Origin of the sequence: Chryseobacterium phocaeense, from assembly GCF_900169075.1 — a bacterium.
Classification (GTDB): Bacteria; Bacteroidota; Bacteroidia; order Flavobacteriales; family Weeksellaceae; genus Chryseobacterium; species Chryseobacterium phocaeense.
This window is the reverse complement of the sequence record NZ_LT827015.1, coordinates 2,709,455-2,767,125: the sequence shown is the minus strand read 5'-3', so window position 1 is coordinate 2,767,125 and position 57,671 is coordinate 2,709,455. Positions and strand designations below refer to the sequence as shown.

59 protein-coding genes and 1 riboswitch (2 of these 60 running past the window's edge) are annotated in these 57,671 nt (G+C 38.8%); of the genes, 42 read left to right on the top strand and 17 right to left on the bottom strand.

The annotated features are described in order from the left end of the window. The 9 genes from B7E04_RS19315 to B7E04_RS19275 all read right to left on the bottom strand — a co-directional run. Positions 1-255 carry the start of a hypothetical protein gene (locus B7E04_RS19315; protein ID WP_139785450.1) on the bottom strand. 993 nt of this gene lie to the left of the window's left edge, so the window shows 255 of its 1,248 coding nt (coding positions 1-255); its start codon is at positions 253-255; its stop codon lies beyond the left edge, outside the window. Positions 256-307: 52 nt separating this feature from the next. Beyond that, a complete protein-coding gene (locus B7E04_RS19310) occupies positions 308-1,564 on the bottom strand; it encodes a fimbrial biogenesis chaperone (RefSeq protein WP_080780173.1) in 1,257 nt (418 codons plus the stop codon). A 91-nt stretch (positions 1,565-1,655) separates the two neighbouring features. Further along, a complete protein-coding gene (locus B7E04_RS19305) occupies positions 1,656-1,949 on the bottom strand; it encodes a barstar family protein (protein WP_080780172.1) in 294 nt (97 codons plus the stop codon). Continuing rightward, complete coding sequence (locus B7E04_RS19300; RefSeq protein WP_080780171.1) at positions 1,946-2,563, bottom strand: matrixin family metalloprotease; 618 nt, start codon at positions 2,561-2,563, stop codon at positions 1,946-1,948. Before B7E04_RS19300 ends, B7E04_RS19305 begins: the two co-directional genes overlap by 4 nt. Beyond that, positions 2,550-3,059 carry a ribonuclease domain-containing protein gene (locus B7E04_RS19295; protein WP_080780170.1) on the bottom strand — a complete coding sequence of 170 codons (510 nt, stop codon included), beginning with the start codon at positions 3,057-3,059 and terminating at the stop codon, positions 2,550-2,552. Before B7E04_RS19295 ends, B7E04_RS19300 begins: the two co-directional genes overlap by 14 nt. 451 nt (positions 3,060-3,510) lie before the next feature. Next, positions 3,511-4,308: an NAD(+) synthase gene (gene nadE, locus B7E04_RS19290; RefSeq protein ID WP_080780169.1), complete on the bottom strand. Its 798-nt coding sequence runs from the start codon at positions 4,306-4,308 to the stop codon at positions 3,511-3,513. Between the two features lie 12 nt (positions 4,309-4,320). Further along, positions 4,321-4,854 (bottom strand): GNAT family N-acetyltransferase, encoded by a 534-nt coding sequence (locus B7E04_RS19285; RefSeq protein WP_139785449.1) that lies wholly within the window; start codon positions 4,852-4,854, stop codon positions 4,321-4,323. A 1-nt stretch (position 4,855) separates the two neighbouring features. After that, positions 4,856-5,383, bottom strand: coding sequence for a GNAT family N-acetyltransferase (locus tag B7E04_RS19280; RefSeq protein ID WP_185117084.1), 528 nt, complete (start codon positions 5,381-5,383; stop codon positions 4,856-4,858). Positions 5,384-5,392: 9 nt separating this feature from the next. Then, complete coding sequence (locus B7E04_RS19275; RefSeq protein WP_080780167.1) at positions 5,393-6,034, bottom strand: leucine-rich repeat domain-containing protein; 642 nt, start codon at positions 6,032-6,034, stop codon at positions 5,393-5,395. A gap of 52 nt (positions 6,035-6,086) precedes the next feature. Between B7E04_RS19275 and gldB the strand changes: the two genes are divergently transcribed. From gldB to B7E04_RS19205, 14 genes are all read left to right on the top strand, one after another. Then, positions 6,087-7,070 (top strand): gliding motility lipoprotein GldB, encoded by a 984-nt coding sequence (gene gldB / locus B7E04_RS22750; RefSeq protein WP_080780166.1) that lies wholly within the window; start codon positions 6,087-6,089, stop codon positions 7,068-7,070. 321 nt (positions 7,071-7,391) lie between these two features. Beyond that, positions 7,392-8,294, top strand: coding sequence for an ABC transporter ATP-binding protein (locus B7E04_RS19265; RefSeq protein ID WP_080780165.1), 903 nt, complete (start codon positions 7,392-7,394; stop codon positions 8,292-8,294). 6 nt (positions 8,295-8,300) lie between these two features. After that, positions 8,301-10,502: a thioredoxin-like domain-containing protein gene (locus B7E04_RS19260; RefSeq protein WP_080780164.1), complete on the top strand. Its 2,202-nt coding sequence runs from the start codon at positions 8,301-8,303 to the stop codon at positions 10,500-10,502. A gap of 24 nt (positions 10,503-10,526) precedes the next feature. Beyond that, positions 10,527-10,853 carry a gliding motility protein GldC gene (gene gldC / locus B7E04_RS19255; protein ID WP_080780163.1) on the top strand — a complete coding sequence of 109 codons (327 nt, stop codon included), beginning with the start codon at positions 10,527-10,529 and terminating at the stop codon, positions 10,851-10,853. A gap of 28 nt (positions 10,854-10,881) precedes the next feature. Continuing rightward, on the top strand, positions 10,882-11,442 hold the full coding sequence (locus B7E04_RS19250) for a membrane lipoprotein lipid attachment site-containing protein (RefSeq protein WP_080780162.1): 561 nt from the start codon (positions 10,882-10,884) through the stop codon (positions 11,440-11,442). A 14-nt stretch (positions 11,443-11,456) separates the two neighbouring features. Further along, positions 11,457-12,596, top strand: a complete 1,140-nt coding sequence (locus B7E04_RS19245; protein WP_062649092.1) for a cystathionine gamma-synthase — start codon at positions 11,457-11,459, stop codon at positions 12,594-12,596. Between the two features lie 18 nt (positions 12,597-12,614). Beyond that, the gene (locus tag B7E04_RS19240) at positions 12,615-13,097 is read left to right on the top strand and encodes a nuclear transport factor 2 family protein (protein WP_080780161.1); all 483 of its coding nucleotides are present in this window, start codon (positions 12,615-12,617) and stop codon (positions 13,095-13,097) included. A gap of 5 nt (positions 13,098-13,102) precedes the next feature. After that, positions 13,103-13,555, top strand: a complete 453-nt coding sequence (locus tag B7E04_RS19235; RefSeq protein WP_080780160.1) for a GNAT family N-acetyltransferase — start codon at positions 13,103-13,105, stop codon at positions 13,553-13,555. Positions 13,556-13,658: 103 nt separating this feature from the next. Beyond that, positions 13,659-14,165, top strand: a complete 507-nt coding sequence (locus tag B7E04_RS19230) for a DinB family protein (protein WP_080780159.1) — start codon at positions 13,659-13,661, stop codon at positions 14,163-14,165. Positions 14,166-14,297: 132 nt separating this feature from the next. Further along, on the top strand, positions 14,298-14,900 hold the full coding sequence (locus B7E04_RS19225; protein WP_139785448.1) for a hypothetical protein: 603 nt from the start codon (positions 14,298-14,300) through the stop codon (positions 14,898-14,900). 115 nt (positions 14,901-15,015) lie between these two features. Further along, positions 15,016-15,441: an IS200/IS605 family transposase gene (gene tnpA / locus B7E04_RS19220; protein WP_080780157.1), complete on the top strand. Its 426-nt coding sequence runs from the start codon at positions 15,016-15,018 to the stop codon at positions 15,439-15,441. Between the two features lie 371 nt (positions 15,442-15,812). Beyond that, positions 15,813-16,361, top strand: a complete 549-nt coding sequence (locus B7E04_RS19215; RefSeq protein ID WP_080780156.1) for an L-threonylcarbamoyladenylate synthase — start codon at positions 15,813-15,815, stop codon at positions 16,359-16,361. A 106-nt stretch (positions 16,362-16,467) separates the two neighbouring features. Further along, on the top strand, positions 16,468-16,812 hold the full coding sequence (locus tag B7E04_RS19210) for a nuclear transport factor 2 family protein (RefSeq protein ID WP_062649082.1): 345 nt from the start codon (positions 16,468-16,470) through the stop codon (positions 16,810-16,812). Between the two features lie 41 nt (positions 16,813-16,853). After that, entirely contained in the window at positions 16,854-18,275 is a 1,422-nt protein-coding gene (locus B7E04_RS19205; protein ID WP_080780752.1) for a CCA tRNA nucleotidyltransferase, read from the top strand. Positions 18,276-18,424: 149 nt separating this feature from the next. Here the strand turns inward: B7E04_RS19205 and B7E04_RS19200 are convergent, their stop codons facing one another. The 3 genes from B7E04_RS19200 to cdd all read right to left on the bottom strand — a co-directional run bounded on the left by B7E04_RS19200 (position 18,425) and on the right by cdd (position 22,280). After that, positions 18,425-19,471 carry a YncE family protein gene (locus B7E04_RS19200; protein WP_080780155.1) on the bottom strand — a complete coding sequence of 349 codons (1,047 nt, stop codon included), beginning with the start codon at positions 19,469-19,471 and terminating at the stop codon, positions 18,425-18,427. Between the two features lie 12 nt (positions 19,472-19,483). Continuing rightward, entirely contained in the window at positions 19,484-21,325 is a 1,842-nt protein-coding gene (locus tag B7E04_RS19195; protein WP_080780154.1) for a TonB-dependent receptor plug domain-containing protein, read from the bottom strand. Between the two features lie 31 nt (positions 21,326-21,356). Further along, a riboswitch (cobalamin riboswitch) is annotated at positions 21,357-21,532 on the bottom strand. Positions 21,533-21,797: 265 nt separating this feature from the next. Further along, positions 21,798-22,280: a cytidine deaminase gene (gene cdd, locus B7E04_RS19190; RefSeq protein WP_080780153.1), complete on the bottom strand. Its 483-nt coding sequence runs from the start codon at positions 22,278-22,280 to the stop codon at positions 21,798-21,800. A gap of 101 nt (positions 22,281-22,381) precedes the next feature. On the opposite strand from cdd, the gene namA reads away from it, so the two are divergent. From namA to B7E04_RS19105, 18 genes are all read left to right on the top strand, one after another. After that, a complete protein-coding gene (namA, locus tag B7E04_RS19185; protein ID WP_080780152.1) occupies positions 22,382-23,434 on the top strand; it encodes an NADPH dehydrogenase NamA in 1,053 nt (350 codons plus the stop codon). Between the two features lie 7 nt (positions 23,435-23,441). Beyond that, positions 23,442-23,735, top strand: coding sequence for a DUF2752 domain-containing protein (locus B7E04_RS19180; RefSeq protein WP_080780151.1), 294 nt, complete (start codon positions 23,442-23,444; stop codon positions 23,733-23,735). Positions 23,736-23,919: 184 nt separating this feature from the next. Further along, a complete protein-coding gene (gene tssD, locus B7E04_RS19175) occupies positions 23,920-24,324 on the top strand; it encodes a type VI secretion system tube protein TssD (RefSeq protein ID WP_080780150.1) in 405 nt (134 codons plus the stop codon). Between the two features lie 165 nt (positions 24,325-24,489). Next, positions 24,490-26,421, top strand: coding sequence for a type VI secretion system Vgr family protein (locus B7E04_RS19170; RefSeq protein WP_080780149.1), 1,932 nt, complete (start codon positions 24,490-24,492; stop codon positions 26,419-26,421). Position 26,422: 1 nt separating this feature from the next. Then, positions 26,423-26,593, top strand: coding sequence for a hypothetical protein (locus tag B7E04_RS22255; protein ID WP_157884394.1), 171 nt, complete (start codon positions 26,423-26,425; stop codon positions 26,591-26,593). 64 nt (positions 26,594-26,657) lie between these two features. Further along, complete coding sequence (locus B7E04_RS19165; RefSeq protein WP_262484664.1) at positions 26,658-27,632, top strand: DUF2931 family protein; 975 nt, start codon at positions 26,658-26,660, stop codon at positions 27,630-27,632. Between the two features lie 62 nt (positions 27,633-27,694). After that, positions 27,695-29,110 (top strand): T6SS phospholipase effector Tle1-like catalytic domain-containing protein, encoded by a 1,416-nt coding sequence (locus B7E04_RS19160; RefSeq protein ID WP_080780147.1) that lies wholly within the window; start codon positions 27,695-27,697, stop codon positions 29,108-29,110. 9 nt (positions 29,111-29,119) lie between these two features. Further along, the gene (locus B7E04_RS19155; protein ID WP_080780146.1) at positions 29,120-29,419 is read left to right on the top strand and encodes a hypothetical protein; all 300 of its coding nucleotides are present in this window, start codon (positions 29,120-29,122) and stop codon (positions 29,417-29,419) included. 35 nt (positions 29,420-29,454) lie between these two features. Continuing rightward, complete coding sequence (locus B7E04_RS19150; RefSeq protein WP_080780145.1) at positions 29,455-30,495, top strand: hypothetical protein; 1,041 nt, start codon at positions 29,455-29,457, stop codon at positions 30,493-30,495. Between the two features lie 19 nt (positions 30,496-30,514). Beyond that, complete coding sequence (locus B7E04_RS19145; protein WP_080780144.1) at positions 30,515-31,552, top strand: hypothetical protein; 1,038 nt, start codon at positions 30,515-30,517, stop codon at positions 31,550-31,552. Between the two features lie 2 nt (positions 31,553-31,554). Then, the gene (locus B7E04_RS19140) at positions 31,555-32,043 is read left to right on the top strand and encodes a DUF4280 domain-containing protein (RefSeq protein ID WP_080780143.1); all 489 of its coding nucleotides are present in this window, start codon (positions 31,555-31,557) and stop codon (positions 32,041-32,043) included. 11 nt (positions 32,044-32,054) lie between these two features. Further along, entirely contained in the window at positions 32,055-34,844 is a 2,790-nt protein-coding gene (locus B7E04_RS19135; protein WP_080780142.1) for an OmpA family protein, read from the top strand. Between the two features lie 10 nt (positions 34,845-34,854). Then, a complete protein-coding gene (locus B7E04_RS19130) occupies positions 34,855-35,442 on the top strand; it encodes a hypothetical protein (RefSeq protein ID WP_139785447.1) in 588 nt (195 codons plus the stop codon). Between the two features lie 2 nt (positions 35,443-35,444). Beyond that, positions 35,445-36,215: a hypothetical protein gene (locus B7E04_RS19125; protein ID WP_080780140.1), complete on the top strand. Its 771-nt coding sequence runs from the start codon at positions 35,445-35,447 to the stop codon at positions 36,213-36,215. 23 nt (positions 36,216-36,238) lie between these two features. Then, positions 36,239-36,895 (top strand): hypothetical protein, encoded by a 657-nt coding sequence (locus B7E04_RS19120; protein ID WP_080780139.1) that lies wholly within the window; start codon positions 36,239-36,241, stop codon positions 36,893-36,895. A gap of 69 nt (positions 36,896-36,964) precedes the next feature. Beyond that, positions 36,965-37,747, top strand: a complete 783-nt coding sequence (locus B7E04_RS19115; protein WP_080780138.1) for a hypothetical protein — start codon at positions 36,965-36,967, stop codon at positions 37,745-37,747. A gap of 86 nt (positions 37,748-37,833) precedes the next feature. Further along, on the top strand, positions 37,834-38,307 hold the full coding sequence (locus B7E04_RS19110; protein ID WP_228439992.1) for a LemA family protein: 474 nt from the start codon (positions 37,834-37,836) through the stop codon (positions 38,305-38,307). Beyond that, positions 38,291-38,674 carry a hypothetical protein gene (locus B7E04_RS19105; protein ID WP_080780136.1) on the top strand — a complete coding sequence of 128 codons (384 nt, stop codon included), beginning with the start codon at positions 38,291-38,293 and terminating at the stop codon, positions 38,672-38,674. Before B7E04_RS19110 ends, B7E04_RS19105 begins: the two co-directional genes overlap by 17 nt. Positions 38,675-39,087: 413 nt before the next feature. Here the strand turns inward: B7E04_RS19105 and B7E04_RS19100 are convergent, their stop codons facing one another. The 3 genes from B7E04_RS19100 to B7E04_RS19090 form a co-directional block, all read right to left on the bottom strand. Beyond that, positions 39,088-40,629 carry an endonuclease gene (locus B7E04_RS19100; protein WP_139785446.1) on the bottom strand — a complete coding sequence of 514 codons (1,542 nt, stop codon included), beginning with the start codon at positions 40,627-40,629 and terminating at the stop codon, positions 39,088-39,090. Positions 40,630-40,940: 311 nt separating this feature from the next. Continuing rightward, entirely contained in the window at positions 40,941-41,468 is a 528-nt protein-coding gene (locus tag B7E04_RS19095; RefSeq protein ID WP_080780134.1) for a DUF4136 domain-containing protein, read from the bottom strand. Position 41,469: 1 nt separating this feature from the next. Further along, positions 41,470-41,652: a DUF5522 domain-containing protein gene (locus tag B7E04_RS19090; protein WP_007842321.1), complete on the bottom strand. Its 183-nt coding sequence runs from the start codon at positions 41,650-41,652 to the stop codon at positions 41,470-41,472. A 40-nt stretch (positions 41,653-41,692) separates the two neighbouring features. Here B7E04_RS19090 and B7E04_RS22505 point away from each other — a divergent pair, with 40 nt between their 5' ends. From B7E04_RS22505 to B7E04_RS19045, 9 genes are all read left to right on the top strand, one after another. Continuing rightward, positions 41,693-42,019 (top strand): hypothetical protein, encoded by a 327-nt coding sequence (locus tag B7E04_RS22505; protein ID WP_080780133.1) that lies wholly within the window; start codon positions 41,693-41,695, stop codon positions 42,017-42,019. 171 nt (positions 42,020-42,190) lie between these two features. After that, positions 42,191-43,099 carry a 1-aminocyclopropane-1-carboxylate deaminase/D-cysteine desulfhydrase gene (locus tag B7E04_RS19080; protein ID WP_080780132.1) on the top strand — a complete coding sequence of 303 codons (909 nt, stop codon included), beginning with the start codon at positions 42,191-42,193 and terminating at the stop codon, positions 43,097-43,099. 16 nt (positions 43,100-43,115) lie between these two features. Then, entirely contained in the window at positions 43,116-44,177 is a 1,062-nt protein-coding gene (locus B7E04_RS19075) for a glucosaminidase domain-containing protein (RefSeq protein ID WP_080780131.1), read from the top strand. An 89-nt stretch (positions 44,178-44,266) separates the two neighbouring features. Continuing rightward, positions 44,267-45,553 (top strand): glutamate-1-semialdehyde 2,1-aminomutase, encoded by a 1,287-nt coding sequence (gene hemL / locus B7E04_RS19070; protein WP_080780751.1) that lies wholly within the window; start codon positions 44,267-44,269, stop codon positions 45,551-45,553. Between the two features lie 797 nt (positions 45,554-46,350). Continuing rightward, on the top strand, positions 46,351-47,685 hold the full coding sequence (locus B7E04_RS19065; RefSeq protein ID WP_080780130.1) for an amidohydrolase: 1,335 nt from the start codon (positions 46,351-46,353) through the stop codon (positions 47,683-47,685). A gap of 192 nt (positions 47,686-47,877) precedes the next feature. After that, entirely contained in the window at positions 47,878-48,723 is an 846-nt protein-coding gene (locus B7E04_RS19060; RefSeq protein ID WP_080780129.1) for an AraC family transcriptional regulator, read from the top strand. 80 nt (positions 48,724-48,803) lie between these two features. Continuing rightward, positions 48,804-50,042 (top strand): amidohydrolase, encoded by a 1,239-nt coding sequence (locus B7E04_RS19055; protein ID WP_080780750.1) that lies wholly within the window; start codon positions 48,804-48,806, stop codon positions 50,040-50,042. Positions 50,043-50,273: 231 nt separating this feature from the next. Further along, the gene (locus tag B7E04_RS19050) at positions 50,274-52,664 is read left to right on the top strand and encodes a hypothetical protein (RefSeq protein ID WP_165439475.1); all 2,391 of its coding nucleotides are present in this window, start codon (positions 50,274-50,276) and stop codon (positions 52,662-52,664) included. Positions 52,665-52,748: 84 nt separating this feature from the next. Next, on the top strand, positions 52,749-53,228 hold the full coding sequence (locus tag B7E04_RS19045; protein WP_080780127.1) for a hypothetical protein: 480 nt from the start codon (positions 52,749-52,751) through the stop codon (positions 53,226-53,228). 133 nt (positions 53,229-53,361) lie between these two features. Here B7E04_RS19045 and B7E04_RS19040 read toward each other — a convergent pair whose 3' ends face one another. Both B7E04_RS19040 and B7E04_RS19035 read right to left on the bottom strand, forming a co-directional pair. Further along, on the bottom strand, positions 53,362-54,564 hold the full coding sequence (locus B7E04_RS19040; RefSeq protein WP_080780126.1) for a hypothetical protein: 1,203 nt from the start codon (positions 54,562-54,564) through the stop codon (positions 53,362-53,364). Positions 54,565-54,598: 34 nt separating this feature from the next. Next, positions 54,599-57,247, bottom strand: a complete 2,649-nt coding sequence (locus B7E04_RS19035; protein ID WP_080780125.1) for a TonB-dependent receptor plug domain-containing protein — start codon at positions 57,245-57,247, stop codon at positions 54,599-54,601. A 197-nt stretch (positions 57,248-57,444) separates the two neighbouring features. On the opposite strand from B7E04_RS19035, the gene B7E04_RS19030 reads away from it, so the two are divergent. After that, on the top strand, positions 57,445-57,671 hold the beginning of the coding sequence (locus tag B7E04_RS19030; protein WP_080780124.1) for a response regulator transcription factor. It continues 451 nt past the right edge of the window; 227 of the gene's 678 nt are visible here — the first part of the coding sequence; its start codon is at positions 57,445-57,447; the stop codon falls past the right edge of the window.

The following is a 57,671-nucleotide window of genomic DNA, read 5'->3' as shown; positions in this document are numbered from 1 at the left end:
GGTTCCTGTCTGGGTACCTGTACTGATATTGTTAATATAGATTAATGTGGAAACCGGAGTACCGGTCATACTCTGGGCTCTCTGCCTGTCCACTCTCGGGACTAATATTCCGTCTACATTGGTAGTGGTACCAGTAGTATTTTTTGCAGTTATATCCAGAGTGGCAAGCGGAACGCTGTTGTTGATGCCACTTTGTGCCATCAGTGATGAACATGCGGCAATGATCAATATAATAGAGAATTGTATTCTTTTCATGAGAATGTTTTTTAATGAAATAATGATGTGAAGGAAGGATATTATTTAAAAATTAATTTAAATAAGTCGCATTAAATGACATGGAAATAGGAGTACAACCCATATTCGTACCTGAAGCCACTCCGTTATTAAAGGTTCTTGTCATTCTTACATCTATCGTATGGTTTCCTGCCGCAAGAAATTTCACGGTATTGAAACTGAACTGGGCACTGAATCCACCAGGCCCATATTCCTGGGTACGCATGTAGCAATCTGTGGCAGCACCGTCTATATACAGTCTTGCCTCGTAGTATGAAGCCCCGCTTCCGGCAGGATTGCTTCCGTAATCTATTCCCAGCATAAAATTAATGAAGAGGGCCTTTCCTCCGGCAGGAATCGTCACGTTCTGCGAAGTTCCCGGGACCATGGTTACACTAAGATCGTTAACATTGAAGCTGGCTCCGGTAGTACTGTTGACTGAAGCAGTGGTTACACTGGCAGGGGTTGGGTTGGCCACCGTAATCACATTTCCCGAAGCATCTACTCCTAAGGTCTGCCCTGTACTGATGGGAGACGCAGAAGTAAGGTTGGTAAGTCTTGTTCCTGAAACATTTGCCGTTCCGGAGCTGACTTCAAGTTTTGTATTGGGAGCTGCAGTTCCTATTCCTACATTTCCTCCGCTTAATATGGTGAGCCCTTCTGCTCCGTTTGCTTTAAGAGCAACAGGTGTAGCGGTAGTGGAACCAATCGAAAATTTAGTAGCATTTCCCAGGGCATTAAGCTGTGCGGCACCGGCATTATCTACGAAATAATTAATGTTCCCGGAGCCTCCGGTTAAGGATAAGCCTCCTCTTGAAGATCCTGATGCTGAAACAGACCCTTCAGTGGCGGTGGTTGTTACCTTTATACTGTTGGCTCCGTTTACAAAGTTCAGAAGATTTCCACCGGTAGTTACTATCCTTGTAGACGGTAAAGCTCCATCGGAATTATAAATATTAGTGGAAGGGACCAGCTTAACCCAGGATGTTCCGTTAAAAAAATAATAACCTACTGCATCAATATTGACAGCGGTACCTGATAACGTACCGGTTGCAATACTGTTTACATACACCAGAGTGGATACTGGAACAGCTGTCATGCTTTGTGCTCTCTGTCTGTCTATTCTGGGAACCAGTAATCCATCAACATTCGTGCTGGTTCCGGTGGCATTTTTTGCACTGATGTCCATGGTGGAACCAGGTGAGGGATTGTTGGTACCTATACCAATCTGAGCGTTTGCGAGTCCAAAATTCGCAATTAATGGGATAAGAGAAAATAAGATTCTTTTCATTGCTGTTGGTTTACAAATAATTGCTAACTAGACTACAAATATTAGCTTTTTTTTTCCAAAATAAGCAATGAAAAGAATAATAATTTTTTAATTATTCATCATCTTCGTCTTCATACTGCTCCAGATAATAGGTGAAGCTAAAATCTTCTGTTTCATCTTCTGCATCTTCCAGAGTGGTAAGGAGATCCTCAAAAATCTCAAGCTGGTCTACCGTCATATTCACAAACTCAATGTGGAGCGGAAGTTCCAGCTCTCCGGTAATAATATCAGACAGGGCATCAAGGTTATCTCCAAAATGTTCAGGAAGTGCGAGTTTTTCCTTTAATTGTGCATAGAAATCTTCATAATCACCTATGTCTGTAAAATCGATATATATTGTCTTCATATAGAATTAAATTTCCAGTTTTTATTAATCAGAAAAGTTTTGCATTTTTTGCAAAAATCTTTTTCCTCGTCGGTAGGATTTCCGCCTTCTGCATCTCTCATAAAACATGTTTTTTCAGGGCAGTGTTTCAAACCCTGTGTGTGACCCAGCTCATGGATAGCTATTTTAAAGAACTGCTCACCGGAATTCTTTTTATCCAGCCGGTATTCGGAAGCTACGCAGGCTTTTCCAGGTCTGTATCCTAGTCCCATGACTCCGTAGTCCTTTATTTTGCCTTTAGTTACACTAATGTCTTTTGAAGTAAGGTCTATAGTTACAAAGCCTTCTTGGGTTCTGCTACTTAAAAACTTAATGATAGAATCTGCCCTGTAGCGGTTTCTATCCTTATAATAAGCATTATTAGGAAGATCAATAGCCTCAAGAATTTTCACGTTCGGATAAATATTCCTGATCCCTTCCACTGTTTTAGCAGTATTTTCAGGATTGAAATCCTTGAACGGCTGGATCAGTATGGTTATGGGCTTATCAATTTTTACAGGCTGCGGTTGTTTTTCCGAGCATGACAGAACCAAAACCAATACGGCTGCAAAATTATAAAAACTACTGCTTTTCAAAACTCTTATAATGGTTTTTAGTCAGGTACACATCACCGTTTTTCGTAAATATAATGCGGTCTGCATTCCGGTTTCCACAGTTGTAATTCACATCAGCTTCAAAGTAATTTTCTCCCTGAGGAAGTTTCTTTTCCCGGTTTCCGAACCGGTCCCCGCCTATTGCTTTTCCGGGAAGCACTTCACAAAGGTTTCCTCTGGAAGCGTTCCAGCCCAGTTTTCTTGCTTCGTTTTTTGTGATATAATAATCAGGAAGCCTGTGGTTTTGCTTCACATAATCAATGACTGTTTTTTCTTCCGTCAGCCGGTCTATAGGTTGGGAGGAAGAGTTTGACAGACTATTTTGAGAATCTGCTGAATGATTTCCGGACTGGACCTTTTCAGCAGTTTCCGCATTTCCTTTTTTATCAGCAATAAAATTATTGAAGATATACATCACGGACATTCCAAACAGAAGGCCCAGACAAATAAAAAAAACCGATCTTATTTTACCGTTCATATAAAAAAATTAAAAAACCGATCCACCATCATCTGTAAAAATCTTCTTCATAAGTGGGAAATAAAAAACAACCACAAAAGTCACAAAAGTTTTGAACACTTTATTTTTTTAAGATGAATAAAATAATAATTTAAAGTACGTTTAAGTTTAAAAAAAAATTATCAACCATCTTAAATCTGCTCCATCTGTTTCATCTGCGTGAGATAAAAATTGAACCATTAAGTTTGATTTAAGTTGTTAAGAATATTAAGTTTAGCTTCGCCTTAAAGTGCATGGCTTAAAAAATCTTTAGATTTTCCCTTAATTATTCTTGTCCCCTTCACTCTTCTTAATTGTTTCAAAATATCCTCAATCATCTGTGAAAATCAGTGTCATCTGTGGGAAATAAAAAAATCAAAAAAATCACAAAACTCCTAAGACCTGTAACTCAAAACACATCATTTATAACTCATCACTCATCAAGTCTCCATTCCTCAGGAATATCACAAACCGGGATAGGATCCATTTTATGTTTTGCCGCCTTATGCATTCTGTCAAAAATCAAAAAGACTTCTTTGTCCCGTCCTTCATAATCATCAGCGGTTTTCGTTCCGTATTCTTTCTGGATTTTCTCCAGTTCAGGGTAGGTAGCCCCAATCTGCTGTTCATCTGTTCTGTCTACGTCCCAAAGCCCGTCCGTAGGTATCGCTTCCTGAATATTTTTAACCAGATTCAAGGCTCTTGCAAGAGCATACACCTCGGTTTTATAAAGGTCTGCAATAGGAGAGACATCTACACCGCCGTCTCCATATTTGGTATAAAAGCCTATTCCGAAATCCTCCACTTTATTCCCCGTTCCGCATACCAAAAGACCGTTAAGCTGTCCGTAATAATACAGCGTAAGCATTCTTAGTCTGGATCTGGTATTGGCGAAGGCCAGTTTTTCATTGGGATACAGATCATCCTTTACGTCAAATGTTTTGTACAATTCCTCGAAGGCAGGTGTAAGATTTACAGACATGGCTTCTACGTTTGGAAATTTTGATTTCAGATCATTCATATGTTCCCACGCACGGTCTATCTGATCCGGTTTCTGGCGGATGGGCATTTCAATCAGAAGGGTTTTCAGTCCGGTCATGGCTGCAAGGGTAGAAATCACCCCGGAATCCACACCTCCCGAAACTCCTATGACATAACCTTTTACATTCGCTTTTACAGCATAATCTTTTAACCAGCTTACAATATGATCTATAACTTTCTGAGTCTGCATTATTTATTATTTTTAGTCTATTCCAAATTCTTTAGGATATTTTACGATCCCTTTTACATTTTTTAACCCGTCTTTTACCAGCTCAACAGCCATTCCGTTGATTTCAGGAATTTCAAACGGGAAATAAATCCCAAAATTACTGGTTTTTTCGTAACCAAACTTAGGATAATAATTTTCATGGCCAATTAATATCACCGAGGTGTATCCTGATTCTTTAGCGATTGAATGCCCGTGCAGAATCAGCTGGCTTCCGATTCCCCGGTTCTGAAAGTCAGGATGTACGGAAACAGGCGCCAGTGCCAGAGATTCAAAAACCTCTGTTTCATTTACGATTTGAAGTTTGGTGAATAAAATATGACCGGCAATTTCTCCGTCTCCGGTTTCAGCTACCAGGGAAAGCTCGGGAATAAAAGCTTCCGAATTTCTCAGCTTCTCCAAAAGAAAATGTTCCTGATGGTCGCTGTGTTTCATACTTCTGAAAGCTTCCTCTGTGAGATGAAATACCTTCAGATGGTCTTTTTCCTCCTCCTGTCTTATCTTTAGCATATTATGGTGCATAGTTTTCACGTTTCAGCTCATACCAATAACAGATTCCGTCAGGTTCCGTGAATTCTCCGGTTTTTTCAAAGCCCAGTTTTCTTAAAATATGATTGGAGCCCTCATTCCCGGAATGGGCATGTGCATAGATTGCATCCGCTTTCATCTCATGAAAACCAAGTTCCAGAGAGGCTTTTGCCGCTTCCAGGGCATACCCTTTTCCCCATGATTCAGGAAGGTAGCGGTAGCCAAGGTCCAGAACGTTTTTATAGCCATTGATCTCTTCTGTGAGTAGCTTGAGACCGCTCCAGCCGATAAGAAGTCCTGTTTCCTTTTCAATCACAGCAAGTCTTCCCGTGCCGTTTTCCTCATATTGCTTTTGAATCATCCTGATCACGTCCAATGATTCTTCCGGTTTTGTCAATACAGGAACTCCGATGTACTTCATCACTTCCGTGTTGGAATCCAGCAGGAACATACGTTCAACATCGGTTTCTTCAAGCTTGCGCAGGAGCAGTCGTTGGGTTTCAAGTGTCATAGTTGTGGTTTAGGGTTGCGTTCCGAAAATTGTTACATCAGTTTTTGTTCCTTTATCGATATCAGATTCTTTCATCGTGTTACCAACCACATTCAGGGTCTGAAGGGATGTATTTCCTGAAATATCAAGCTTCCGGAGTTTGTTGTGCTCAAGATTTAATTTTCTTAAATGTTTAAGCCTGGTAATATCAATTGTTTTTAATTGATTTAAAGATAATGTTAATTGTTCAATCCTCGGCGTTTCCTTCAATGAAATATTTTCAAGAAAATTATTGTCAAGATACAGGGAGCCTAAGGTTTTTAACCCTTCCGCTTTAAAAGAGATGATCTTGCATCCGGTACAGGAAAATAATTCCAGATTAGGCAGTCCCTTCAGAGAAACATCCGGAATAGTATTATCATCAAGCAGGATCATTTTAGCATTGGTAAAAAGCATCAGATCTTCTGCTGATGTGATACCTTTCTGAACCAGGAACAAATTGGTCACCATATCTGCTTCCGGTTTTTCCAGAATCCCGTTTTTATTGAGATCAAAGTTTTCAATTACTGCCTTTTCGAAGTTTTGATCTTTAAAATTGAGTTTTTGAGCTGTAAAATGAGAAAATCCTGAAATAATAAGGCCCAGACTTGCAAATATTTTAATTTTCATCATCGTTTGTGTTTTTAATCCTTATTTTTGTGTACTTAAATTTCATGTAAAAATAATGAAGATTTTCAGAATTGTTGTGCTTTCTTCCATTTTGGTGCTCGCTGCGGATTCCTGTAAAAAAGAACCGGAGAACCAATGGAAAGTAGAGGTGAAAAATAAAGCCGAAAAGGTTGAACTGACGGATATTTCCAAAGAATTTTATAATGCAGACATTCCTCTGGACCAGTTTAAAGCTAAATTTCCATGGTTTCAGGGAACGGTTTCGGATGCCGATTTTGGAAAAAGAAGAGCCGATGCCGAAGAGATTAAAATCTATAAAGAAGCAGCTTCCAAAATAGACCAGGCGAAGCTTCAGAAAGAGCTTCAGGATCTGTTCTCACATATCCGGTTTTATTTTCCGAAATTTAAGAATCCGAAGGTATATCTTTTTTCATCAGCCCTGCAGATGGTTCAGGACCCTATTTTTTATGATGCAAAAGGAAATCTTCTGTTTATAGATATTACGGGATTTATGGGGGATGGTAATGCCAATTATAAAGGGCTTGAACTGTATTTCCAGAAATCGATGAATCCGCAGAATATAGTCCCTAAAGTGTCACAGATCTTTGCAGAAAATATCGTAACGGAATCTCCGGATCATCAGAAATTTATTGATAAAGTAATTCTGAACGGTAAAATCATGATCATGCAGGATGCTTTTCTTCCCGATACACCGGATTATCTGAAAATGAACTATACCAAAAAGCAATACGACTGGGCGGTAGCCAATGAAGCCAATATCTGGAACTATTTTGTAGAGAGCAACCTGATCTTCGGGGACGATCCACGACTTGTGGAACGTTTTATATCACCCGGCCCGTTCTCAAAATTCTATACGGAGATTGACAATGAGTCTTCACCGCAGATCGGGATCTTCACCGGATGGCAGATCTGTAAGGCGTATTTCAAACAGAAACCGGAAACCAAGCTTGCGGATTTCTTAAAGCTTGATGCTACTAAAATATTTAACGAAGCAGTATACAAGCCTAAAATGCCTTAGTATTAAAAAATAATAACCTTCAGATTCGTCCGGAGGTTTTTTTTTATAGGAATGGATTGAAGGATGGAAGCTGGAAGAGGGAAGAAGGAGGTTACTTTTGGTTGATAATATTAAATACTTACCTTAAAATCTGATTAAACAGTTTTAAAAAAATTGCTAAATCATCCTTTAGATTGTGTTTTTACTCTTCAATAACTTCCTGAATCTGCTGCAAAGCTAAGCCCTAATCCCTAAAACCTAATCCCTTTAAATAAAAAACATACTACTTTGTATTGCATATTACTATTTTAATTGTATTTTTGTTTAGTAAAAATTGATAACATGGAAAATATCATCCGGATACACAACTTAAACTTTGAATTTACCAGGGATAAGCCTATCCTGAAAAATATTAATCTTTCAGTTCCGAAAGGAAGCATTTTCGGGTTTCTCGGCGCAAACGGAGCAGGGAAGTCCACTACCATGAAAATGCTGATCGGCAGTATTCCCGATGAATCCGGTGCTATCCGGATTTTTGATAAAGATTTATCCGGACTGTATCCCGAAGGTTTCCATAAAGTCGGAAGTCTGATTGATACGGCGGCTTTTTATGATCACCTTTCAGGCTGGGAAAACCTTCTTATTATTTCCAGGCTCAGGAATCTTCCGGAGTCCGAGTGTGAACGGGTCCTTCATCTTGTAAATCTTTGGGAAAGCAAAAATATGAAGATGAAAAGATATTCCCTGGGGATGAAACAGCGCCTATCTATTGCCATGACGTTGTTGGGAAAACCAGAACTCCTGATCCTCGATGAACCGGTAAACGGACTTGACCCGAACGGGATGCTGGAAATGCGTGAGCTTTTAATTAAGCTTAACCGGGAAGAAGGCGTAACGATTTTTATTTCAAGTCACCTGCTTCAGGAAATTGAAAAAATGATTACCCATCTGGCGATTATTTCCCACGGCGAAATCCGTTTTACGGGAAGCATAAAAGATCTGAATGAGCTGTACAGATATGATCATATCAGGATCGGGCTTAATAATGCTTCACAATTCATCAGCCAGATCCCGGAAAGCTATTCACCTAAAGTGATTGATTCTGCTACCATTGAGATCACCGCCGAATCTAAAGAGAACATCGCCAGCCTAATTAAAAAGCTGGTTCTGAATGATGCCGAAATTTTCGAAATTAAAAACAGCGCAGGCCTTGAGGACTGGTTCATGGAAATTACTAAAAACTAAACAGAGATGAAAAAATTAATGACTGCCATTAATATAGAATGGCTTAAAACAAAAGGGCTGGGACTTTCTTATATTGCTGTTATCCTTGGGGCATTGATTCCCTTGCTGGGTTTTGTGCCCGGTTTCTTCATGTCAGAAATGGTCATGGAAGGAAAACTTCCGCATTCTGTTTTTGAAGATGCAATAGGAGGAGATGCTATAAAATCTTTTACTTTTTTTATCCTGCTTCTGTTTATCATTATTGCTGCCAACAGGATTGCACAGACGGATCATAAGAATAATGGCTGGCAACTGATGGAGACACAGCCGCTAAGCCGTTTTAATCTGTATTTTTCAAAATATATCGTTTTATTATTACTGAGTTTTATCTGTGTGGCTTCTTATTTTGGGTTCAATATAGTTCTGGCCCTTGCAGATTATTATATTCACCCTGATCCGGCTAAACAGCTGCATTTTGATACCCTTTGGATGATTCAGACTTTTGTAAGGATCTGTATGACCATCCTGGGAATTGCAGCTTTGCAGCTTTGTATTTCTGTAATATTTCCCGGATTTATCTGGTCGTTTCTTATCGGGGTGCTGGGATTGGCTTCCAATATTACTTCTTTGGTCCAGAAGAAATCTTTTTTCTTTAATCCTTACAGCTCGCTATACGAATTCTGGAAAGCTCCGGAAGTGAGAAACCTGAACAATTTTATTTCGCACTCTGAATATATGAGTCTTTTCTGGAGTGTAGTGTTTCTTACATTAGGTTACTTCTGGTACAGCAGGAAAGGATTTAAAAACGCCTTCCTTAAAAATAAAAAAAGAGTTATCATTTCTGCTGCTTCGCTGATCATTGGTGCAGGATTTCTTTATCTGTTCCAGAAGCCAAAGGCCTATCAGAGTGACGGAACGGGCATTACAATCAAAGGAAAGCTGGAAACAGATCTTAAAATAGATTCCGTACATGTGTATTCCAAAGAATTTCACAAAAAAATAGGGTCTGCAGCCGTAAAAAACAATATGTTCAGCTGGGTAACTACACAAACCCTTCCGCTGGATGAATATATACTGCAGATAGGTAATAAAAAACTGGATATTGTGATGGGAAGCGGGGATTGGTTTGATTATGAGATAAAGCTGAATGGTACAGAAATGATATCTTATGTGAAATCCAACCGGAAGGCAGATCAGGTATATAAAAATACCGAAAGTTCCTTTGGAAACGAGTTTGCTTATGCTCTTGAAAGACAGAATTATAATAATGATCCGAAAACGTTTTATGAAACAGCTGAATCTGACTGGAAAGACAATAAAAGAATCCTTGACCATTTTGCTGATCCTGAAAACAACGCACTTTCAGAAGATTATAAAGCCTACAGAAAGCAATTAATGGCTATTGAATATCTGAACGAGATCAACAATTACCGGAAAATGACCTCGTGGAATGATCCTAAATTTGCCGCTCCGGCATCTTTCGTGAAAGAACTTAATGAAAACATCCAAAAACCAGGTCCGCTTTTAAGCAAGAACGATAATTATCTTCAGTATAAATTAGACCAGCTGCTTTCTGATAAAGACCAGGCTTCCAATCCCGACAGTATTCTTTTCATAAAAATCGGTAAGATGGCCAGGGGAATTTCCAGAGACCAGCTGCTGACGAAGCATCTTTCTAAAACAATGGAACTGCAAACTGACAGTTTAACCCGTAACCAGCTTTTTGCCACCGAGATCAGCAACATTGGCAATGATGATTATAAAACAATGCTGTACGCTAAGATTGATCAGATCAACAGGTCCCAGAAAGGATCGGTATTTCCTGATCTGGTCCTTCTTAATAATCAGGATAAAAAGAGCCCGCTTTCCAAATATAAAGGAAAATATGTGGTGATTGATTTCTGGGCTACATGGTGCGGTCCGTGCAAGCAGATCCGTCCGGTATTTGAAACCAGGAGCCATCAGTACAGATATGCAGACAATATCCAGTTCATCTCTATCAGTCTGGATCAGGATAAATCCAAATGGCAGAATTATCTGAAAACAAAAACTTCCAATGTTCCTCAATACTGGCTGACCGATGCACAGCAGTTTATGAACAGATATAAGATTCAGTCTATTCCAAGATTTATCATTGTAGATCCGGAAGGCAAAATTTTTAATTTTAATACCCCATTTCCTGATGAAGATAACTTCATAGAAATTTTGGATAAGCTGAAGAAGTATTAACTTTGCGGAAAATTTTAGATTGATATGAGAAAAACTCAGATTACGATAGATGTAGAGTTGGATGAGAACCACATTCCTGAAAATATTACATGGAATGCCCAGGATGGCGGTGTGGAAAAGGAAGAAACAAAAGCGACCATGATCTCTGTATGGGATGACAAAACGATGGAAGCTTTAAGGATTGATCTCTGGACCAAAGAAATGCCGGTAGACCAGATGAAAATGTTTATCCACCAGATTCTGGTATCTTTAGGAAATACTTACCAGAGAGCAACAGGCGAAGAAGATGTTGCCCAGTGGATAGAGCAGATTGCAGAAGAATTTGCTGTAAAATCTGCTATAAAAATGTAAACTCAATCTCACACTATCACAAAATATTATGAAGAAAACACTTTTTGTCATCGGGGCAGCAGTATTGCTGGCCGCCTGCGATAAAAAAACGGAAGTAAAGGAAACTAAAACAACAGATTCCACAGTACAGGCAGAAAAACTTCCTGCTGCCGAAACTCCTGATACATCCGTTACGGAAAAACCTTCTGAAAATGCAGCTCTGGACATCGCTTTATTTAAAGAGAAAGAAATTCCTGCTGCCATGTTAAAAGGGAGTCTTCATCCTCACGACATGGAAGGCGAGTCTATCATGGAGCTGGTTCCTTCGATGGATGATTTCATTAAAGGAAACGGTTCGGACATTGCATACATAGATGATTCCCTGAAAAAGATCATTATCAAGATCAACGGAAAGTTTGAAGAGCTTAAGGAAACCGGGAAAGACAAATATGAGAACAGTGAATATCAGGCTTCTTTCACCACTACTATTCCGGAAAAAGTTCCTGAAGATATAGAAGTTCTGGCCTATGCTTTTAATGGAAAGCTGGAAGTGAAGAGAAAATCTGACCATGTTTCAAAGAGCCTCGATTTCTTTATGGGAGGCTTATAAAAAAATAAAATAGTATGAATTTTAATACAAAAGTAATTCACGGAGGGCAGCACCACGAGTCTGCGACAGGTTCTGTAAATGTTCCTGTATTTTTAACATCTACATTTGCACAGAAAAGCCCGGGAGTCCATTCCGGATATGAATATTCAAGAGCAGCCAACCCTACAAGACAGGCTTTGGAAGATTCTTTGGCGAGCATTGAAAACGGAGCGAGAGGCCTTGCTTTCGGTTCCGGACTTGCAGCCATCGATTGTGTATTGAAATTACTGAATCCCGGTGATGAGGTAGTGGCTGTAGATGACCTTTACGGAGGAACTTACAGAATGTTTACAAGGCTTTTCGAAAAGTATCAGCTGAAATTTACGTTTGTGAATTTTGATGATGTTTCCAAAATTGCAGACGTAATCACAGACAAAACAAAGCTGATCTGGGTAGAAACGCCTACCAACCCTCTGATGAAGCTGGTAGATATTAAAGCGGTAGTGGAAATTGCCAAAGGAAAAGATATCCTGGTGGCGGTAGACAATACATTCGCGACTCCATATATTCAGAGACCGATTGATCTTGGAGCCGATATTGTGATGCACTCAGCAACCAAATATTTAGGAGGACATTCTGACGTGATTGCAGGAGCACTGATTGCAAAAGATGCTGAACTGGGAGAAAAGCTTCACTTCATTCAATTTGCAAGCGGTGGGATCTTAGGTCCGCACGATTCTTACCTTGTTTTAAGAGGAATTAAAACGTTAGCGTTAAGAATGCAGCGTCATTCCGATAACGGGCTTGCTGTGGCTCAATATCTTGAAAAGCATCCTGCTGTAGATAAAGTAATTTATCCGGGACTTGAATCTCATCCTCAGTATGACCTGGCCAAATCCCAGATGAAGGAATCAGGTGGTATGGTTTCTTTCACCTTTAAATCAGGTAAAAAAGAAGATGCCGTTAAGTTTCTGGAGAGAGTAAAAGTGTTCACTTTAGCAGAATCTTTAGGCGGTGTAGAATCTTTAGCCAACCATCCGGCACTGATGACGCATGCGTCTATCCCTGCTGATAAACGTGAAGAATTGGGAATTACGGATGACCTGGTACGTTTAAGCGTTGGAATTGAAGATGCTGAAGATCTTATTGCAGATCTTGAGCGTGCTTTTTCTTAATCCTTTAAAATACATATAATGAGAAAGATTCATCTCTTATTGATCCTAGTTTTTTTCAGTCAGACCATGTATTCTCAGGTAAAAACTACCGATGAATTATACAAAACGGCCAAAAAGCTGGACAGTCTGATCTTTGATGTAGGATTTAATCAATGTGATCTTTCTCATTATAAATCTATCGTCAGTGACGATCTGGAGTTTTATCATGACAAAGGAGGAATCACTTCCGGAGAGAAAGCGTTCACTGCTTCCATTAAAAATAACATCTGCGGAAACTCCAATAAAGTAAGGCGTGATCTGGTTCCCAACAGCATGAAGGTATATCCTCTTTACAACAATAATGTTTTATATGCATTTGTTCAGGAGGGCGAGCATGAGTTTTACGAATTTTCCAACGGGAAATGGGTAAAAGGAAGCCGTGCCAGGTTTACCATTTTATGGATTCTGGAGGATAAGCAGTGGAAAATGAAGCGGGTTTTAAGTTTTGACCATCATTTATAATAAGTATGAAAAACACCAGAAAAGCTACAGCCCAGGACTTAAATCAATTAGCGGAATTATTTGACCAGTACAGGGTCTTTTATCATAAAGAATCAGATGTGCCGGCTGCTGAAAATTTCCTGAAAGAAAGGATAGAACATAAAGATTCCGAAATATTTGTCGCGGAACACGATGGAAAACTGACAGGATTTGTTCAGCTGTACCCCATATTTTCATCCACCAGAATGCAGCGTTACTGGCTGCTGAACGACCTTTATGTCAATGGTGACCATAGAGGGAAAGGTTATTCCAAAGAATTGATTGAAGAAGCAAAAGAACTGTGCAGATCAACCAATGCCTGCGGAGTCCTACTGGAAACCGGAAAAAGCAATGATGTCGGCAACCGGCTGTACCCGGCCTGCGGCTTCGAATTGTATGATTCCGTGAATTTCTATGAATGGACTAACAGAGACAATTAAAAGGGGAATGATTAAATGTGAATTGTCAATGGGTCAATTATGAATTCGTAGTACAGATCATTTATCAATCATCAATCATCAATTATCAATTATAACTAAACGCATGTCTGATTTTCAAAAATACGTACAAAGATACCTCGATCAGATTCCTTCCGAAAACTGGATCGTAGAATTAAAAATATCAGGAGATAAAACCATAGACCTGTACTCAAACCTTACGGAAGAACAGTCTTTTTTTGCTTATGCCGAAGGAAAATGGAGTCTTAAAGAACTTCTGCTTCATTTGTCAGATACCGAAAGAGTGTTCCAATACAGAATCCTCTCTTTTGCAAGAGGTGATAAGGCGGAACTTCCCGGTTTTGATGAAGAAATTTTTGCGGTGAATTCTTTTGCAAATCAAAGATCTCTGGAATCTTTGCTTGATGAATATAAACTGGTTAGAAAATCTTCCCGGATCCTGATTGAAACCCTTGATTCCTCAGTTTTAAAAAATACAGGAATAGCCCATGGAAATCCGCTGACTGTAGAAACCATCGGAAAACTGATTGTAGGACATAATTATCATCATCTGAGGATTATTGAAGAGCGGTATCTGCCGGGGATGAAATAGAAATCGATTAAAAGATTTAAAAATTGAATGATTTAAAAATTAAAAGATTTAGAGATTTATAGATCGACCGATCAATATATAATTCAATAGGGACGGGCTTTGGCCCGTTCTTTCTGAGATAAATCTTTGGCTTTGGCAGTATTCGTAATGAGGACATTAAAGAATTTAGATATTAACAGCAGTATTGAATCAAATAGATTGGTTTTTAAAGAAAGCTGGTCTGATCGGTTAGATACATTTTTTGTCTATTTTGTATTCTTTGCGATAGTTTTTCCAACGGCACTTTGTTTTTCAGAATTAGATTCATTTTCAAAAAATGGATTGGAATATATTATTTTGATTAGTATAATTATATTTTGCCTATATGCTTTATACTGTAAATTATCAGAGAAAAAACTGAAAAAAATTAAATTCAATATTCATAGAGAAGAAGCTAAAAAGAGAATTATTGAATATGGAAAAAAATATAAATTCAGGATTTCCAAGCCGTCCGATAAACTCATATTTCTAAATGAGCCTACTGATAATTTTAGTATACAAGAATATGAGCGGACTATAATTATATTCTTTAAAGAAAACGAAATTTTATATACTTTAATAAAGGAAGGTGTAAAAGCCAATTTCCCGGTTTTGTTTTCTCAGCATTTTACTAAAACAGCATTCAAAAAGGTTTTAACTCAACCAAAAGTCGAGAATAGAAAAAACTATTTCAATGGGTTCTTTAATGAACTGTAATGAAAAAAAATATTCAATAGGAATGGGCTTTAGCACATTTTTTATGAAAAAAAACCAAATATGGCTTTATCCAAAACATAAATAAAAAATACTATTTTTGGTTAAAACAACACAAATGCCTTTTATAAAAATTTATATCCACCTTGTTTTCTCAACAAAAAACCGGGTGCCTCATTTAAATACATTTGATTTAAGAATAAAAGTATGGAAACATATTAAGGAAAATGCTTCGGAGAAGAAGATTTTTCTGGATATGGTCAATGGTTATTCTGATCATTGCCATTGTCTGATTTCATTAGGCTCACACCAGACTGTAGAGAAGGTTGTGCAACTATTAAAGGGAGAATCTTCTTATTGGATTAATAAAAACCAGCTAACACCGGAGAAGTTCTCATGGCAGGACGAATATTTCGCTGTTTCAGTTTCTGAATCAAAGGTTGATGCTGTAAGAAATTATATTAAAAATCAGGAGAAGCATCATCAGAAGAAGGGCTTTGCAGAGGAATACCAGGAATTTCTTGAAAAAAATAATTTTGTATAGGTTTTGGCTAAAGCCGTTGATTCTTTTTGCTTTTATTGTTGAATGGGCTAAAGCCCATTCCTATTGAATATACCAGCGATTGTATAGAATAACAGGTCTAACATCACTATTTTTTTTGATAATTTTAATAGTTATGAATTCTATATTTTAATAGTACGGTTTGTTGAACAACGGTTTGGTGTTTCTCAACAATAACATTATAGTTGTAAATTCAATAGGAACGGGCTTTAGCCCGTTTTTTTATTGAAATAATTCAAATATGGCTTTAGCCAAAACCTGATAAATCATCAAAACAAAACATTTGTACCCATATTTTTGGCGGAACCTTACCGTTTTTTTACCTTTATACACAGGTTTCAAACCTGTACATTATGGAAAACATTATCGAAATATTAAAATCCGGCGGAACCATTCTTTATCCTACAGACACCATTTGGGGAATAGGATGTGATGCCACCAACATAGATGCGGTCAATAAAATCTTTGACATCAAAAAACGCGAAAAAAACAAATCCATGATTATCCTTGTAGAGTCTGAAAAAAGACTTCAGGATCTGGTGGATGTTCCCGAAATGGCCTGGGAAATTATTGACCTAAGTGAAAAACCGGTTACCATTGTGTATGAAAATCCCCGCGGACTTCCAAAAGAGATGCTTGCCGAGGACGGAAGTATCGGCATCAGGCTGATAAAAACGGATTTCTGCAAAAAACTGATTACGAAACTGAACAGACCGCTTGTTTCTACCTCTGCTAATTTCAGTGGTGACAAAAGCCCTCTGAAGTTTTCGGATATTTCTCCGGAGATCATTAAACTGGTAGATTATGCGGTGGAAGAAGACCGTGAAAAGGTTTCAAAATATTCAGGTTCTTCAGTGATAAAAGTGTGGAGCGACAACAGGATTAAGGTTCTTCGTGAATAAAATTCTGCTATAATCCGTTTAATTTAAAATCTTGTCTGTATCTGCCGGCAGGATTTCTTTTTTTTAATTTCTATCTTTGCAGTCTTCAACTGATAAAAGACATGCCATGAACCACCGGAATTTTGCTGAAGAATGGATCCGTGCCTGGAATTCTCATGACCTTGAAGATATATTGTCTCATTACACAGATGATATTGAAATCACAACACCCATGATTGTAATGGCTACAGGAGGGAAAGAAAGCACATTAAAAGGAAAAGAAGCAGTACGCCAATATTGGAGAAAAGCACTGGACAAATTTCCTGATCTGCATTTTGAGCTCATTCAATCAACTGCAGGCGTGAATTCAGTGGCTTTGTTTTACCGGTCTATAATGGATAAACACGCGGTAGAAGTGATGTTTTTTGATGACGAAGGAAAAATTAAAACAATGTATGCCCATTATGACTAATGGAAAACAGCTTAGCTAAAAAGGACGACTATTTATTAACGATGAAAATTAATCTTACCCAAAATAAAAATTTAAAACTATTCAAAATCATTGCGGATGCGGCTGAAAAAAATAATCAGACCGTATACATTGTCGGTGGTTATGTACGTGACCTTCTGATGAAAAGAACGGCGTCCACGGATATTGATTTTGTGACCGAACAAAGCGGTATAGAGCTGGCTCAGACCGTAGCTCAGGATATTGATCCGAAATTAAAAGTTTCTGTATTTAAAACGTACGGAACTGCGATGATCAAATATAAAGACCTCGATCTGGAGTTTGTAGGAGCAAGAAAAGAAAGCTATACGGAAAACAGCCGTAAACCGGAAGTAGAAGGCGGAACACTGGAAGATGACCAGAAAAGAAGGGATTTCACCATCAATGCCATGGCGATTTCTCTGAACAAAAGTAATTTCGGAGAACTGATAGACCCTTTCAACGGAGTTGATGACCTGGAAAAAGGAATTTTAAGAACACCCCTGGAACCTGCTCAAACGTATTCAGATGATCCCTTGAGGATGATGAGGGCCGTTCGCTTTGCTTCAACATTAAATTTTACAATTGAAGAGAATTCCCTGAACGCCATTAAACAGGAAGCAGAAAGAATAAAAATTGTTTCAATGGAAAGGATAATGGTGGAATTCAATAAGATTATGATGTCCAAAAAACCTTCCGTAGGACTGGGATTAATGGAGACAACAGGCCTTTTAAAACTGGTTATTCCCGAACTGATAGACCTGAAAGGTGTGGAAGAAGTAGAAGGGCAGACCCATAAAGATAATTTCTACCATACGCTGGAAGTTGTGGACAATATTTCAGAAAATACAGATAATCTGTGGCTCCGCTGGTCTGCGTTGCTGCATGATATAGGGAAAGCACCGACAAAAAAATTCGTAGAAGGAACGGGATGGACGTTCCATGGGCACGAATTTTTAGGCTCAAAAATGGTGAAAACACTTTTTAACAGATTAAAATTACCATTGGGAAGCGACATGAAATATGTGCAGAAAATGGTAAAGCTTTCCTCACGCCCGATTGCTCTGATTACGGATGATGCTTCAGATTCTGCACTGAGAAGACTTTTATTCGATGCCGGCGAAGATCTGGAAGATCTGTTCACTTTATGTAAAGCGGATATCACAACAAAAAATTCCAGGAAACAGGACCGTTTCAAAAAGAATTTTGAATATGTAGCCGTGAAGATCAAAGAAGTAGAGGAGAAAGACCAGGTGCGTAATTTCCAGCCGCCCATTACCGGAGAGGAAATTATGCAGATGTTCAACCTTAAACCCGGAAAAGAGATCGGAATTCTGAAGGAAAAGGTGAAAGAAGCCATCCTGGAAGGGGAAATCCTTAATGATAAGGCAGAAGCGGAAAAATTTGTGATTGCTGAAGCGGAGAAACTGGGATTGAAGTGTAATTAAATAAGCGAGATTATAAACAGTTTCGGCGGGACTTCGTCCCGCCGAAATCTTTTTTTCAACAAAATAAAATCAGGCCGCTTCGGAGAAACGGCCTGAAAAAAAACACAAATGTTGAAAAAAAATATAATAATACCGAAGTATTAATTTTCTTAATTAGGATAAACTCCATTTGAACCGATCCCCGCAGTAAATGCTCTGATGATCGCTCCTGTAGTAGAGTAAACCACAATTTTACTGTCCTGGGTAAATCCGTTGGAATCAGAAGTGAAAATTTTATCATTGATCACGCTGAAGCCGTATAGCGCAGAATACTGATCCACACTGTTCGCTACCGTAAACAATGGAGTGGAAGGAGCTGTTGTAGCAGTCATATCCATGGCGTATACACTCTTTCCGGAAGAGAAATAAAACTTACCGTTTGAAATTTCAAGGTTTTTGGCATCAACAATACCCGTTAAAGTGGTTGTTTTTGTAATGCCTCCCGCACTTGAGATCTGATAGATATAAGAATTGGCAGCGTCTGCGGCAATTGCGTAAACATTCTGGTTGTTTGAGATAATCTTGTTGATATTTATTCCATCAGGTAACGTGATGGTAGACTGCACTTCGTTGGTAGAAGTATTGATGTAACTAATCTTATTTCCAAAACCGAATGAGGCATTCTGCACAAAAATGTTATTTCCGGCTTCCACAATTCTTTCAGCAGCATCAGTGAAAGAGATTTTTTTGATGAAAGAACCGTCTGAAGCTTTATAAATGCTCACATACTTGGCGCCGCCGTATTTATCATTCGTTACATACATATTGTTGTTCGCAAAAGCCATATAACGTGGTGAATTAAGTTCAGCGGTAACCTGGCCTACAGCTTTAAAGTTATAACGGTTAACCACCTGGATTTTATTGGAATTGTTCAGCAGCAGATAAGCATTTTCGCCTCTGTAAGCAATCATCTGTAAAACATCACCTAATTTGGCACCTCCGTTATTAAGGGAGAAAACATTATCCTGTTTTAGGTTTAAATCTGCACTTACAAACGTTACATCTCCTTCAGGCTTTCCGAAAGTACCTTCATTTGAGATTAAAAAACCGTTGCCGTAGAATATTTCCTGCTCATCATCATTATCACTGCTACAGGACACAATGCCCAAAAGAAGCGTAAAAGCAAGGAAAAAATGTAGAAATCTGTTCAGTCTCATAATATATTAAGTTTAAAAATTAATTGTTGCATAAATACTGTAGTTTCTCTTAGGCATCGGATAAAGAGAAACCGTCTGGTAAATGGTATCCGTAAGATTATTCACTTTAAATCCTAACGTATATTTCTTCAGAATACTTGCAGAAACCCCTGCATTTAAAATAAAATAGGGATCAATGGCAGTAGACCTTTTTTCATCCGTGCTGGTGTACGTAAGGCCGTTAAAAAGTCCCTGTGCATACACCTTCAGGAAAGAATAACCATACTCTATATTCCCGACAGCTTTATGAAGGGGAACATACATCATCTGCATTCCGGTACTTTTATTGACGGATTTTGAATACGTATACCCGGCATCCACCCTGAAAGCATGTTTCCCGAATGTTTTATTCCACATCACCTGCGACTCCAGACCATAGGATTCAACTTTATAGGTATTCACCGGAGCCCAGTAGCCGTAAGGGGTCGGAAGCCAGTTGATCATATTTTTAATGTCCATATAATAAGGACTCAATGTAATTTTAAAATCTCCGAAACTGAACTCATGGTTCATATCAACATTGGTAGATGTTTCCGGAAGCAGATCAAGGTTTCCTCCCGGATTCCAGTACAGATCATTAAAAGATGGGAATCTGAAATTTCTGGAAAAATTAATTCCTGTACGATACCATCTTAAAGCATTCCACTTCCCGGAAAAAGAATACAGGAGCGGAGAAGAAATATCCTCTACAAAATCCTTCTTGATTCCCGCTTCAAAACGAAGATCCTTCGTCGCAAAATACCTGATCAGACCCGCCAGGGAACCTACATTTCTGCTGATACTCCCAAGCCCGGACTCATAGCCCTCACCTTTATTCACCTGAAATTCCCCGATGGCATTGATGTTGATTTTCGGCGTAATGAAATAATTGAAATCATTTTTGAAGATATAATTCTTTCCGTCCGCACCGCTCGTTTTTGGCTGATTAAGATCCGAGAAATACTGGAAATTATCCTCCGTATAAGCCGCTTTTAAGCTGTTGGAAAGATTGCTTTTTTGAATATCCCATGCAATCAGGCTCCTTAAAGTCTGTGCATTGTATTTTGTTTTATTACCGTTCGTCTCGAAGACAGGATAATGCTGCGAAGCATCAAACATCTGGTTCTGCCATGAAATGGTCTGATGATCGGCAATTTTATAAGAAGCTCCGATATTCATCGAAGTATTATAATATTTCCCGTTGATATTGTCGAAACCCGTACTTCCTACCACAAATTCCGGAACCTTATAATCATTCTGACTCGTTAAATAACTCCCCGAAACTTTGATGCTGAACCGGTCACTGCTGAATGAAGCCTGTGCAAAATTCGTATACGTATCAAAAGAACCTGCTTCCGAATATAGGGATGCATTAAAGCCCCTGTTGAAATCTAAAATATTGTTTAAATGAATGCTTCCCCCGATCGCTCCGCTTCCGTATACCACACTTCCTCCGCCTGCTTTGATGTCGATCTGGTCATATCCGAAAAGCGGAATATTATTCACATCTCCCTGCCCCAGAAAACTGGAGTTAATATTAATCCCGTTCCATACAAAGGCGGTCTGCTGGGCAGTTGAGCCCCGGAATGACGGAGAAGAAACCGCTCCACGGCCATTTTCCTTAATGTAAATTGAAGACTGAAAACGCAGAAGATCGGAAAGGTTTGTTGAGTTTTTCTCAATATCTTTTGGAGTAATGGTACGTACCGGATGAAAAAGCTTCACCTTGCTCATCTGGTTGTCGAAAATATAAATGGTATCAACTGCCTTCTCCTGTCCCAAAAGAAAGCTGCCGTAAGACGTGCAAAGCAGTAATAAAGATCTTTTTATATCCATACTATTTTACTTTTCCTCCGAAAGTAATGCGTTTTTAGTTAGTATTCTGGCAGGTCTCCTGGCTTTCGCTTTCTGTGCCTTCCCGGATGAACAGTGGCTTTGTACAGAAATTTTTATTGCGATTTACAGTTGCGGGGACAGCTTGGGAGTTTCACCCAATTCCCTATTATTTCCAATACACTGGAAACCAAAATTTTTGCAAAGATAACTTTTTAAATGTATTGCACAAAAAGGCTAAAAAGCAAAAGGGCTAAAAGGCAAATTTGCAAATAGGTGAATATGTTAAACTTTGAAGATATAAAACAGACGTAATTTATCAATAAATGATCCCAAGCACGGAAAAAAATATAATTATAAGGAATAAATGTATTTCCTCATACTAACTTTTTAATTTTGCCTTACCAGCCTTACCAGCCTTACCAGCCTTATCAGCCTATTTGCAAATTCGCCCTTTTGCCTTTTCGCCTCTTCTCTACAAAAACGAAGAATCAAAATAAAACGGCAGCAGGTCCTTAATGGAATGCACCTTCACCACTTCATCATTCATACTTGAAAAATAAAGGTCAATATTGTCATTCTGCTTCGTTTCATATTCTATTAAGCTCTGTCTGCAGGCTCCGCAAGGGGGAATCGGAGGGTTTTTCTCATGGAATTCCTTAGGACCGCCCACTACAAAGATTTTTTTCACTTTTACATCAGGGAAATTCGCTGCCACCCAGAAAAGAGTGGTTCTCTCTGCGCACAGTCCCGATGGATAGGCCGCATTCTCCTGGTTGTTCCCGGAATAAATTTCACCGTTTTCCAGCAGAACCGCACATCCCACAAGAAAATTCGAATAAGGAGCGTACGCATTTTCACGGGCCTGCTTTGCACTCTCGAATAATTTTTTCTCTGTATCGTCCAGTTCACTGCTGTTTTTAAAATGCTCGTAACTGATCTGTATGTCTTTTTTCATATATTAGTCAGACTAAAAAAGGGGGGCTAAAATTACTCCTTTTTCTTCAGTTGGACAATGTTTTTTATTTACCCTTTTAAATTGAAATTCAAAAAAATAAAATGCTGTATATCCCAATAAAATTTAGAAATATAGAACTGAAAAACAGATGGGTGATGTCGCCCATGTGTATGTATTCATGCGAAAACGGGTTAGCCAATGATTTTCATTTTGTTCATTATGGAAGCCGGGCTCAGGGGGGAACAGGTCTGATCATGGTGGAAGCTACCGGAGTGGAACCGCGCGGAAGAATTACCAATCACTGCATGGGAATATGGAATGATGAGCAGACTGCAGAACTTCAGAAAATCGTTGATTTTGTCCATTCCCGTTCAGAAAGTAAAATCGGAATTCAGCTGGCTCATGCCGGAAGAAAAGGTTCCACCTGGAACAATCTCCAGATCCCGCTTGAAGAAGGCTGGGAAACCATTGCACCAAGTGCCATTCCGTATCATCCTTCAGAAAGGATTCCCCATGTTCTGACTGCCGATGAAATTAAAGAACAGGTTCAGAATTTTAAAGAAGCAGCCAGAAGAGCAGTAAAAGCAGGCTTTGATCTCATAGAAATTCACGGGGCGCACGGATATCTGATTCACCAGTTTTTATCACCGCTTTCCAATATCAGAACTGATGAGTATGGGGGAAGCTTTGAAAACAGGATCCGGTTCCTGGTCGAAATTGTAGATGCGGTTAATGAAGAATTAAATGGAGATACACCTCTGTTTGTAAGGATCTCCGGAACGGAATACGCTGAAAACGGATGGAATATCAAAGACAGTATAGAATTGGCAAAAGTTCTGAAAGATCATGCCGTGGACCTGGTTGATGTGTCCAGTGGTGGAAATATCCACGGGGCAAAAATACCCGTTTTTGATGGCTACCAGGTTTCTTTTTCCTCAGAGGTCAGGAATGGTGCCGGAGTCAAAACCGGAGCGGTGGGACTCATCACAAAAGTGGAACAGGCAGAAGAAATTCTTCAGAAAGGAGACGCGGACCTCATATTTGTAGCAAGGGAAATCTTAAGAAACCCGTACATAGCTGTTCAGGGGTCATTTGAAATGAAAGAAGATTGTTTCTTTCCCAATCAGTATACAAGAGCAAAAATTTCAACATAAAACCGGGATGAATATTGAAGATTTTATGCTGACCTGTCCCAGCAAGAAATTTCTGGGCATAGAATGTCTGGGATGCGGTGCTCAGCGGGCCGTTGTGCTCGTATTTGAAGGCCGGTTTGTGGAAGCTTATCATCTTTATCCTGCTGTTTATACACTTTTGTTGTTTTTCTTCACCTTAGGTCTGAGTTTTGTTGATAAGAAAAGAAAGTATGGTAACCTTCTGATGATCATGATTCTTGTGAATCTGATGATCATGATAGGCTCTTATTATTACAGGTATTTTTATCTGCATGATCATTAATAAATGCTCAAAGTGAGATAATAAATGTTTTCGGGCTGGTCAGGAGGTTTTTGCAAAAAGTCGTAGAATTACTACAAAATGTGAATCTCTTCGCCAAAAGCTTTTAAAATTAGCGTGTGAAGTTTATCTTTGTTAGACAAACTTTATGAAATCGTATAATCTTTAATGATTAAAATGTAAGAATATGGCAGGAAATTCAAGAGGAATTTTAAAATTCAATGGAGGTGAAGGGCAGAAACTATTAAAACTGAACTACAGCGTATCAAGATCTACGGACGTTTCAGGACGTGTAGCTTCTGATCCGTCAAATGCTTTGATCAAAGTAACAGTTGAAGCAACGGAAAAATCTGATATCCTGGAAAGTTTATTGAATGGTAAATACAAGCCTACAAGCGGTGAAATTACATTCAATAAATCACATGAAGAAGGAACACTGATTGCCCTGAAATGGGAAAACGGATATGTAATCCAGCATGAAGTGGAATTCGATGCAGTAGACACGAACAGTATGCTGATCAGCTTTGTAGTAAGTGCTGAAAGTATTTCTTACGGAAACTCACTTTATGAAGGATTCTGGCCGTTGAGCTAGACCGTAAAAAGTGCTTAATATAAAGAGACTGTCCCTCAAGACGGTCTTTTTTTACCTGTTGTGCATGCTTACTTTGAGTTTTGAATAAAGAATTTTTGTTTTTTTGAAAAAACTCCCGTTTGCATGAATAATATAAAAATCATAACACAAATCACTTTATAAAATATGTCAACTATACCTGAAAAATCAAATGGAGCGGCTTTTCGCCCGGCGCAGAATGCAGACGGGGTGTCCGAGAATCATCATATCGGGATCAACCGTCTGGTAAAGCTTTCCTTAGTTATCGAGGGAAAAATTATCAAATTTTATAAGCATTTTAAACTTAAACAAAGTACCCGGAGGCATCATGAGTTTACCCTTACTCTGGCGCATGATACCCTGGGAGACCGGCAGACCCATACCCTGGAAGATGCCAATAAATTTCTTGGAAAACGCCTTACAGCGGTTATTTCATATAAAGATATAGACAACAGCCCCGAGAGAACTTTTGTAGGAATCATTACAGGAGTAGGATTCAGCCAGGAAAAGATGAGCCTTGGAAACATTGTCCTTACAGGTTCCAGCCCTACTGTTCTGCTGGACGGAGCGCCTCATATTCAGAGTTTTGGCGGAGGCCAGCCTGTGAATGTAGGGATCATTGCGGAAGAAGTCATTAAACAGGGGATTGATAAAAGCCGTTTTGACATCAGGGTAGATGCCAATAATTTTTCCCAGATCATCTACAGCAGCCAGTATGACGAAACGCATTACAACTATCTGGCAAGAATGGCTGAAGCATATGGTGAGCAGTTTTTTTATGACGGAGAAGTCCTGCATTTCGGGAAACTGCCACCCCAGAACAAACCGATTATCCTTACCTACGGAAGCAGCGCGAATGATATCAAAGTGGAAATGAAAGCGGTACACACCAAACCGCAATTCTACGGGTACAACAGTAATAAACACGAAAAGCTGACTTCAGGCTCTACACCTATTCAGCATGTGAGCGATATTGCAAAAACCGCTTACGATCACAATAACAGCATTTATAAAACCCCTGCACTGCAGGTAGCTCCTATCAAAGCATCAACGCATCTGGACGTGGAATATTCTCAGAAAAGCGCTTCCGGAAGTGAGGCGGTGAATGTTTTTTCCATTTCAGGAAATACAACGGTGCCGTTTCTTCATCCGGGATGTATCGCCGATGTGCAGATGCGGAAACCGGATTCCAATGAAACCTCCTATTTCACAAGAATAATGATCACGGAAGCCGAGCACGAGATCGATACCATCGGACATTACAATGGAAGTTTTGAGGGAATTGCAGCAGATACCGGATTCCTTCCGAGACCGGAATTTAAGATCCCTAAAGCTGAACCTCAGACCGCAACCGTAATATCCAATACAGATCCCGAAGGGCAGGGCAGAATACAGGTGCAGTTTGACTGGCAGACCAGCGATACCACACATTTCATCCGAATGATGAGCCCTGATGCCGGCGGAACGGACCAGATTACCCAAAACAGGGGCTACGTAGCCATTCCGGAAGTAGGAGACCAGGTGATGGTGAATTTTGTCCACAGCCATCCGGACAGACCTTTCGTAATGGGAGGAATGTTCCATGGAGGAGTAGCGCTGGGGGGCGGAGTCAATAATCATCTGAAATCCATCCAGACCAGAAGCGGAATCAGAATCCTGATGAATGATGAACAGGGAAGTGTGAAAATCATGGATCCGAGCGGAAACATTTATTTCATGGATGGAGCAGGAAATATAAGCATGAAAGCTCCGAAAAATTTCACGCTGCATGCCGGAGATAATATCAATATCACGGCAGGAAAAGAAATTTCAATCAGCGCGGGAGAAGGCATCAACAGTTCTGCCAATAACAGTATTATCTCTACTGCCGGAAAAGATATTATCCAGACGGCTACCGGCGATATCCGGGAGTCTTCGGATACCAGAACCGAAATGGTGGAAAAGGAATTCAAAAGACAGTCTGAGACGTCCAATGAAATAGCCGGAGAAATATCCATGTTCAGCGAGCTGGAAAATATGACCATGCAAAGCGGTAAGATTGTAGAATTCAACAGTGCTGAAAAATCAAAACTTTTCTGATATGGCCATCATCAAAACAGCTAAGAATATACACATAAAAGTGACAGATTCTTATCATCTGAATGTGAGCAAAAAGGTTGAAAAAATTGCGCAGAAGATTAATGTTGAAGCACAGAAAAACAACCTTGTTTTGGCAAGCAATAAGAAAATAATGTCCCATGGAAACAAATAAATTAAGAATTCTGATTCTTTTTATTGCAGGGAGCTTTTCATTAATCAATTGTCAAAATAAAAAAATGGAACAAAAATACAGCTGGCTGGGAACCGTATCAGCACCACAGGAATATCCTATGGAAGTCTACAGGGGAGCCATTACAGCAAATGATTTTACGTACGGCTTTGATGCCATCTGGGGAACACAGAATACCGGCTGGGGAAATGAAGGCGGAACCATGAGCGTAGAAACAAGGCAGATGGAGCTTCCCAATAAACTGGAATTTACATGGTACTCACTGGTGGAAAATAAATTTTATACCGGAAAGTGGGACTTAGATAAAGAACATATAAAAAATCTCTTCGAAAAAGGATTTACCGATCAGGATAATGGTAAAAAAACAACCTATACCAATTTTATTGTTGGGTTGGCTCCAAAAGGACGTGTTGTTTTATGGATCAATGGTCCGGGAAACCAGAAAGAAGTGGGTGTTTTTCAGGCGCATGATACCATCATTACTCAGGAAAAGGCTTACGAGAATGCTAAATATATGCTGAAAGAAGGATTTGCAGACAGAATGCTGAAAGATCCTTCCTATGAAACATTCAAACCGGAAATCAGGGCCAAAATAGAAAAAGAAGGGTATCCTGATGCTGGCATTTATGATGTATACAGGGAGAAATATACCTGGAAACCTTCTGTAATCTTACCCCAGGGAAGTGAATGGATTGATTTCGGACTGACGAATTATAACGGAGAGCAGGAAAATCTTTTCGGAGAAAGTCTTACAGCAGATACCTATAAAAAAAGAGCTGTTCCCAAATTCTGCGGTTTTTACTGGAGAGATCAGAATAAAAACAGGTATGCCGTTTGGGTAGATTCCTTTGATGAAAAAGAAATTTTTGAATTGTTCAGGAAACTTGGGCAGGAAAAGAATATAGATTTCGTCATCAAAGTCAATGCTGATAATACAGGAGCTGCTCTATCATTAAAAAGTGAAAAGGAGGAACTGCCGGTTACAAAAGCAAAGATCAGGCTTTCCCGTAAAATAGAATAAAAAGTGGCCGCCATAAGGATTTTTCCATGCGCGCTCTGTCATAAAAAAATAAAATAACAACCATGCACAATAATAAATTTGGAGATTATACACCGGAAATATCCAAAGAGGAAGTGTTAGATATTACTCTTGGGGTGTTTTTTGACGGAACTTTGAACAACAAGAACAATACCACCGAAAGAAGGGAAAAAACTGCTGATTATAAGAAAAACGGCGGAAAGCCCGGCGACAATAACAGTTATAATAATGACTGGAGCAATGTAGCACGCTTGTGGGATAATTACGATAAAAATTTTGCTATTTATATAGAGGGGATCGGGACGGAAGACAAAGAAGAAGATTCTATGCTGGGGTATGCCTTTGGAACCGGAGATACCGGAATCCGCGGGAAAGTGAGAAAAGGCTGTGAAGAAATCGTGAAAAAGGTAAAAAATATCAAAAGCTCAAAAAAAGCCGATAAAATAGCAGTCCTCACTTTTGATGTTTTCGGTTTCAGCCGTGGTGCTGCAGCCGCCCGTAATTTTGCCCACGAAATAGGAAAATCAAAATATAAAGCCAGAGCCACCACGGTTTCTTACCAGGGTATGAGCGCTACTACCTATTCGGACAGTGACGGAAGCAATGTGCAGGGAGAAGAACTTCCAAAATGGGGACATCTGGGCTTAAAACTGGAGGAAGCAGGAATTAAAGTAGATGTACTGAAGATAAGATTCCTGGGCATTTATGATACCGTTTCATCTTATTCCAAAAACTTTTCGGCAAAACCTAACTTCCACAATGACGTGGCAGAACTTGGGCTGGACGATATCGGAAGGGCAAAGACCGTTATTCATTTTGTAGCGGAAAATGAGCATAGGGAAAATTTTGACCTTACCAACGTGCCTGTAGGCATAGAAAAAATATTTCCGGGCGTACACTGCGATATCGGTGGAGCTTATGAAGACGGACCCGAAGTCTGGGAAGAGGTGGAAACCTCATGGACCACCAGTGCAAAATTAAAAACACTGAGACAGCAGCTGATCAATGATGCCTGGTACACAGAAGAAGAGCTTACCATTACACCGGGATTTTATCTGGCATTAAGGGGCGAGCGTAAATTTTTAAAAAAGACATTCAGCTATATTCCTTTGCATTTTATGGCTGAATATGGAGTGAAAGATTCCGTTCCCCTGAAAATCAAAAAGCTTTCGGACGAAACCTATTCCATTGCGTCAGATCCTTTACTCGTAAGGGTCAAGGACCGCCTGAGACCGTATGCTATGGCGGATGGAAAGCAATATGTCTTTAAAAGATACAAGGATTTACAAACCACGTATGGCGGGGCAGCTATACCCGAACAGAGATATGCGGATTACCAGAAAGAAATGAAAGAGCAGGATGACCTCAGGATACTCCGAAATAAATACCTGCACTGGTCGGCCAGAAGAGAAGGTATCGGGATGGATCCTACCTCAGACAGGGTAAGGGTGATCCATTAATCTGAATGTATGAAAAAGCATCTGGCCATAAGAATAGCCGTTTTATTGGCAGGTTTCTTATTGATATACGTCTATGCCCATTGGGATTCATGGTTTAGTGAGGTCCAGTCAATAGGAGGAAACAGCGGAATGTCGATTCCTATGGATTTGGTTTTAAATGTGTGCTGGACTGCTTTATGGTGCTTGTTCCTGCTGATAGAAATTATCGTTTCTTTTTTTAAAGGAAACATGGAAAACAGAGGAGTGAATTTCATATTGATCCTGTCAGCGATTGTATTGCTGGTTATTTATATACAGAACATCAAATAGAATAAAGAAAAGAAGAAGGAAGACGGATTATTTTTATGCAGAAATTTAATATACATAACGTTCAGGCAGGGGAGAGCTTAAGGAGTATAGGAACACTGTACAACCTGGATACAGCAGCTTTGAAACTGTTTCATAACAGCCACTGCGGCGTAAAAGATATGATCCTGATTGAGCTTACGGGTCAGAAGGAAATATTTCTTCCCAGAACTGCGGTGACCGATAAAAGCAGGCTGGTGAAATTCGACAGAGCAAATGCTGTGGGTTTCCATCCGGAGTATTGGTTCAAAAGATTTGGAGTAACCATTAGTATTGAACATAATGAGGTGAAAAATGAACTGAAATATGAAACATCGGTACGCTGGCTGAAAACAGAGAAAAGGCTTCATTTTTTTGAAATAGACAGAACTTCAAATCTTTATCTGAATGAGGAAGAAGTGAATGAAATAGCAGATCTCCTGGCTTATAAAACCTCTAAAGTTTTATATCCTCTGCAGATCAGTGTAGATGAGCAGGGAAAATTCAATGCGGTAGAAAATATTTCGGTTTTTAAAGAAAGATGGGCGGCCGTAAAAGAAGAGGTGTATAAAGAATTTGAAGGGGAAACAGTGGATGAATACTGTTCAAAAATAGAAAAAGTAATCTTTGAACCCGACGCGATCAACCTTTATCTGAAAAATGATTATTTCATCAGGACCCTGTTTTTTGGGATGTATCAGAGTTTTGGAAAGGAATATCAAACGGAGATGTCAACGGGCTTTCCTATCCTTAATAATCCTGTGGAACCGAGATATGAATTAAACCTGGAGATTGATCCGCTCAAAGATGAGTATGATCTGGTTGCTATTGAAGCAGAAGGCAGGCTGAACGATGAAAGAACGGTGTATGATTTTTTGAATAAAGCTCCTTTTTCCATGATCATCGAAGACAACCCGGTGATGAATCAGGAAGGAAAGTTCAGAATAGCCTGCTATCTGAACGGGGAAACCCAGCTCCCGGAATCCATGTATCTGGAATGTGATATCCAGCTTGAGAAGAAAAAGAAAATAGCTGTAGTGGTAGCTGCATTGGCAGACTGAATAAAAAAAACGTAATAACATGAAAATTAAATTACATCAACTCTTTATATGGATCTTTATACTGAATTTTAGCCTGTTCTTCGGGCAGAAAGCAGAGTTCAATGTTCCGAAAGATATTGAGACCCTGCAAAACTCCATTTTCTATTTTCAGAACGATTTTACAAAAGATGATCCTAAAGCTGCGGCTGCATCGGATAAAGATTTTTCAACCACCATTGATCTGTACAATCTGAAATTTAATGGAACTTCTAAAAATCCTTACCTGAATCTCGCATTGAAAAACGGTGCCAGATCTGAACAGTTTATTCAGCAGGCGATCTGGATGGTCAATATGAAAAAAGTGTCCTCAAAAAGCACTAAAGTTACCATATACCTTGAAAAAGTTATTCCGGACAGCTGGTCAAAAAAAGAGGTGGATGCAAAACTTACCAAATCGACAGGAAAAGTAGAGCAGGAGATCAAAGAATTTCTTTTAAACTATAAACCTTCGGAACCCGCAGCAGGTGCGGAAGTCGCGGATGCAGCATCATTTGAAGCAGAGACTACTTATTCCGATGCGCCTACAGTGGCCACAGCAGACGGAACTCCAAAGCAGAAAAAAACATCAAAAACCCTTCAGAATTTATTCGGCAAAAAACAGTTTATTGCCCTGCCGGCCTCATCGGATACCTTTACAAAACTTTTAAAGACAGATCCTTCCCAGCCGGAATGTAAAGACTGTAAAAACGGGAAATATTCCAACTGGGATTTTGACGATTTTAATATGATCTATGCCCACATGAATGACGGGCAGGAATATTATGCCATTCAGTACTACGGAAGCGATATGGTTTCAGGATTACCGTATGACCTCGTATTCAATGATACTCCACCATCCGAAGCGAAACAGAAGTTTGCACGGTACAATGCACAGCTTTATCAGACCACGGTGGATACCGATGAAAATACTTCCCGCGCATTGACTGTGGTGACTTTTAAAATGAATTCATCCTTTGTCCGCCTGGAATTCGGGAATGAATATTTAACCAGATTAGTAATTTCAAATAAAGAATTTTAGCCATGGCAGAAAAACATATTGTAGTACAGGGTGCTACGTGCAAATGCCAGTTCGGGCAGGCTCCGGACAAGCTTAAAGTACTCTCACATGAGAAAGAATACGCCAATGATAAACAGGCCTCCAAAAAACTGATCGTTACCACGAAGGAAATAGGAGCCGCCACATTTGAAAAAAATACATTCGGAAACTGCACCAAAATGGGAAGCCCGCCGCCGCCCTGCAAGATCATGGTAACGGAATGGAAGGATTTCTATGAAAAAGTGCAGCTCAACAACGGCGGATACATCATCGTGGAAACCAGCAAGGCAGTCTGTGCCATCGCCGGAACACCGTGTATTGAAATCATAGACCACGGGCAGAGAACGGAAGGCAGTGCGCAGAACTTTAAAAATGCCGATCAGGACGTGCAGCAGCAGATCAATCCGCTGGTGGATTCCGAGGAAATGTATAATGAGCAACCCAGGTATGGCGGGGAAGACAGTGTAAACTAAACGATAAAGAAATGGCAAAAGGTGTAAAAAAAATAAGGGTTACAAAAGGTAATTATTATCCGAAAATGTCTGTTGCAGGTCAGAGAGTGACTATTGTGCCAAATCAGGATGTGACTTTCCAGGTGAGTGAATGGCTGCCGGATACCACAGCCGAGGACAAAAAGAAGCCGGTGATCTGGATGAGGCAAACCAATGACCGTAAAATCATTATTTATCAGGTTCCGTCTACTACAGGCTATAAATTCAGGATTGATAAGCAGTACTGCGGCAGCTACCAGTTCTATATCGAGGCCAGTTTTTCCGGTAAAAGGGATACCAAAAACAACGTAGGTTTATACGTAAAAGGCTGGTGCGAACCCAAAATTGTGACCAGTAAATGGACCACGCAGAGAGGAAGCAAAACCAGCATTAAAAACCAGAATCAAACCAACTATATTTCCTACGGCCATATTGTCTATCTGAATCTTACAACGGAAGGCCTCAACGGAAATACGGTAAGTGTTGAGATCTGGAACCAGCAGACCGCAAAAGGAGATAAGCTGATCCATACCTACAACAATGTACAGGTAATAGACGGGGAAGTCAATTTAAAAATAGAAAACACCTACTCATGGATGGCTCACGTAGAGAACATCCAGAAGGTGGAGGAATTTTATATTAAGGTAAAAGATTCCACTTCCAAAAAGTACATTAAGGATAATCTGGGTGATGATCTTCACGCCATCTATCTGAACGTAAAAAACAAAGTGGTCACTACCAATGCCAATGTCAGCAAAAATCAGACACCTACCAAGGTTTATAAACCGGATGTGAGCGCTGTCAGGTATGAGCCATGTAAGTTTGAAGTCATCAAAATTACTGAAACCGAAATGAAGGATGGCAAAGCGGACAATACAACAGTCGTGGCTTTTAATAATGGGAAAGGAGCAAAACAGCTTAAAACAGGGCAGGAGCACATACAAAGAACGATTTTCTATAAATTCGATTCCACGGTCATTGATAAAGACGGAGAAGCTATATTGAACAATGTTCTTAAATTCCTTCTTGAGCATAAGGACTCTACTATCAATTTAAGTGGTTATGCCTGTGTTATAGGAAAGCAAAACTATAATAAAGGGTTGTCCCAGAAAAGATCTGACATTGTAAAAAAATTCTTTGCAGACGGTGGGCTGGATCCCCGCAGGATAATTTCTACCGGAAAAGGAGAGGTAGATCCTACGGATGATAAGATGGGACGGGATAACATCAAGTATAAAGATGAAAAAGACTATGAAAATAACAGAAGAGTAGATATATCTTTTGTGTTTAATGCCCACGATGCCCAAACCATCATATATGAGGTAGTGGCACCAAGTGTTTCCACCAAAAAAAATCTTACCATAGATATTGCAGGCTTTGATACTAAAATTTGTTTCAGGGACAGCAAGCATAAACATAAAAAAGAAATTTATGTGGTAGATGTGGGGCAGGAGATAGATGCGGGTGATTCTAAAAAGACGTTCACCACACCATCTTTCAATTATGAGGTGTATTCTGATCTCTCTCAGTTTAATGCTCTGCCCATAAGATATATCTTTCCGGGAAATACAACGCCCAACCAATTCCACCTTCACGTACATAGCTGCAGGTATTACAGCAATGAAAAACGGACAACCGTACTGATCAAAGCATACCCTGACATCAAGTGGACGTTGAGCTTTTTTCTGAACTTAACGAATGACCTCAGTGTGACATGGATGAACATGGATCCGCATGAGCATAAAGAACTGCAGAAAAGAGCCGGTAAAATGGGCGCAGAGAAAAGATGGAAGCAGAAAGATGCATCACTGGGTTTCAGCTTAAAAGCAAAATGGAATAACGACAAACAGGAAAAAGAATTTAAATACGAATACGAAACAAAATTCAAAAAAATATATGACACCTTCGCTTCCATAGGAGCCATGTCGGATGGAATTACAAAACAGGCCAAAGGGAAAGTACGTTCCATTTCACCCAAAGGAATTCCGGTAAGTTTCGCTGTAAAGCCACCCAACCTTGAACTTTCAGGAAACTGGCTTTTGAAGCATCCCAAAGACAATAATATGATTGTCGGCACAGATGGTACTATAGAATTAAAAGCCAGCCCGCTGATTGGTCTTGAAATGACAGTGGATTTGCTTGGGGCATTGGTATTCGGTATTGCCGGTGCAGTAAGCGGAGGTACGGCGGCACCGGGAGTTACAAGACTCTATCAGGAAATTCAGGGGAAACTGAAATCCGGAATTGATGTAGGAAATGACAATGCAGGTTTTAAAGCTTCTGTGGATATCTTTATGGACCTTATTATTTCAAGTACAATTGATGTAGAGTCAAGTTTTAATTTTAATACAGTCGGAAAACTGAAAGATTCCGAATTTAAAATAAATACGAAAACCAAACTTAAAATAGAATTAAAAGTAGGGGTGAAAATTATGGGAGAGGTTTCATTGGCCGTTATCAAAGCAGAGGCCTACTTTGAGGCTTCGGCGTCAGGAAGCGCTTCCATTACATTCGGACATGGCATCAATTATGATGATAAAGGTCTGTATTACCGTCCTGCTCTTGGATTTGACGGACTTGATGCCCAGTATGTAGTGACCATCAGCGTAGGTCTTGCGATTAAAATTGCAAAAAACAAGCATAAAGTACAGGAAAGCAGAAACGGAAAATATGAAATTGCAAAAGGAGATTTCAAAAATGTGATCCCTCCGTTTGATGTTATAAAAGAATTAGAATCTTACTTTGGAATAAGTGCAAATATTCCGCTCATTAAAAATGATTAATATGCTTACAATGAAAAATCTTATCTTATTATTTAGTTTTTTAGCTATTGTATCCTGTAATGGACAAACTGATCTTGAAACTCTTAAATTTGACGAAAAAGTACCTGGAAATATATCAAAAGGAGAGAAGGAAACAGAAGCCAATTATGCATTATTATCATATAAGCAGGCGGAAATCCAGAATTATAAACTGGGAACGGCTTCTTTTTCTGCCTACTCGGTTCCCAAAGGATATGAGTACTCAAACAATAATCTTTCGATATTCGTAAACTCTTACCAGGATAATAAGTATCTGGGATTTATCCTTAATCTTACCAAAGAAGACGAAGGAAAAAAAGTAATTGATTATCTGACTAAAACCTACGGTAATCCGGAAAAACGATCAACTGACAAAACCGGATTGGCTTATTTCTGGGACGCAGCTGCAAAAAATAAATGGATTTTTTTAACCCAAACCCAGGAACTAACAGAGGATAATGCAAAATATACCAACACCAAGCTGGTGGTTGTAAAGAAAGGAACCCGCGTAGAGAATGCTTCAGATGCAAGCGTGTTCTCTATTCTTGACAGTTTTACCCTTGCCTATCCAAAAAAATAACAATGAAACCTTATTACGAAATAGATTTTAGCGCCGTCATGTGCTCTTTCCAGATCAAAATAAATGATGTGGAATTAATTTCATTGAGTATTGACGGACAAACCAGATCAGACTTTCCAGTGAATCACCTCATTCTAGAAAGTGGCAAGCAAACCATAGAAGTGAAGGGACTGCCGATGGAAGGGCAAACAGAGATGCATGACGATTCCTATATGAGATATAGAGTAAATGTGTACGATGTGTCCTCCGGAGATTATGTTTTTTTGAAGCAGTTCGATGAATATTTTACCCAAAAACCGGACAAAACCATTCCTTTTATCGGTCATACCAGTACTTTCAACGCAGATGTTCCCTATAAGCTTGATGCTTGGCAGAATGGAATCAATCTGAAAGATGCAAAATTCGATGTTAAAGAAAGGCTGATCAGGAAATATAATGAAATCATCAGACAGATCAATAGTGGAAATTATGATTCATTTATCTCACAGTATCAGAAAAGAGAAGGGAATAATGCTTTAGCCATGTATTTGAGTAAAAACCAGGCAGAAAGCAGAATGGGCGGAGTTATTTCCGATATGAAGAGCGGATACAGACCGCAGCCCCTTCTTGACGATATTTACATCGAATATTCAGCGTACGGAAAATTGGCTGCCTTAAAATCTACGGATATGATGTCTGCATTACGGTTGGAAAATCCTGAAACAGATGAAGAGCTGGTCTTACCCCTCACATTTTATATTCCTGAAGGAAAGGATGAGTTTGAAATCATCTAGCTGATATGCAGTAGGATATAATTATGAAAAATAAGAAATTTTTAATTTTAATATTCATTGTACTCATCAATATCTGCTGTGGAAATAAATCATTTGATCTTTCTTCAGTTTTAGTAGGAGAAGATGCAAAAAAGTATGATTTTGAAAACAAAGATTTATTTCTGAAAGATCATAATGAATCAAAGCCGGATGTAATGCAGTATTATGCAGATGAAAATAAGGGTTTGACATATGGAAATATTCCTTTGGATAATACGATGGGGACAAGAATCACAGTCTATAATGGGAAAGTAGGAGCCATAGACACCAATGCCTCTGAAAAATATTCTTTAGAATTTGTTGAGAAGATAGTCGGAAAACATGGAAAACCCACCGCTACGGTAACGGATAAAGCTATTGTAGATGCCAGGCTGATAAAACCAATCTTTGAAAAACTTAAAAAAGTGGCACCGGATAAGGTTTCATGGAATCAGGGTGAAAAAAACTCATTTACATATCCTACCTCCTTTTTCTGGGATAATGGAAAAAGCTATTCCATTCTGAGTATTGCCATTGAAGATGATGGCAGAATCAGAAACAAATATGTAACCGTTACCAAAGAAGCGTATAAAGATAATGCCGTTTTTGGATTGAAATATCCAGCCCCGCAGGGGTCTCCGTGGTATAATTATATGAAATAACATAAAAATAGCCTCTCCCAATAAAATAAAAACTATTTTTGAATCAAAATACACCTCATTCAAAAATTAATGGAGAATAAAAGAAAACTGACGAAAACAGAATATGCAATCATAGGAATTGTTGTGTTCTGTTTTCTTTATTTTATTCTCTGGCGGATTTTAAAAGAAAAAATGCCTCTCCATGCCTATCTGGATCACATCTATAAAAATTATGATGATTACGCGGGCCGCGCATTGATGCTTGTACCGGTACTGATTATTATTTTTATCTTTTTCAGCATAGTGCGGCCTACTGCTTCCAGACGTTTTCTAAGGCTGCAGGCCTCGCTTCCCACCTCAAAAATTCATTCATTAGCCAAAGGCTTGGTGGAAGTGGAAGGAACCCTTGTCATGAAAAACCCGATGCTTTCTCCCGTGAATCATGAAACATGCATAGGATATTATTATACCATAGAAGATATCACTGAAGATTCTGATGGCAGGCCGTCTTATACCACCGTTCACCGGGAAACCCAATGCAATGTTTTCCAGATGAAGGACGAGACGGGAACCATAGAAGTACAGCCGGATAAAATTGAATTTATTCTGCTGGGAGAAACCAATGTGAGCAGTAACAACCGTAAAAGATATACGGAAACTCTATTGAAAGATGGCCAGAAAATGCTTTTGGTGGGTTATGCAGACGTTAATGACGGCGTTCCGTTTATTCGGAGAGATGAACATTATAAAATCCTGGGAATCACTTCCGCATCTGGAATCACCGTTTGGAACAAGTATCAGCCGCTGCTGAGGTCATTCCTATTCATCTGTTCCATTATTCTTTTAATAATTATTTATATACTTGTACAATAATGAACCGGACGGTCGCCATCATATTACTCGGATTACTGGGAGTTGCCATAATCAGCTTTCTGATCAATTTATATAACAAATTGGTCATGCTTAAATTTAATGTTGAAAAAGCGTACGGAAATATTGATGTGGTTCTGAAGCAGAGAGCGGATGAAATTCCCAATCTCGTCAGTGTTGCCAAACATTTCATGAACTATGAAAAAGAAATTCTTACCCGTCTTACTGAGCTGAGGGCTTCCTACACTAACGCTTCAGATTCTGAAAAAAAGACCGCACTGGCTAATGAAACCTCTAAAGCTTTGTCCTCATTTTTTGCGGTTTCTGAAAACTATCCCGAGCTTAAATCCAACACTAATTTCCTTGAATTACAGAGCCGGATTTCCGGACTTGAAAATAAAATAGCAGACCGCAGAGAATTTTTTAACGACAGCGTAAACCTTTACAATATCGGGATCCACGAATTTCCCAATGTAATTTTTGCAAAAATGTTCGGTTACAGAGAAAAATCCTTACTCGAAGTTCCTGATCCTGAAAAGCAATACCATGGCGTTCAGTTTTAATACATTTTTTGGATTTGAGCAGGATCTCATTACCCATCCGGAGGCTGCTATATTTGGAGCGCTGTTGGTTCCATTACTGCTGCTGATTCCAATAACAGTGATCGGTTGGATATTCAGAAAACTTAAACTTAGTATGTATGTGATCCATGTTTTGCTGTATACCCTGATGTTTACATTGTTATTAGGGTCTGTTACCATACTTATTCTTTTCTTTATAACCGACCGGAACGGAATTAAATTAGCCTACTGCTGGTTGGCCATCCTGGCAGGCATGTTCTTCTTCAGCCTCATCAATGCGAACACCATCACCAAAATGTTCTCCGACTGGTCAAAAATCATTCAGGAAAAAGATAATTCCCGGAGATAAAATTGCTGTTTAAAAGATATGGCTGATTATGCGGATTTTTAATTCGAAATATTAAGAATATTGAAGGGATTAAGATTAATTAAGAAAATGAAACAGATTATCACCTCACCTCTTAAAGCGAAGCTCACCTTAATATTCTTAAAACCTTAACTCCCCTTAATGGTTCAAACTTCATCTCACGCAGATCAAACAGATAGAGCAGATTTAGAATTATGGATAAAAATCTTTGATTTTTTAAAAACTTATGTGAACTTCTGATGCACTTCATTATTCAACTTCAAATACTAAAGTGTTAAAAAACTTTTGCCCCTTTTGTGGTTAATGATTTTTAAACCGCAAATAGTTTAATCAACTTTCACAAAAAAACCGGTCCAAAAAGTTTGGACCGGCTATCTTTTTTATCTGAAAATATGTTACTTCACAATAAACTTCAAAGTTGACTGATCCAGTTTTAAAATATAAATTCCCTGCTCAAGATTTCTGATCTTAATAGAGTTTCCATTTTTAAAAGGATTGTTGATCGTCTGGAGCGTTTTACCCTGAAGATTGAAAATTTCTGCTTTTTGAATGTGGCTGGTATCACCTTTAACAAAAATTTCCTGTCCGGAAATCGGGTTAGGATATACCTGAAGCTCCTCAATGGCATTTTCATCAAGGGATACAGATGCCTTTTGTGCCTGTTTCCCTGCAGCTGATGAATAGCAAGTCCATTTAAGATCGTCGATAGCCACTCTGTTGCTGGATGAGTTGTTAACCAAGCTTACTGTAACGTTTCCTGAAATATTGATATTATTAATGGTTGTTGTAGCTGCTGTAGTTCCGTAAGGAACGGTTCCTACCGTTGTGCCGTTCACTTTTACATCAAAAGTTCCGTTGCTTCCTGAAAACTTAAGCTGTGTAGTAACCGTCAGTGATCCGATACCATTTGCAGAGCTTCCTGAAGTTAAAGCACCGTCTCTTACCGTGATGGCTTTCGTATTGATGGTCTGGTCTGTTCTTGCATCAGTGGCAGTCCATGAAATCCCGCTTCCGGTCCATGTTCTGGTGCTGTAAGATGAGGCACTGGCAGAAGGAATTGTTTCAAAGGTTTCATTCACACAGTTGGTACCAGGGTTGGTTGGAGTTCCCGGATCAGGATTTCCAGGACCGGCAGTCCCCCAGATTTGTGCTACATAATTAGGATTGTCGATGAATGGGTTTCTGTTCCCCTGAAAAGTATAGGAAGCATTATTTCTGCTGATCTCCGTAGCAGATACAGGATCCTGATTGTGCCATGCCATCAGAACGTTCAGTTCCCAGGTCTGTAATCCCGGAAACGCGGAATTCCCCAGCATATTTCCTGAAGAAAAACCGGACAGTTTGCTTTGGTAACGGGTTACAAAATAAAAGATCATTCTTGCTACATCCCCTTTAAATTCGTCAATCGGCTCAAAAACAGTTCCTGCATATCCTGGAGAAGATGAGCTTCCCAGTTTTGAACCGTTTTTGGAAGTAAATGTTGCCGATCCCACTTTCCCGAATGGATAATTGCTTCTCATTCCGTTCACTTTTCCGTCTGTAGCCCTGATAAAATGAATATCCGAAACCATAGGAGAAGCCTCACTGAATAAACTTTGCGGAACAATGTGTTCTCTGTTGTAGCAATTGCCTTCTACAGAATAAGTACCGCACTGGTTGGTACCCGGAGTATATTTGTAAGGATCGGTTCCCGTTGGTTTTTCAGAATAAATATCCATGATAGAGCCGTCATTTTCGTAGTGCTTATCGATGTCGGTTGTTTTATAACCTGTCCAAAGCCCGCTGTAGCCTTTGTCCTGATGTCCGCTGGTGATAATAGAGCTTAATGCTGTTTTCAGTGCGGCACCGGTTAATCCGTTCGCTGAATTGTAATACCCTGCAGGAGCCTGGGCATTTGCAAGCCCCGCTATCACAGTACATAAGATAATTTTTTTCATACTCATAAAATTTATGTAAGAATACTATATTTTAACGAATAAAAAATTACATTACTGTTAATTTTGAAATGGACAGCATTGAAGCTTTATTAAAAATAGAATTGTGAACAATTAGCTATTTTTAAGCTTTTAAGGATATTAAGTTGAGCTCCATCTTAAGCAGGACGCTTTAAAAATCTTCGATTTTTCCTTAACTATTCTTATCCCTTAATTATAAACTTAATGTTTCAAAAAAACGTAACCCTTTTGCATAAAAAATCCGGAACAGAAAAACCGTACCGGATATATATAGATAATTGATTTAAATACAATTATTTTCGCTGAGGAGGATAATTTTTCATGATCTCCGCCATAATTTCAGGAATCTGTCTTTGTTTGGACCTTGGAGAATCCACAGAAATTCCGCTTCCGATTCCCTGCCAAACCAGCTTGTTCGTTCTGGAATCTATAAGATCCACAATCAGTGCTCCTTCATTATAATTGCTGGTCCACGTTCTGTTCATTCCGACACCCCATCCGAAGGGACCGCCCCATCCCCACATTCCGTAAGGAGAGCTGTTGGTAATATCCGTTATTTTTTTATGATTGGCTTTTACATTAACGATCAGATCTGGATTTTCGCCGGACTGGAGTCCTTTGCTCTGAAGTTGTCTCGACAACTCGTTTAAAACCCTGTCTTTATCAATATCATTCAGTTTAAGATCGTCAATTCGGATTTTATACGTTTTGTAGGTGGTGAAATTAGCCGATTCAGCATAATCTGAACGTACCTGGAATGGACTGCACGATGTAAGGCCTAATGCAGCCGATGCTAACAAAATAAAAATATATTTTTTCATTTTATTTATTTTTTTTATCGTTTTTAATGAATGTATCCGTCTTTTTATCGTACCCGTAAGGACAGTGTCTGCAGCCGCTTTTACAGCAATATCCCCTTTTCAGATGGAATTTTTCCGTAAAAACCTTGTACCCCTGTTCATTATAGTAGAAGTCTTCACCTTCTTTGATGTCATAATGGGCCATAAGTTAAATCTCTAAGTCAAAAAACTTTATATTTGTTAGTATGATAATTATATGCCAAAAGCCATTAAAAAAATTAAAAATTAACGGCATTGCTCTCTTTCCCTTTATCTTCATTAGGAAACCCGAAGATAGGGAAAATAAAGTACTTATCAATCACGAAAAAATCCATTTAAGACAGCAGCTTGAAATGCTTGTTGTTTTCTTTTATATCTTTTATGTCATCGAATATTACTACTGGTTTTTCAAACTTAAAAACAGTCATCTGGCGTACAGAAGGATCTCCTTTGAAAGAGAAGCATACGCGAGGGAGGGTGATTTAAATTATCTGGGGAAGAGAAAATTCTGGAGCTTCCGGAAATATTTGTGAAAAAGATTAAAAGATTAAATGATTAAATGATTAAATGATTAAATGATTAAATGAATTATCTAAAATTCAATAGAGGTGGGCTTTAGCCCGCCTGCAACAAATGTCTCCCGGAATTGCACTCCCAACATAAATCTTTTACTAATTTTGCATATCACAGTTTAAACGTCAATAATGCTGTTAAAGCTCCCGGCAAATCCAATCCCCGTTCAGGAAATTCCTGTTCATAATAACATCAGACTCTTTATTAAAAGGGAAGACCTAATTCATCCCCAAATTTCAGGAAACAAATACTGGAAGCTTTTCTACAATATCAATAACTATCTGGAAAAAAATCCGGAAAACCCTTATCTCATTACTTTCGGCGGAGCATTCTCTAATCATATTGCTGCCGTTTCGGCGGTTGGATACCTGTCAGGAATTCCTACGCTGGGTATCATAAGAGGCGAGGAGCTGGCAACGAAATGGCGGGATAACCCTACCTTACTTTTTGCGAAAAGAAACGGGATGAACCTGAAATTTGTCACCCGGGAAGAGTACAGGCACAAAGAAATGCTCACTGAATTTCTGCAGAACGAATTCCCTGAAGCACTGATCATTCCTGAAGGAGGTACCAACGAAGAAGCTGTTGCAGGCATTAAAATGATGCTGAATGACCAAACAAAAGATTTTGATTATCTTTGCACCGCAGTCGGAACCGGCGGGACCGTTGCCGGAATTGCAAAATTTTGTGAAGAAAATCAGAAAGTTATAGGATTTAAGGTGGTTGACGATGCTTCACTAGGGAATAAAATTTTTGAATTAACTTTGAAACAAAACTTTAATCTAATAGATTCATGTTTTGGAGGTTATGGTAAAATAAAAGATGAAACCATCTGTTTTATCAACGATTTTAAAGAAAAATACGGGATTCTTCTGGAACCGGTATATACAGGGAAGATGATGCAGAAAGTTTTCGAACTTATTGATGAGGGATATTTTCCTGAGAACAGCAGGGTTTTGTGCTTTCATACCGGAGGACTGCAGGGTATTGAGGGAGCCAATCTGCTTTTGGAAAAACAGAATAGAAATTTAATTATATAAGTAAAAATTGAAAAACATGAAAAGACTTTTCTTACTCGTAAGCCTTTTAGTTTTATCAAAATTCTCAGCTCAGAACTGGGCTACTGAAGACCAGTACATTCAAAAATTTGCAAAATATGCAGTAGAGGAAATGGAAAAATATAAGATTCCTGCTTCTATTACATTGGCCCAGGGACTTCTGGAAACCGGAGGAGGGCAGAGCAGACTGGCTCAGGAAGGCAAAAATCACTTCGGAATTAAATGTAAGGAAGACTGGACCGGAAAAACCATGAAGCATACGGATGATGCTCCCAATGAATGTTTCCGCGTTTATGATGATCCAAGACAGTCTTATGAAGACCATTCCATCTTCCTGTCCACAAGAAAATACTACGCCAATCTGTTCAATCTGAATATGAAAGATTACAAGGCGTGGGCACATGGACTAAAAAAAGCGGGCTATGCAACCAATCCACGGTATGCTTCCATCCTGATTACAAAAATTGAAAAATACAGGCTGTATGAGTATGATGATACCAATTCTAAAGAAGTACTGTACGCCGTTCTTAAAATGTATCCGAATCTGAAGGATGATCAGACCTTCATGGCACAGCTGGAACCGTCAAAAATGGTAACAAAGAAAGTCAAGGATCCCGTTACAGTTGAGGTTCCTTACAAACAGACTTCTTATGTGCAGCAGCAGAAAAGAGTCGAAAGGATCAAAACAAAAGCGGAAATCCTTAACTCAATTCTGATCAAAAGTCATCCGAATGATGGATTGAAATATATTGTAATTCCTGAAGATACTACCGTTAAATTCATTGCAGACAAGTTCAGAGTAAGCGAAAGCAGGCTTGTGAAATGGAACGAACTGGGTACTAATATTTTAAAGAAAAACGATATTGTCTTCCTTGAATCCAAAAACTCTGAAGGAAATACCGCTACTTATAAAGCAGAAACGGGTGAAGATATGCATGATATCGCCCAGAAATTCGGAATCAAATTAAATAAATTATACGCAAAAAACAGAATGGATGAAGGGCAGAGACCTTCTCCGGGCCAGCTTATTTATTTAATTGACAAAAAACCAAGAAACTAATTCAATAGCTGCTGTCATACGGGTATCAGTCAACGGTTTGATGTTTGCTGATGGACGGGCAACGGGCAGCTATCAACTCTCAACAAAAAATGAAATACCAAAGAAGTTCGGCTCTGTTTGATGAAGCCTATCAATACATTCCCGGTGGAGTAAATTCTCCCGTACGCGCATTCAAATCAGTAGGAGGTGTTCCCGTATTTATGAAATCGGCGAAGGGGGCTTACCTTACCGATGCAGATGATAATAGCTACATTGACTACATCAATTCATGGGGACCGGCCATTTTAGGGCATACCCATCCTGAAGTGCTGGAGGAGCTGAAAATGCAGGCAGAAAAAGGCTTTTCTTTCGGAGCGCCTACAGAACTGGAAACCGAAATTGCAAAATTCATCATTGAAAATGTTCCGAATATAGACCAGATCAGAATGGTTTCATCCGGTACGGAAGCATGTATGAGTGCGGTACGACTGGCAAGAGGTTTTACAAAAAGAGATAAGATCGTTAAATTTGAAGGCTGCTACCATGGCCATTCAGATTCATTTCTGATCAAAGCAGGAAGCGGCGCGGCTACTTTCGGAAACCCAAATTCACCCGGAGTCACGGAAGGCACGGCTAAAGATACACTTTTAGCACGCTACAATGATTTTGAGCAGGTAGAAGACCTGTTCCGCCACAATCAGGGAGAAATAGCAGCCGTGATTATTGAGCCTGTTGCCGGAAATATGGGCTGTGTCCTGCCTGAAAACAATTTTCTTCAGAACCTTAGAAAGATCTGTGACGAAAATGGCACTTTGTTGATTTTCGATGAAGTAATGACCGGTTTCAGACTGGCTTTCGGAGGTGCACAGGAATTGTACAATGTAAAAGCCGACCTGGTTACGTACGGAAAAGTAATCGGTGGAGGCCTTCCGGTAGGAGCTTTTGCAGGAAGAAATGAAATTATGGATCATTTAGCTCCGAAAGGCGGAGTATATCAGGCCGGAACATTAAGTGGAAATCCATTAGCCATGAGAGGCGGATTGAAAACATTGCAGCTGATCAAAAATGACGCGGAATTTTTCAACAGGATCAATAAGGCAACCGAAACACTGGATTTTGAGATCGGTAAAATTTTAAATGAAAAAAGTATTCCCCACAAAATTAACAGAAAGGGATCCATGATGTCTGTATTTTTTCATACGAACAGGGTTTCCAATTTTGATGAGGCAGAAGCTTCCAATCATTCGCTGTTCAATAATTTCTTTCACCAGATGCTTCAGAATGGAATTTACCTTCCACCAAGCGGATATGAAACCTACTTCATCAGTGATGCCATCAAAGATAAAGAAATTGATATGACGCTTGAAGCAGTAAGAAAATTTGAATATGCCAACTAATAAAAATAGATGAGACCGGATTTAAAAGCCCGGTCTTTTTTTTAACCATAAAAGAGGCAAAAGTCTTTAACACTTTAGTATTTGAAGTTGAATAATAAAGTGCATATAAAGTTCACATAAGTTCTCAAAAAATCAAAGATTTTTATTCTGCATAATATCAAATAATAATCAGTTGGAATGTGTGAAGTCTGTGGGAAGAAAAATTTAACCACAAAAGGCGCAAAAGTTTTTAACACTTTAGTTATTTATAAGCTTAAAAATTTTGAAAAAAAGAAGCTCACTTAAGTTTTCTGAAAAACAACGACTTAAATAACTATGTAGTAAAAAACCGACTTAGGAAGCGGAGGCGTTAAAAAAATGAATTCTATGAACGTTAAGAAAATTCTACTGTCTGAGTGCGGGACCAATTTAGATACGAAGAACTCACAGGAAATCCGCACGAGTTTTAGAATTTTTAGAGAATAGAACTCATTTTTAGCCGAGGATTCCCGTCTTGAATTTTTGTTACTTTTGTTTGACTACGTCGAATCTTTGATTTCAAGACAAAAGTAAAAGCATAAAAAAGATTATAAAAATTCATTTTTAATCACAAAATATTTTTAACACTTTAGTTATTTATAAGATTAAAAATTTTGAAAAAAAAGTTCACTTAAGTTTTCTGAAAACCGATCATACTGATTGATATTTGAATCTTAACAGTTAAATATTTAGTTTTTCAATAAATCATACAGAAGTTGTAATAAACCATACACTTCCAGCCATTACCATCTTTTTATTTTTGTAATAAATAGATTGGAATGAATAGCTCAGACAATACCCTATCACGGAAAGATTTTATAAAAAACTCAGCACTGGCAGCAGCCGGCCTTACTTTAATACCTAATATTATGGCAGCATTTCCACTTTCTGATGAACAAAATACCTTAGGACAAGGGAAGTTGAATGTAAAAAATGTCCGTCTGGAAACAGGCTTTGAATATGAAGAAGGAGAAGTCGTGGCTACGAAAACCGGTCTTTTTTATATAGAAATTGAAAACGGAAAGATCAAAAGTATCACTCCCAATCAACCGGAGTCTAAAGCTTTGGATGCTAAAGGAATGCTGATGCTTCCTGCATTTAAGGACATGCATATCCATTTGGATAAAACATTTTACGGCGATAAATGGCAGGCGGTAAGGAAAAGAACGGGTGGCGTAAAAGGAATGATTGCCCTGGAACAGAAAATGCTTCCTGAAATGCTGAAAAATTCTACATTTAAAGCAGAAAAAATGATCGAACTGCTTCAGTCTAAAGGAACATCTTTTGCCAGAAGCCATGTAAACATTGAGCCGACTTCAAAACTGGATTCATTGAAAAACCTTCAGAAAGCTTTAGAACATAAAAAGAAAGGCTTTGGAGCAGAGTTGGTGGCTTTTCCGCAGCATGGCGTATTTTATACAGACTCAGTGCCGTATCTTAAAGAAGCCGCCCAGATGGATATAGATTTCATTGGAGGGGTTGATCCATTCACGATTGACGGATCAATTCAAAAGACCCTTGATTTTACGGTTCAGCTGGCTTTGGATCATCAAAAAGGCATTGACATCCATCTTCATGAAACCGGCGAATCCGGATTGAAAACCGTAGAATATCTTATTAAAAAAGTGAATGAAAACCCTTCCCTGAAAGGAAAAACCTATCTCAGCCACTGTTTTGTTTTAGCCAAACTGGATAAGGCCAAACAGGAAGAAGCTGCGGAGAAACTGGCCGAAGCGCAAATTGGAATCGTATCTACCATTCCTTTCGGAAGCCTGGTAATGCCGATCCCAACGCTATACAAGTATAATGTAAGGGTTTTAACGGGTAATGACAGTATTGTAGATCACTGGAATACCTTCGGAACGGGAAGTGTTCTTCAGAAAGCCAATCTGATGGCCCAGCTGTACGGATATTCCACAGAATTCTTACTGTCGAGAAGCCTTAAATTGGCCACTGCAAATGTACTGCCGCTGGATGACAATGGAAACCGGCAATGGCCTAAACCCGGGGATCGGGCGGATTTTGTGCTGATAAATGCAAGCTGTTCTGCAGAAGCCGTGTCAAGAATTTCTAATGTGGAATCACTGGTGCATCAGGGAAATGTGGTGTATTGAATTAACGGGTAAAATTCAAAGTTAGTGGTTTTTGTGATTAAAAGATTAAAAGATTAAAGATTAAAGATTAAAGATTAAAGAAATACATAAATACATAAATACATAAATACATAAATACATAAATACATAAATACATTAACCATTAAGTTTTCCTGCGTAAATTTTACTAATTTTAGGAGAAAATCAGGCTGCGTGGGACAACATACAGATCATTTTCCGGTGTTAGGCATTCAGGAGTTCAGCGAGAACCAGCTTCAGGGCTGTCATTTACTGTTTAATGAGCTGCATGGGGAACGTTCCATTGATGAGCCTCATAAACATGATTTTTTCATTATCAATCTTTTCGAACATGGAAAAGGCAGCCATACCATTGATTTTACAGAATATGAAGTGGGGCATTTCCAGATTCATCTGGTTTTTCCGGATCAGGTTCATCAGTGGGTGATTGAAAAGGAAACGGTGGGCTATCAGCTGATGATCAGTAGAGACTGGTTTGAGAGTTTTCTGCCCTCGCTGAGGTTTTCTGCTTCTTATTATCAGAATCACCCGGTTATTCATCTTTCACCGGAAGTTTTTGAATGTTTCCGTTATGAATTTCAGTCCATTCAGAAAGAGGTGAATGAAAAACAGGTCTTCTGGGAAGTGGTTCAGAAGCGGAGCGAGCTGATCGGTTTATTGGTCAGCAAGTCCGTGGAAGGCGCTTTTAAAGATTTTGAAATGTATCATTCCAATCCTATAATTTCTAAATTTCTTCATTGGATTGACGAGCATTTCAAGACAGAAAGATCGGTTTCTTTTTATGCGGATAAACTGAATATTTCTGCCAATTATTTAAATATTGTCTGCAGGAAAAACCTGAATGCTTCAGCCTCATCCCTGATCCAGGACCGGATTCTGCTGGAGGCAAAACGTCTTTTAAAGGTGTCTGATATGTCGGTGAAAGATATCGTCTATGATCTTGGTTTTTATGACCATGCAAGCTTTTCCAAATTTTTCAAGGCACATACGGGAATGACCCCATCTCAGTTCAAAGAATAATCTATACAAAACAAGACATAATTGGTACAGCGGTTCAGACATAAAACGGCTGTACCTTTGTCATGTTTAAAAGAAAAGTCATGCAGTTTCCCTATCAGTTAATCGCAAAAGGAACCTATTCACTAAAAAATGTCCGTCTTGAAACGGGTTTTGAATATGAAGAAGGAGAAGTAACCGGAACAAAAACCGGTCTTTTCAGTGTAGAAATAGAAAACGGAAAAATCAAAGCGGTAAAAGCTAATGATCCGGCTTCCGATGCGGTGGATGCTAAAGGATTTCTGATGCTTCCGGCTTTTAAAGATATGCATGTTCATCTGGATAAAACCTTATATGGACTTCCATGGCAGGCACTTTCCCAGAAACGGAAAACAGTAAAGGACATGATCGCCTACGAGCAGCAAATCATCCCTGAACTCTTAAAAACATCTGTGGGCAGGGCAGAACAACTGATCAGCCTGCTGCAGCATTATGGAACTTTTTTCGCGAGAACCCATTTTAACATTGATCCCACTTCGGGCTTACAATCTCTGGAAAACCTGGAAATGGCACTTGGAAATAAAAAAGAATCTTTCAGGGCAGAACTCGTAGCTTTTCCGCAGAACGGATTGTATTATACGGATACGGTTCCTTTGATGAAAGAAGTCGCACAGCTTGAAAGTGTTGGATTTATCGGTGGTCTTGATCCGTATAGTATTGACGGGAATATTGAAAAAGTGCTTGATTTTACCGTTCAACTGGCTTTAGACCATAAAAAAGGAATAGACATCCATCTCCACGAAGCAGGAGCGTCGGGAATGAAAACAATCAATTACCTGATCGATAAAACCATAGAAAATCCGGAACTGCAGGGAAAAACTTTTGTAAGCCATGCCTTTGCTTTAGGGCACCTTTCGCCGGGAGAAACAGAGCAAATTGCCGGAAGACTGGCAGAGGGAAAAGTGGGCATTGCTTCTTCCGTACCTTTCAGAGGAACTATTATGCCGATTCATGTCCTGAAAAAATACGGCGTAAACGTCCTGGTTGGAAATGATAATGTTCAGGATTACTGGAGTACGTTTGGATCGGGAAATATGCTTCAGAAGGCCAATCTTATTGCAGAACTCTATGGATACGAAACGGAATTTGAACTGTCGAGAACGCTTCAGTTTGCTACTCAGAATATTCTTCCGTTGGATGAAAACGGACAACAGCAGTGGCCGAAAGCAGGGGACGATGCCTCAGTGGTTTTCACCAGTGCCTCATGTTCCGCGGAAGCCGTTGCCAGGATATCCGGGATAAAAGCTCTGGCCAATAAAGGGAACCTGTTCTGGAGATCTTAATTGAATATATATTTTTTATATACTTGTTTTTTGTGAATAAAGCCATTGGATGTTCCGGTGGCTTTTTCAATGATTTCCGGCTAGGACAAAACCATAGTGATAAATCTCTTATTTCTAAGCCATTTTATGAGCAATGATACAATAGAAAACATAAAGAAAGTTTATGTTGAGGTATCCATAAAAAGTTTATTTTTATTACTCAGATACAATACAAAAATAAAAACTCAAATTATGGTGAAAAAATTATTATTCATATTGGCTGTAGCTATGGTTAGTGATCTGAGTTCACAGCTTAAAGCCGAAGCCGCCCTTGAAACTTTTAAAGAAAAGTATCAACAGGAAAAAGTCCATTTGCTTTTTGACAAAAACAGCTATCTCGCCGGTGAAAATTTGTGGTTCAAATCTTTTGTATTTGATGGTTATGATCCTTCAATGATTTCTACCAATCTGTTTGTAGAATTGTACGACCAGAATAAAACCCAGATTGCGAAAACATTTGTTCCCTTACAGAACGGAAGAGGAAGCGGCAGTCTCGCCATCCCGGAAACTTTAAAAGAAAATATCTATTACATAAGAGCTTATACCACGTGGATGACCAATTTCAGTGAAGATTTCCAGCTGATACGTCCGGTTGAAATTTATAATCCGTCTTCTCCCGAAAAGCTTGTCAAAGATTCCCTCTCAACATGGTCTGCTGCGGTGTATCCGGAAAGCGGGACTTTTATTGACGGTATTTCTACAAAATTTGCGGTGAGGCTTGGTTCTAAAGGTTTTACCCCTTCAGAATGGAGTGGTTATGTCATTGATACCGAAAAACCGGACACTAAGATTACAAGTTTCACTGGTTTTGATGAAAATGTAGGCGCATTTGAACTTATCCCACAAAACGGGAAGAATTACCGGCTGATTCTTTCCGATACCAAAGGAACCAAACAAAGCATAGATCTTCCCAAAGTAGCAGCATCGGGCATCCATTTGAAGGTGAAAAGCAGCCTGGAATCTGTTACTCTGACCCTGAATGGAAAAAGCCTGTCTGCATCGGGATATAAAATCATAGGAACCATGAACAGCCAGATGGTATATAAAGCTGTTGTACCCAAAATAACCGGCCAGGTATTATCTATTCCTGCCAATAAGCTGGTGAATGGTATCTTATATATCAGTGTTTTTGATGATCAGGAGAATATAGTCGCACAAAGACTTTGTTTTGTACAGCATGAGTCGTTAAAAATTAAAAAGCCGGATCTTCAGTCTTTGTCTTTAAATGAAAATCCACGTGCCTTGAATTCTTTCAGTATTGCCAAAGAGAACGAATCTGATTATTCAGTTCTGATTATGGATGGAACAAATAAAAGTTCTGAAGATGATAACAGTCTTTTAAGCACCTTATGGCTTACGGGAGATGTGAATTCAAAAATCAATTCTCCTGCTCAATATTTTAGAGAAAATAGTAACGGAGAAGCACTGGATGCGCTGTTGATTTCCGAAAAATGGAAACGCTTTGACTGGAAAATGATGATGCTTGGAAATTATCCCGTGATTAAAAACAAACCTGAACATTATATTTCTTACAAAGGGAAAGTGTCGGTACAGGAAAAGCCGGCTCCTAATACGGATCTCAATCTTGTTTTTTCAAATTCCGGGCAGCCTACCGGGTTCCACCAGGTTAAAACGGATGATAAAGGTTTCTTTACTTTAAACGGACTAATATTCGAAGATGCTTTGAAAGTCTCCTATCAGCTGAATACGCAACAGAAGATTCCTAAAGAACAGGTTCAGGTTATTTTCCAGCCTGGTTTTGATTTCGTACCCTACAAAGGAGATATGCCTGAAAGCCGTTACCAGCTTGTAAAACGTATTCCCAACGAAAGTCTTCCTGATGAAGTTGCGAAATACGTGGCCAATAAAAAGACCCAGAAAATATTCAGTGAAAAAACGACCAATATTGAGGAAGTGAAATTAAAAGGAAAGAAAAAGAATCTCACCAAAGAGCTTAATAATCAGCTGAGCAGTTCTTTATTCAGAAGCGGAAATGAAGTGGTTTTCGATTTTGTGAATGACAATACCAATAATGTCAGTACCAATATTTTACAGTGGCTACAGGGAAGGGTTGCGGGTTTAGATATACAATCACAGGCCGGAAACTATATTCCGATGCTGAGAGGCTCCCGGGTTGGAATTTATCTGGATGAGATGCCTATCAGTGCAGATTATATTTCTACTCTTTCTGTTGCCGATATTGCCATGGTAAAAGTCATAAAAGGATATTTTGCGGCCGGTTTTGGCGGAGGAAACGGTGCTATAGCCATCTATACCCGTAGAGGCGGAATCACAGGTTCAGTGAATAATTCTGCCAGACCCAGCATGCTGAAACAGATTTCATTAAAAGGATATCAGAAAGAAGCTCCTTTTATCAGCCCTGATTACAGCAGTGAAGAATTTAAAAATACGCCGCAGGATGTCCGTCCTGTTCTGTACTGGAATCCTTATCTGGAAGTCCACCAGGAACCTGCAAAGGTGCAGTTTTATAACAATGATCAGGCGAAGAATTACAGGATTATCATTATGGGGTATGATAAGAGTAATTATGTGCCGGTGTATTATAATGATATGATGAAATAGGATGAATCTTCTTAAGTAGCTTTATTTATATTTTTCAATTTATAATTTGTTTATATTGTACAGGAGAAAAAATACATCTGAAACATGCCTCAGTATATAGATTCGTATTATTTAATTAATCAAAGAGATTCTGGTTTTGTAGAAAAATTTTTTAATGATTTTGCACCATTGCATAGAGAATTATCTTGCGATTATCCTATTCCCCAGTATTCAGATTACACGGAATTAACTTTTTTCAATACAAAAGAATTATTAAGTTATTTAGACCGAAATCCAAATATAGATTATATTGTATACTGGGAAAATCTGGATAATACTTCAGAAGTTAAGCAGGTTACTGTGCAATATACGGATGATGGGAAAATGATTTTTGGAGTATCTATTTATGGAAGTGAATTAGATTCAAGAGAAAGTCTGTTGATATTCTATAAAGTGAAAAGATATCTGAATGCCAATTACGCATGCATAACCGGGGAAGAACCGCCACCAGGAAATTCTGAAGAATTTATAAGGTTTTGTGACGAACGATACGTACCATTAAAGAACTTTAATATTAATATTTAGTAATGAAGAAATTTAGAAAAGGAACAAAAAGGCTTTTACAAAAGTAATTTAACAATCCATTTTCTATAAAATAAAAAGCCATCAGAAAAAATCCTGATGGCTTTATAAAATTTGATATGAAGAAACTAGTTACTTATTGTAGTCCTGCTAAAAGGTTTACTCCATCCACTGTAGCCCATGCTCCAGGGGTAAGAGATACTTTTGTTACAGTAGTAGCATTGGTGAAAGTTTTTCCTCCGTTTGGAGTAAATGCATATCCCCAAACCCCTGCATTATCAGAGTTTAAGTAGTTTAGAGGAGCAACAGATATTTTTCCAGCATTTACCTGGCTTGTTTCTGTAGCTGCATCCTGGATCAGAACAGCATATGCTTGCTGACCTCCGGTATTCTTATAACCGCTGATGTATACATTTGAGAAAATTCCTGTTCCGTGCTTTTTAAACTGAATCGCTGTAATTTCAGGAGAGTTTGCAGATTCAGGGCTTGTACCTGCATTTCTGATTAAAGTAATGTTAGATACTTTTGGAGCTACATTATCTGCATTTCCCGAAGCCTCTATTTCCATTCCGAAGTTTCCTGTTCCTGTCTGGTAAGCATACCAGTTGGTATTATCCTGACCACTCCATGCATCCTGCCAGTCGAAAGAGTCATCATAATTTCCATAAGAAACAATATTCTTAGCACTTACAGTTCCTCCGAAGAATTCATATCCGTCATCAGTTCCTTTATAAGTTACCAGGTTTTCCAATACTGTTCCACTACCTACAGAGTAGAAGGTCATAGAGTTGGTTTCAGAAGTACCATCTCCGATTTTTTTACCTGCATATTCCACACGTACAAACTTCATCACTCCTGAATTTGAAGCGGCGTCTGTTCCACCGTACTTTATATTATTTCCATCTTCAGAAAATGCTGAAGTATTTCCATTTACAGCTTTGATTGGTGCATTACCATATAATGTAATTCCTCCCCAGTCACCCGGAGTTTTTGTTAATGTTGTAAAAACAATTGGTTCAGCAGCAGTACCTACTGCATTGATTTTTCCATCCTGAAGAACCACAAGTCCACTTGGTACAGAAGAATCAACAGTGAAATTCGCACCAGCTTCAATCGTAAGAGTGGCACCGTTCATTACTTTTACAATTCCTTTTAGGGTATAATTTCCTTTTTTAAATACAGTATCTTTACTTACTACACCGGTTAATACAGTTGTTGTTGGTTCTGGATTAGTTACAACAGTATCACCTAAACCATCGTTTACTTCAATGGTACATGAATTTAAGCTTAATGTTAACACAGCTGTTAACGATAATAGGGTCAGAACTCTTCTTTTCATTTTTATACTTATTTTATTTTTTATTCAAATTATTTTAGAACGTATATCCTACAGTCAGGTTAAATGTAACCCCTCTGTAATAGTCCGTAAGTGTTTTATTGTTTTCTTCAAGATTAAGTGGAGCATAATTTTTATCTCCTAGTAAAATTCTATACTTATTGTTGAAGATATTTTGTACTCCGAATTTTACATTCCAGTTTTTTGTCAGTTGATTCTGGTAAACAAAGTCTAACTGATGGAATGGTTTTTCATAATAGTTATCTGTTCCACCACCACCGGTAGCGTAGATTTTACTTCCTGAAACATTATAAACCAAAGAGAAAGTTTGTGCAAGATTATTACTGTTTTTAAATTCGTATTTTAAATCCGCATTAATAGTGTACGGAGCAGCACCCTGAAGCCCTCTTTTGCGTAATTTTTCACCTGAGGTTTTAAACCATGTTGGTTCTTCCATGTCTAACTGATCCTGACTTCTTTCTACATCAGAGTACAGAAATGTTGCATTGGCTCCCAAAGTGAAATTTCTTAATGATTCAGAAATTCTTCCCAGTCCTAAGATTCCTTCCAACTCTATCCCGATTATATCTGCTTTCTTAGCATTGAAGAACGTGATGGTTGAACCGGTCGCATTTGCTGAAGCAGCCAAAGACCTTTCGATTGCATTATCAATTCTTTTAGCGAATACGTTAACAGCAAACATTTCTTTGTTGGTAGGGAAGTATTCCCATTTAAGGTCAAAATTGTAGTTGTCGCTGGATTGGATATTTTCATTACCTCTTATCGTAACGTTATCCGGGCTGATATACTCAATTGGCATGGTTTCAATAAGGATAGGTCTTGTAACTGTCTTACTGAATGAGAACCTTAAATTATTTTTATTGTTAAGCGCTTTCTTAATGGATAATGACGGCAGGAACAGATCTCTTGTTTTATCCAGATTTCTTTTTCTATCAGCACCAAGGGTTGGATAATATCTGATGAGGGTCATGTCTTTCTCATAACGGGCCCCAAGTAAAATATCCCACGAATCATTCGGCTTAAAATTAATATTGGCATAACCTCCATTAACGATCTGATAAATACTTGAATAATACTGAGAAGTATCAGAGCCTTCATAATAAGCCATATGACCTGCAGAAACAGCCTGGTCAAACGTAGCCTGAGGTTGATCTATATTGGTTACAAATACCGGATTGTCGAAACCAGAGTTTGGACGTCCAAATATAAATCGGTATGAATTTTTTCTGAAATCAGAAAAACCATTATATCCTAATGCAATCTGAATAGGGAAATCTTTTCTGTCTCCTTTTTCCCCTAAAAATAATTGATATTCTGCGTAGGCAGATCCGTAAAACCTTGAATCTACATCCAGATATTGACGGATAAGGTTATTTCCTCCGTAACGCATCTGTACATAACCATCAGGAAGCAAAGCTCCGTTTTCAGGATTGGTTCTGTTTCCTTCTAGAATTTTACGGTCTGGTTGGCTATAGTTATTGATAACATAACTTATACCTCCCTTTACCTGATGTCTTTCTGTTATTTTTTGTGAAGCAGATAGCTGTAAGTCTAAGAACCTGGAAATATCCAATTGATTGGTTCTGAAGAATCCGGAGTTTTTATTTTGTGTCTGCTGATCTTTATATCCGAAGTTATCCTCAATAATATTAGATGCATTCTGAAGATAAATAGCATTTAAGTTAATGTTTGTGCCCTTGTTTTTATAAGCCAAACCTAGCAATGCTGAAGATTCTGTTTCGTAATTATACTGCTTACGGGTTAGGAAGTTCATGTTTACAATAGAAGTCTTGTCCAATGTTCTGTATTGGTTATTCATACCTTCTTTGTACTGAAATTTACTACCCTGATTTAAGGAAAATAAAATTCCTAAATTCCCTGTTTCGCCTATTTTTGTTTTCTGTACCGTAGTGAATCCGATACTTGTATTCGGCAATGCCTTTACATTGTTAACATTCCAGGAATCTTTAAAGGAATTTAATGATTCATTAGATGTAAACCTGTAATTGCTTGGTCTGGAATCTCTCACCTCATTAGGAAGTCTTCTGTCTCTGGAGTTTAGTCCAAGATATCCATTGATTCCATCTGCGCCCTCCGCCACTTTAAAATTATCCCTGAACGTACTCAAAGTATTCACACCCACACTGAATTCCACCTTGGTAAAAGGCTTGTCAATGGTAAGGGTTTCAATATCAAAAGTAGCTCCCGCAAAATCTCCGTACAGGTTGGAGTTGAAGGTTTTGTAGATGTTCAGTTTTCCTACAACGTCAGTAGGGAACTGCTTCAGGGCAATAATCTTCTGGAAAGGGTTGTTGGAAGGAGATCCGAGACCGTTAATCAATAAATAATTGTATCGCTCTTCCAGTCCTCTTACGAAAAGTCCTCTTCCTTCTACGGTAGTGATTCCCGTCACTTTCGTAAGTCCCTGTTCCACGTTCGAGATCCCTTTTCTGGAAATCTCTTCAGCACTTACAGCCTGCTTTTGAATAACGGCTTTTTTTTGTTCTCCTAATACTGCAGTTTCAGTTTTCTTGTTGCTGCTTCCCTGGATTACTACACCGTCAATTTTTTTCTCCTTAATGATCGTGTCCTGCTTCGTTTCTTGAGCGTAAAACATGGATCCGGATAAAAATACGACCGCAATGCTAAGTTTATTAATTTTCATTATCTTACTTACTTTGTTACTAGATTCTTTCGGTGCAAAGGAATAAAAGTTTCGTGGGGTAAGTGGTTTAGCGAATTTTAATTTTTTTTTAACTAAACATTAAGAAAAGGATATTATTGTTAACTTTATGTGAACGATAATACATTTGTTCATCTGTGCTTTAAAATTTATTAACTTTGACTCAGTAAAAATTTAAAATGAACCAAAAGAAAATACTCTTAATAGACGACGAACTGGATATTTTAGAGATTCTGTCTTACAACCTGGAAAAAGAAGGCTACGATATTTATACCGCTACAAACGGCAGCGAAGGGATAGATAAAGCCAAAGAAATTGTCCCTGATCTGATCCTTCTGGATGTGATGATGCCTGAAAAAGACGGGATCGAAACATGTCAGGAGCTTCGTAAAGTAAAAGAACTTCA

Excerpts from the sequence above, each read along its gene's own strand:
- B7E04_RS19310 (WP_080780173.1), bottom strand. The coding sequence starts at position 1,564 with ATGAAAAGAATCTTATTTTCTCTTATCCCATTAATTGCGAATTTTGGA.
- B7E04_RS19305 (WP_080780172.1), bottom strand. The coding sequence starts at position 1,949 with ATGAAGACAATATATATCGATTTTACAGACATAGGTGATTATGAAGAT.
- B7E04_RS19295 (WP_080780170.1), bottom strand. The coding sequence starts at position 3,059 with ATGAACGGTAAAATAAGATCGGTTTTTTTTATTTGTCTGGGCCTTCTG.
- nadE (WP_080780169.1), bottom strand. The coding sequence starts at position 4,308 with ATGCAGACTCAGAAAGTTATAGATCATATTGTAAGCTGGTTAAAAGAT.
- B7E04_RS19285 (WP_139785449.1), bottom strand. The coding sequence starts at position 4,854 with ATGCTAAAGATAAGACAGGAGGAGGAAAAAGACCATCTGAAGGTATTT.
- B7E04_RS19280 (WP_185117084.1), bottom strand. The coding sequence starts at position 5,383 with ATGACACTTGAAACCCAACGACTGCTCCTGCGCAAGCTTGAAGAAACC.
- B7E04_RS19275 (WP_080780167.1), bottom strand. The coding sequence starts at position 6,034 with ATGATGAAAATTAAAATATTTGCAAGTCTGGGCCTTATTATTTCAGGA.
- gldB (WP_080780166.1), top strand. The coding sequence starts at position 6,087 with ATGAAGATTTTCAGAATTGTTGTGCTTTCTTCCATTTTGGTGCTCGCT.
- B7E04_RS19265 (WP_080780165.1), top strand. The coding sequence starts at position 7,392 with ATGGAAAATATCATCCGGATACACAACTTAAACTTTGAATTTACCAGG.
- B7E04_RS19260 (WP_080780164.1), top strand. The coding sequence starts at position 8,301 with ATGAAAAAATTAATGACTGCCATTAATATAGAATGGCTTAAAACAAAA.
- gldC (WP_080780163.1), top strand. The coding sequence starts at position 10,527 with ATGAGAAAAACTCAGATTACGATAGATGTAGAGTTGGATGAGAACCAC.
- B7E04_RS19250 (WP_080780162.1), top strand. The coding sequence starts at position 10,882 with ATGAAGAAAACACTTTTTGTCATCGGGGCAGCAGTATTGCTGGCCGCC.
- B7E04_RS19245 (WP_062649092.1), top strand. The coding sequence starts at position 11,457 with ATGAATTTTAATACAAAAGTAATTCACGGAGGGCAGCACCACGAGTCT.
- B7E04_RS19240 (WP_080780161.1), top strand. The coding sequence starts at position 12,615 with ATGAGAAAGATTCATCTCTTATTGATCCTAGTTTTTTTCAGTCAGACC.
- B7E04_RS19235 (WP_080780160.1), top strand. The coding sequence starts at position 13,103 with ATGAAAAACACCAGAAAAGCTACAGCCCAGGACTTAAATCAATTAGCG.
- B7E04_RS19230 (WP_080780159.1), top strand. The coding sequence starts at position 13,659 with ATGTCTGATTTTCAAAAATACGTACAAAGATACCTCGATCAGATTCCT.
- tnpA (WP_080780157.1), top strand. The coding sequence starts at position 15,016 with ATGCCTTTTATAAAAATTTATATCCACCTTGTTTTCTCAACAAAAAAC.
- B7E04_RS19215 (WP_080780156.1), top strand. The coding sequence starts at position 15,813 with ATGGAAAACATTATCGAAATATTAAAATCCGGCGGAACCATTCTTTAT.
- B7E04_RS19210 (WP_062649082.1), top strand. The coding sequence starts at position 16,468 with ATGAACCACCGGAATTTTGCTGAAGAATGGATCCGTGCCTGGAATTCT.
- B7E04_RS19205 (WP_080780752.1), top strand. The coding sequence starts at position 16,854 with ATGAAAATTAATCTTACCCAAAATAAAAATTTAAAACTATTCAAAATC.
- B7E04_RS19200 (WP_080780155.1), bottom strand. The coding sequence starts at position 19,471 with ATGAGACTGAACAGATTTCTACATTTTTTCCTTGCTTTTACGCTTCTT.
- B7E04_RS19195 (WP_080780154.1), bottom strand. The coding sequence starts at position 21,325 with ATGGATATAAAAAGATCTTTATTACTGCTTTGCACGTCTTACGGCAGC.
- cdd (WP_080780153.1), bottom strand. The coding sequence starts at position 22,280 with ATGAAAAAAGACATACAGATCAGTTACGAGCATTTTAAAAACAGCAGT.
- namA (WP_080780152.1), top strand. The coding sequence starts at position 22,382 with ATGCTGTATATCCCAATAAAATTTAGAAATATAGAACTGAAAAACAGA.
- B7E04_RS19180 (WP_080780151.1), top strand. The coding sequence starts at position 23,442 with ATGAATATTGAAGATTTTATGCTGACCTGTCCCAGCAAGAAATTTCTG.
- tssD (WP_080780150.1), top strand. The coding sequence starts at position 23,920 with ATGGCAGGAAATTCAAGAGGAATTTTAAAATTCAATGGAGGTGAAGGG.
- B7E04_RS19170 (WP_080780149.1), top strand. The coding sequence starts at position 24,490 with ATGTCAACTATACCTGAAAAATCAAATGGAGCGGCTTTTCGCCCGGCG.
- B7E04_RS22255 (WP_157884394.1), top strand. The coding sequence starts at position 26,423 with ATGGCCATCATCAAAACAGCTAAGAATATACACATAAAAGTGACAGAT.
- B7E04_RS19165 (WP_262484664.1), top strand. The coding sequence starts at position 26,658 with ATGGAACAAAAATACAGCTGGCTGGGAACCGTATCAGCACCACAGGAA.
- B7E04_RS19160 (WP_080780147.1), top strand. The coding sequence starts at position 27,695 with ATGCACAATAATAAATTTGGAGATTATACACCGGAAATATCCAAAGAG.
- B7E04_RS19155 (WP_080780146.1), top strand. The coding sequence starts at position 29,120 with ATGAAAAAGCATCTGGCCATAAGAATAGCCGTTTTATTGGCAGGTTTC.
- B7E04_RS19150 (WP_080780145.1), top strand. The coding sequence starts at position 29,455 with ATGCAGAAATTTAATATACATAACGTTCAGGCAGGGGAGAGCTTAAGG.
- B7E04_RS19145 (WP_080780144.1), top strand. The coding sequence starts at position 30,515 with ATGAAAATTAAATTACATCAACTCTTTATATGGATCTTTATACTGAAT.
- B7E04_RS19140 (WP_080780143.1), top strand. The coding sequence starts at position 31,555 with ATGGCAGAAAAACATATTGTAGTACAGGGTGCTACGTGCAAATGCCAG.
- B7E04_RS19135 (WP_080780142.1), top strand. The coding sequence starts at position 32,055 with ATGGCAAAAGGTGTAAAAAAAATAAGGGTTACAAAAGGTAATTATTAT.
- B7E04_RS19130 (WP_139785447.1), top strand. The coding sequence starts at position 34,855 with ATGAAAAATCTTATCTTATTATTTAGTTTTTTAGCTATTGTATCCTGT.
- B7E04_RS19125 (WP_080780140.1), top strand. The coding sequence starts at position 35,445 with ATGAAACCTTATTACGAAATAGATTTTAGCGCCGTCATGTGCTCTTTC.
- B7E04_RS19120 (WP_080780139.1), top strand. The coding sequence starts at position 36,239 with ATGAAAAATAAGAAATTTTTAATTTTAATATTCATTGTACTCATCAAT.
- B7E04_RS19115 (WP_080780138.1), top strand. The coding sequence starts at position 36,965 with ATGGAGAATAAAAGAAAACTGACGAAAACAGAATATGCAATCATAGGA.
- B7E04_RS19110 (WP_228439992.1), top strand. The coding sequence starts at position 37,834 with ATGCTTAAATTTAATGTTGAAAAAGCGTACGGAAATATTGATGTGGTT.
- B7E04_RS19105 (WP_080780136.1), top strand. The coding sequence starts at position 38,291 with ATGGCGTTCAGTTTTAATACATTTTTTGGATTTGAGCAGGATCTCATT.
- B7E04_RS19100 (WP_139785446.1), bottom strand. The coding sequence starts at position 40,629 with ATGAAAAAAATTATCTTATGTACTGTGATAGCGGGGCTTGCAAATGCC.
- B7E04_RS19095 (WP_080780134.1), bottom strand. The coding sequence starts at position 41,468 with ATGAAAAAATATATTTTTATTTTGTTAGCATCGGCTGCATTAGGCCTT.
- B7E04_RS19090 (WP_007842321.1), bottom strand. The coding sequence starts at position 41,652 with ATGGCCCATTATGACATCAAAGAAGGTGAAGACTTCTACTATAATGAA.
- B7E04_RS22505 (WP_080780133.1), top strand. The coding sequence starts at position 41,693 with ATGATAATTATATGCCAAAAGCCATTAAAAAAATTAAAAATTAACGGC.
- B7E04_RS19080 (WP_080780132.1), top strand. The coding sequence starts at position 42,191 with ATGCTGTTAAAGCTCCCGGCAAATCCAATCCCCGTTCAGGAAATTCCT.
- B7E04_RS19075 (WP_080780131.1), top strand. The coding sequence starts at position 43,116 with ATGAAAAGACTTTTCTTACTCGTAAGCCTTTTAGTTTTATCAAAATTC.
- hemL (WP_080780751.1), top strand. The coding sequence starts at position 44,267 with ATGAAATACCAAAGAAGTTCGGCTCTGTTTGATGAAGCCTATCAATAC.
- B7E04_RS19065 (WP_080780130.1), top strand. The coding sequence starts at position 46,351 with ATGAATAGCTCAGACAATACCCTATCACGGAAAGATTTTATAAAAAAC.
- B7E04_RS19055 (WP_080780750.1), top strand. The coding sequence starts at position 48,804 with ATGCAGTTTCCCTATCAGTTAATCGCAAAAGGAACCTATTCACTAAAA.
- B7E04_RS19050 (WP_165439475.1), top strand. The coding sequence starts at position 50,274 with ATGGTGAAAAAATTATTATTCATATTGGCTGTAGCTATGGTTAGTGAT.
- B7E04_RS19045 (WP_080780127.1), top strand. The coding sequence starts at position 52,749 with ATGCCTCAGTATATAGATTCGTATTATTTAATTAATCAAAGAGATTCT.
- B7E04_RS19040 (WP_080780126.1), bottom strand. The coding sequence starts at position 54,564 with ATGAAAAGAAGAGTTCTGACCCTATTATCGTTAACAGCTGTGTTAACA.
- B7E04_RS19035 (WP_080780125.1), bottom strand. The coding sequence starts at position 57,247 with ATGAAAATTAATAAACTTAGCATTGCGGTCGTATTTTTATCCGGATCC.